The sequence below is a fragment of the Pseudoalteromonas sp. ABV4_021 genome, from assembly GCF_056159365.1.
Genome location: NZ_JBSWVB010000001.1, coordinates 2,852,264 through 2,909,934, shown reverse-complemented (window position 1 = coordinate 2,909,934; position 57,671 = coordinate 2,852,264). Strand labels below are relative to the sequence as shown.

55 protein-coding genes and 1 riboswitch (2 of these 56 running past the window's edge) are annotated in these 57,671 nt (G+C 41.3%); of the genes, 34 read left to right on the top strand and 21 right to left on the bottom strand.

Features of this window, described 5'->3' with window-relative positions:
* The 6 genes in view from tatC to ubiE are tightly spaced (at most 37 nt apart) and all read right to left on the bottom strand, a layout consistent with a single transcriptional unit that may run on beyond the window.
* Positions 1-365 carry the start of a twin-arginine translocase subunit TatC gene (gene tatC, locus ACXAFE_RS13470; RefSeq protein WP_475153411.1) on the bottom strand. The gene continues 394 nt to the left of window position 1, outside the view, so only the first 365 of its 759 coding nucleotides appear in the window; the start codon lies at positions 363-365; its stop codon lies beyond the left edge, outside the window.
* On the bottom strand, positions 346-687 hold the full coding sequence (gene tatB / locus ACXAFE_RS13465) for a Sec-independent protein translocase protein TatB (protein WP_100914345.1): 342 nt from the start codon (positions 685-687) through the stop codon (positions 346-348). Before tatB ends, tatC begins: the two co-directional genes overlap by 20 nt.
* A 3-nt stretch (positions 688-690) precedes the next feature.
* On the bottom strand, positions 691-915 hold the full coding sequence (gene tatA / locus ACXAFE_RS13460) for a Sec-independent protein translocase subunit TatA (protein ID WP_010561481.1): 225 nt from the start codon (positions 913-915) through the stop codon (positions 691-693).
* A 37-nt stretch (positions 916-952) separates the two neighbouring features.
* On the bottom strand, positions 953-2,563 hold the full coding sequence (ubiB, locus tag ACXAFE_RS13455) for a ubiquinone biosynthesis regulatory protein kinase UbiB (protein WP_475153406.1): 1,611 nt from the start codon (positions 2,561-2,563) through the stop codon (positions 953-955).
* Positions 2,564-2,574: 11 nt separating this feature from the next.
* Positions 2,575-3,180, bottom strand: a complete 606-nt coding sequence (locus ACXAFE_RS13450) for a ubiquinone biosynthesis accessory factor UbiJ (protein WP_475153404.1) — start codon at positions 3,178-3,180, stop codon at positions 2,575-2,577.
* A gap of 4 nt (positions 3,181-3,184) precedes the next feature.
* Entirely contained in the window at positions 3,185-3,937 is a 753-nt protein-coding gene (gene ubiE, locus ACXAFE_RS13445; protein WP_100914342.1) for a bifunctional demethylmenaquinone methyltransferase/2-methoxy-6-polyprenyl-1,4-benzoquinol methylase UbiE, read from the bottom strand.
* Between the two features lie 247 nt (positions 3,938-4,184).
* Here ubiE and ACXAFE_RS13440 point away from each other — a divergent pair, with 247 nt between their 5' ends.
* On the top strand, positions 4,185-6,005 hold the full coding sequence (locus tag ACXAFE_RS13440) for an EAL domain-containing protein (protein WP_475153401.1): 1,821 nt from the start codon (positions 4,185-4,187) through the stop codon (positions 6,003-6,005).
* Positions 6,006-6,061: 56 nt separating this feature from the next.
* On the opposite strand, the gene ACXAFE_RS13435 is transcribed toward ACXAFE_RS13440, so the two are convergent.
* Entirely contained in the window at positions 6,062-7,072 is a 1,011-nt protein-coding gene (locus ACXAFE_RS13435) for a GGDEF domain-containing protein (protein WP_100914340.1), read from the bottom strand.
* A 371-nt stretch (positions 7,073-7,443) separates the two neighbouring features.
* On the opposite strand from ACXAFE_RS13435, the gene ACXAFE_RS13430 reads away from it, so the two are divergent.
* On the top strand, positions 7,444-9,234 hold the full coding sequence (locus tag ACXAFE_RS13430) for a DUF885 domain-containing protein (protein ID WP_475153398.1): 1,791 nt from the start codon (positions 7,444-7,446) through the stop codon (positions 9,232-9,234).
* A 96-nt stretch (positions 9,235-9,330) separates the two neighbouring features.
* A riboswitch (cyclic di-GMP riboswitch) is annotated at positions 9,331-9,415 on the bottom strand.
* A gap of 160 nt (positions 9,416-9,575) precedes the next feature.
* The gene (locus tag ACXAFE_RS13425; RefSeq protein ID WP_105173150.1) at positions 9,576-10,637 is read left to right on the top strand and encodes a potassium channel family protein; all 1,062 of its coding nucleotides are present in this window, start codon (positions 9,576-9,578) and stop codon (positions 10,635-10,637) included.
* 45 nt (positions 10,638-10,682) lie between these two features.
* Here ACXAFE_RS13425 and ACXAFE_RS13420 read toward each other — a convergent pair whose 3' ends face one another.
* Together ACXAFE_RS13420 and ACXAFE_RS13415 are read right to left on the bottom strand one after the other, a co-directional pair.
* A complete protein-coding gene (locus ACXAFE_RS13420; RefSeq protein WP_010561489.1) occupies positions 10,683-10,931 on the bottom strand; it encodes a hypothetical protein in 249 nt (82 codons plus the stop codon).
* A gap of 197 nt (positions 10,932-11,128) precedes the next feature.
* A complete protein-coding gene (locus ACXAFE_RS13415; protein ID WP_475153394.1) occupies positions 11,129-11,596 on the bottom strand; it encodes an EVE domain-containing protein in 468 nt (155 codons plus the stop codon).
* Between the two features lie 74 nt (positions 11,597-11,670).
* On the opposite strand from ACXAFE_RS13415, the gene tesB reads away from it, so the two are divergent.
* Positions 11,671-12,531: an acyl-CoA thioesterase II gene (gene tesB / locus ACXAFE_RS13410; RefSeq protein WP_475153391.1), complete on the top strand. Its 861-nt coding sequence runs from the start codon at positions 11,671-11,673 to the stop codon at positions 12,529-12,531.
* 40 nt (positions 12,532-12,571) lie between these two features.
* Here the strand turns inward: tesB and plsB are convergent, their stop codons facing one another.
* Positions 12,572-14,983, bottom strand: a complete 2,412-nt coding sequence (plsB, locus tag ACXAFE_RS13405) for a glycerol-3-phosphate 1-O-acyltransferase PlsB (protein WP_475153390.1) — start codon at positions 14,981-14,983, stop codon at positions 12,572-12,574.
* Between the two features lie 228 nt (positions 14,984-15,211).
* Here plsB and lexA point away from each other — a divergent pair, with 228 nt between their 5' ends.
* From lexA to ACXAFE_RS13380, 5 genes are all read left to right on the top strand, one after another.
* The gene (lexA, locus tag ACXAFE_RS13400) at positions 15,212-15,829 is read left to right on the top strand and encodes a transcriptional repressor LexA (protein WP_475153389.1); all 618 of its coding nucleotides are present in this window, start codon (positions 15,212-15,214) and stop codon (positions 15,827-15,829) included.
* 338 nt (positions 15,830-16,167) lie between these two features.
* Positions 16,168-17,298: a cytochrome c oxidase subunit II gene (gene coxB, locus ACXAFE_RS13395; protein WP_475153388.1), complete on the top strand. Its 1,131-nt coding sequence runs from the start codon at positions 16,168-16,170 to the stop codon at positions 17,296-17,298.
* Positions 17,298-18,872, top strand: a complete 1,575-nt coding sequence (gene ctaD / locus ACXAFE_RS13390; RefSeq protein WP_475153387.1) for a cytochrome c oxidase subunit I — start codon at positions 17,298-17,300, stop codon at positions 18,870-18,872. Before coxB ends, ctaD begins: the two co-directional genes overlap by 1 nt.
* Complete coding sequence (locus ACXAFE_RS13385; protein WP_010561496.1) at positions 18,872-19,447, top strand: cytochrome c oxidase assembly protein; 576 nt, start codon at positions 18,872-18,874, stop codon at positions 19,445-19,447. The genes ctaD and ACXAFE_RS13385 overlap by 1 nt, the downstream gene beginning before the upstream one ends.
* A complete protein-coding gene (locus tag ACXAFE_RS13380) occupies positions 19,431-20,309 on the top strand; it encodes a cytochrome c oxidase subunit 3 (protein ID WP_475153386.1) in 879 nt (292 codons plus the stop codon). The genes ACXAFE_RS13385 and ACXAFE_RS13380 overlap by 17 nt, the downstream gene beginning before the upstream one ends.
* Positions 20,310-20,322: 13 nt before the next feature.
* On the opposite strand, the gene ACXAFE_RS13375 is transcribed toward ACXAFE_RS13380, so the two are convergent.
* Complete coding sequence (locus ACXAFE_RS13375) at positions 20,323-20,541, bottom strand: DUF2909 domain-containing protein (protein WP_237129523.1); 219 nt, start codon at positions 20,539-20,541, stop codon at positions 20,323-20,325.
* A gap of 20 nt (positions 20,542-20,561) precedes the next feature.
* Here ACXAFE_RS13375 and ACXAFE_RS13370 point away from each other — a divergent pair, with 20 nt between their 5' ends.
* The 13 genes from ACXAFE_RS13370 (at position 20,562) to ACXAFE_RS13310 (ending at position 33,024) form a co-directional block, all read left to right on the top strand.
* On the top strand, positions 20,562-21,281 hold the full coding sequence (locus tag ACXAFE_RS13370) for an SURF1 family protein (protein WP_475153385.1): 720 nt from the start codon (positions 20,562-20,564) through the stop codon (positions 21,279-21,281).
* Complete coding sequence (locus ACXAFE_RS13365) at positions 21,274-21,798, top strand: hypothetical protein (RefSeq protein ID WP_475153384.1); 525 nt, start codon at positions 21,274-21,276, stop codon at positions 21,796-21,798. The genes ACXAFE_RS13370 and ACXAFE_RS13365 overlap by 8 nt, the downstream gene beginning before the upstream one ends.
* Before the next feature lie 9 nt (positions 21,799-21,807).
* A complete protein-coding gene (locus tag ACXAFE_RS13360) occupies positions 21,808-22,800 on the top strand; it encodes a COX15/CtaA family protein (protein WP_475153383.1) in 993 nt (330 codons plus the stop codon).
* Between the two features lie 10 nt (positions 22,801-22,810).
* The gene (gene cyoE / locus ACXAFE_RS13355; RefSeq protein ID WP_475153382.1) at positions 22,811-23,707 is read left to right on the top strand and encodes a heme o synthase; all 897 of its coding nucleotides are present in this window, start codon (positions 22,811-22,813) and stop codon (positions 23,705-23,707) included.
* A complete protein-coding gene (locus ACXAFE_RS13350; RefSeq protein ID WP_475153381.1) occupies positions 23,708-24,325 on the top strand; it encodes an SCO family protein in 618 nt (205 codons plus the stop codon).
* Between the two features lie 113 nt (positions 24,326-24,438).
* Positions 24,439-24,708 (top strand): STAS domain-containing protein, encoded by a 270-nt coding sequence (locus ACXAFE_RS13345; protein ID WP_010561504.1) that lies wholly within the window; start codon positions 24,439-24,441, stop codon positions 24,706-24,708.
* 12 nt (positions 24,709-24,720) lie between these two features.
* Positions 24,721-25,083, top strand: coding sequence for a response regulator (locus tag ACXAFE_RS13340; protein WP_010561505.1), 363 nt, complete (start codon positions 24,721-24,723; stop codon positions 25,081-25,083).
* 13 nt (positions 25,084-25,096) lie between these two features.
* A complete protein-coding gene (locus tag ACXAFE_RS13335) occupies positions 25,097-27,193 on the top strand; it encodes a chemotaxis protein CheA (RefSeq protein WP_475153380.1) in 2,097 nt (698 codons plus the stop codon).
* On the top strand, positions 27,193-27,693 hold the full coding sequence (locus tag ACXAFE_RS13330) for a chemotaxis protein CheW (RefSeq protein WP_054978221.1): 501 nt from the start codon (positions 27,193-27,195) through the stop codon (positions 27,691-27,693). The genes ACXAFE_RS13335 and ACXAFE_RS13330 overlap by 1 nt, the downstream gene beginning before the upstream one ends.
* Positions 27,694-27,783: 90 nt before the next feature.
* Positions 27,784-30,510 carry a methyl-accepting chemotaxis protein gene (locus ACXAFE_RS13325; protein WP_475153379.1) on the top strand — a complete coding sequence of 909 codons (2,727 nt, stop codon included), beginning with the start codon at positions 27,784-27,786 and terminating at the stop codon, positions 30,508-30,510.
* A 53-nt stretch (positions 30,511-30,563) separates the two neighbouring features.
* Positions 30,564-31,382 (top strand): CheR family methyltransferase, encoded by an 819-nt coding sequence (locus ACXAFE_RS13320; protein ID WP_475153378.1) that lies wholly within the window; start codon positions 30,564-30,566, stop codon positions 31,380-31,382.
* On the top strand, positions 31,379-31,987 hold the full coding sequence (gene cheD / locus ACXAFE_RS13315; RefSeq protein WP_010561510.1) for a chemoreceptor glutamine deamidase CheD: 609 nt from the start codon (positions 31,379-31,381) through the stop codon (positions 31,985-31,987). The genes ACXAFE_RS13320 and cheD overlap by 4 nt, the downstream gene beginning before the upstream one ends.
* 8 nt (positions 31,988-31,995) lie before the next feature.
* Positions 31,996-33,024, top strand: a complete 1,029-nt coding sequence (locus tag ACXAFE_RS13310; protein WP_475153377.1) for a protein-glutamate methylesterase/protein-glutamine glutaminase — start codon at positions 31,996-31,998, stop codon at positions 33,022-33,024.
* A gap of 5 nt (positions 33,025-33,029) precedes the next feature.
* Here the strand turns inward: ACXAFE_RS13310 and ACXAFE_RS13305 are convergent, their stop codons facing one another.
* Positions 33,030-34,055 (bottom strand): polysaccharide deacetylase family protein, encoded by a 1,026-nt coding sequence (locus ACXAFE_RS13305; RefSeq protein ID WP_475153376.1) that lies wholly within the window; start codon positions 34,053-34,055, stop codon positions 33,030-33,032.
* Between ACXAFE_RS13305 and ACXAFE_RS13300 the strand changes: the two genes are divergently transcribed.
* Positions 34,032-35,366 carry an MATE family efflux transporter gene (locus ACXAFE_RS13300; RefSeq protein WP_475153375.1) on the top strand — a complete coding sequence of 445 codons (1,335 nt, stop codon included), beginning with the start codon at positions 34,032-34,034 and terminating at the stop codon, positions 35,364-35,366. The two genes, ACXAFE_RS13305 and ACXAFE_RS13300, sit on opposite strands and share 24 nt — an antisense overlap.
* Here ACXAFE_RS13300 and ACXAFE_RS13295 read toward each other — a convergent pair.
* Complete coding sequence (locus ACXAFE_RS13295) at positions 35,320-35,592, bottom strand: hypothetical protein (RefSeq protein WP_100914567.1); 273 nt, start codon at positions 35,590-35,592, stop codon at positions 35,320-35,322. The genes ACXAFE_RS13300 and ACXAFE_RS13295 overlap by 47 nt on opposite strands.
* Positions 35,585-36,160: a Fe-S biogenesis protein NfuA gene (nfuA, locus tag ACXAFE_RS13290; protein ID WP_010561515.1), complete on the bottom strand. Its 576-nt coding sequence runs from the start codon at positions 36,158-36,160 to the stop codon at positions 35,585-35,587. The genes ACXAFE_RS13295 and nfuA overlap by 8 nt, the downstream gene beginning before the upstream one ends.
* 209 nt (positions 36,161-36,369) lie before the next feature.
* Here nfuA and ACXAFE_RS13285 point away from each other — a divergent pair, with 209 nt between their 5' ends.
* Complete coding sequence (locus ACXAFE_RS13285) at positions 36,370-38,925, top strand: M14 metallopeptidase family protein (protein ID WP_475153374.1); 2,556 nt, start codon at positions 36,370-36,372, stop codon at positions 38,923-38,925.
* 66 nt (positions 38,926-38,991) lie between these two features.
* On the opposite strand, the gene ACXAFE_RS13280 is transcribed toward ACXAFE_RS13285, so the two are convergent.
* A complete protein-coding gene (locus ACXAFE_RS13280) occupies positions 38,992-39,684 on the bottom strand; it encodes a ComF family protein (protein WP_475153373.1) in 693 nt (230 codons plus the stop codon).
* Between the two features lie 61 nt (positions 39,685-39,745).
* Between ACXAFE_RS13280 and bioH the strand changes: the two genes are divergently transcribed.
* The 3 genes from bioH (at position 39,746) to ACXAFE_RS13265 (ending at position 41,726) form a co-directional block, all read left to right on the top strand.
* Positions 39,746-40,486: a pimeloyl-ACP methyl ester esterase BioH gene (bioH, locus tag ACXAFE_RS13275; RefSeq protein ID WP_475153372.1), complete on the top strand. Its 741-nt coding sequence runs from the start codon at positions 39,746-39,748 to the stop codon at positions 40,484-40,486.
* 102 nt (positions 40,487-40,588) lie between these two features.
* Complete coding sequence (locus ACXAFE_RS13270) at positions 40,589-40,879, top strand: flagellar basal body rod C-terminal domain-containing protein (RefSeq protein ID WP_010561519.1); 291 nt, start codon at positions 40,589-40,591, stop codon at positions 40,877-40,879.
* A gap of 13 nt (positions 40,880-40,892) precedes the next feature.
* Positions 40,893-41,726, top strand: coding sequence for a putative metalloprotease CJM1_0395 family protein (locus tag ACXAFE_RS13265; RefSeq protein ID WP_475153371.1), 834 nt, complete (start codon positions 40,893-40,895; stop codon positions 41,724-41,726).
* Positions 41,727-41,944: 218 nt separating this feature from the next.
* Here ACXAFE_RS13265 and ACXAFE_RS13260 read toward each other — a convergent pair whose 3' ends face one another.
* Positions 41,945-44,242, bottom strand: coding sequence for a Tex family protein (locus tag ACXAFE_RS13260; RefSeq protein WP_475153370.1), 2,298 nt, complete (start codon positions 44,240-44,242; stop codon positions 41,945-41,947).
* 156 nt (positions 44,243-44,398) lie between these two features.
* On the opposite strand from ACXAFE_RS13260, the gene greB reads away from it, so the two are divergent.
* The 3 genes from greB (at position 44,399) to envZ (ending at position 47,056) form a co-directional block, all read left to right on the top strand.
* Positions 44,399-44,905: a transcription elongation factor GreB gene (gene greB, locus ACXAFE_RS13255; protein ID WP_138629576.1), complete on the top strand. Its 507-nt coding sequence runs from the start codon at positions 44,399-44,401 to the stop codon at positions 44,903-44,905.
* 104 nt (positions 44,906-45,009) lie between these two features.
* Complete coding sequence (gene ompR, locus ACXAFE_RS13250) at positions 45,010-45,729, top strand: osmolarity response regulator transcription factor OmpR (RefSeq protein WP_010561523.1); 720 nt, start codon at positions 45,010-45,012, stop codon at positions 45,727-45,729.
* Positions 45,730-45,748: 19 nt separating this feature from the next.
* Complete coding sequence (gene envZ / locus ACXAFE_RS13245) at positions 45,749-47,056, top strand: two-component system sensor histidine kinase EnvZ (RefSeq protein WP_010561524.1); 1,308 nt, start codon at positions 45,749-45,751, stop codon at positions 47,054-47,056.
* 20 nt (positions 47,057-47,076) lie between these two features.
* On the opposite strand, the gene ACXAFE_RS13240 is transcribed toward envZ, so the two are convergent.
* Entirely contained in the window at positions 47,077-47,772 is a 696-nt protein-coding gene (locus tag ACXAFE_RS13240; protein WP_475153369.1) for a 2OG-Fe(II) oxygenase, read from the bottom strand.
* Positions 47,773-47,848: 76 nt separating this feature from the next.
* Here ACXAFE_RS13240 and ACXAFE_RS13235 point away from each other — a divergent pair, with 76 nt between their 5' ends.
* On the top strand, positions 47,849-48,238 hold the full coding sequence (locus tag ACXAFE_RS13235) for an acyl-CoA thioesterase (RefSeq protein WP_237129542.1): 390 nt from the start codon (positions 47,849-47,851) through the stop codon (positions 48,236-48,238).
* 1 nt (position 48,239) lies between these two features.
* Here ACXAFE_RS13235 and ACXAFE_RS13230 read toward each other — a convergent pair whose 3' ends face one another.
* Together ACXAFE_RS13230 and uvrA are read right to left on the bottom strand one after the other, a co-directional pair.
* Positions 48,240-49,166 carry a hypothetical protein gene (locus ACXAFE_RS13230; RefSeq protein WP_475153368.1) on the bottom strand — a complete coding sequence of 309 codons (927 nt, stop codon included), beginning with the start codon at positions 49,164-49,166 and terminating at the stop codon, positions 48,240-48,242.
* Positions 49,167-49,194: 28 nt separating this feature from the next.
* Positions 49,195-52,014 carry an excinuclease ABC subunit UvrA gene (gene uvrA, locus ACXAFE_RS13225; protein ID WP_475153367.1) on the bottom strand — a complete coding sequence of 940 codons (2,820 nt, stop codon included), beginning with the start codon at positions 52,012-52,014 and terminating at the stop codon, positions 49,195-49,197.
* Between the two features lie 330 nt (positions 52,015-52,344).
* Here uvrA and ACXAFE_RS13220 point away from each other — a divergent pair, with 330 nt between their 5' ends.
* Together ACXAFE_RS13220 and ssb are read left to right on the top strand one after the other, a co-directional pair.
* On the top strand, positions 52,345-53,733 hold the full coding sequence (locus ACXAFE_RS13220) for an MFS transporter (RefSeq protein ID WP_475153363.1): 1,389 nt from the start codon (positions 52,345-52,347) through the stop codon (positions 53,731-53,733).
* Positions 53,734-53,749: 16 nt separating this feature from the next.
* Positions 53,750-54,424, top strand: coding sequence for a single-stranded DNA-binding protein (gene ssb / locus ACXAFE_RS13215; RefSeq protein WP_100914306.1), 675 nt, complete (start codon positions 53,750-53,752; stop codon positions 54,422-54,424).
* A 53-nt stretch (positions 54,425-54,477) separates the two neighbouring features.
* Here ssb and ACXAFE_RS13210 read toward each other — a convergent pair whose 3' ends face one another.
* Entirely contained in the window at positions 54,478-54,822 is a 345-nt protein-coding gene (locus tag ACXAFE_RS13210) for a HopJ type III effector protein (RefSeq protein WP_475153360.1), read from the bottom strand.
* Positions 54,823-54,964: 142 nt separating this feature from the next.
* Between ACXAFE_RS13210 and ACXAFE_RS13205 the strand changes: the two genes are divergently transcribed.
* The gene (locus ACXAFE_RS13205) at positions 54,965-55,453 is read left to right on the top strand and encodes a DUF4442 domain-containing protein (protein WP_475153358.1); all 489 of its coding nucleotides are present in this window, start codon (positions 54,965-54,967) and stop codon (positions 55,451-55,453) included.
* On the opposite strand, the gene ACXAFE_RS13200 is transcribed toward ACXAFE_RS13205, so the two are convergent.
* Positions 55,450-57,671, bottom strand: the 3' portion of a protein-coding gene (locus tag ACXAFE_RS13200; RefSeq protein ID WP_475153356.1) for a putative bifunctional diguanylate cyclase/phosphodiesterase. The gene runs 1 nt beyond the window's last position; 2,222 of the gene's 2,223 nt are visible here — the last part of the coding sequence; its start codon straddles the right edge of the window (only 2 of its three bases are visible, at positions 57,670-57,671); its stop codon occupies positions 55,450-55,452. The two genes, ACXAFE_RS13205 and ACXAFE_RS13200, sit on opposite strands and share 4 nt — an antisense overlap.

The following is a 57,671-nucleotide window of genomic DNA, read 5'->3' as shown; positions in this document are numbered from 1 at the left end:
AAAATTACTGAGGCTGCCAGAATTGGAATTAGCGCGCGCTTTTCATTTTGATACAAGCCGGGCGCAATAAACCCCCAAATTTGATGCAAAATAAACGGGAAGGCTAAAAACAACGCAGCGAACAATGTGAGTTTGAATGGCGCAAAAAACGGCGCCGTAACATCGGTTGCGATCATGCTCGCATTTTCGGGTAAGTGCGAAATAAGCGGTGTTGCAACGAATTCGTAAATATCATTAGCAAAATAAACCAATGCTAAAAATATTAACAAAATGGATGCGAGTGCTCGCATTAGTCGGTTGCGTAATTCTACTAGGTGACTAATAAAGGTTGGCGCTGGTTCAACGTTACTTTGGTTGTTGGTCATTATTGCTGTTCTGCGCTTGCTCTGTATTTTGTTCGGTATTTTTGTAACTGTGAGTTACCGATTGCGCCGCTTCTGAAAGTTCAGTAACCGAGCGTTTTAGCTCTGGCGACAAGTTATCCATACCTTGTTGTTCTGCTTTCTTTAAGTTTTGGTGCAATTCATGAACGCGCAGTTCTTCATTAATTTCAGCCTGTACATTTGTTGCCATTTGTTTGACCGTTTTTATCCAGCGCGCAACTGAGCGTACCGCAGTAGGTAAGCGTTCAGGGCCAAGTACAATTAGGCCTACAACTAAAACAACAAATAGCTCCCAAAAGCCCATTATTTAAACCTTATCGTGCTTTTTTTCGCTGTCGGTAACTTTATCGCTTTCGCTTTTGTTTTGAATTGCGTCAGATTGTTTGTCTTCATCTGAAACTGCTTTTTTAAACCCTTTAACAGCGCCACCTAAATCACTACCAATACCGCGCAGTTTTTTAGTACCAAACAGTAATACGATAATTGCCAAGATAATAAGTAGCTGCCAAATGCTAATACCACCAATACCCATAATATGTTCTCCAAATCAGTAGATGGTTAAATTATACCTAATGATTGCTTGAATGTCGCAAAGCTCGCCAAGCGCTCACTGTTGCAGCCGTAAACAGTGCAGCAGCAGGAATAATGAAATTAGTAACAAAAAATACTGTGCCAGTTAATGTGAATGTCATGGCAAATATTGCCCAGACTATAGCACGATTAGATTGTTGTATTGTGACGTTTGCACTCGAATTAGTGTGTTGTTTAAGTGCTTTGTAGAGTAAATCTGGCATTTCAGGCAGTTTTTCACCCCAAAATGGCAGATTTTCTTTAATTTGTGATAATACCGCTTTCGGGCCAATTTGCTGTTTTACCCATTCCTCTAAGAATGGTTTAGCGGTTTTCCAAAGATCGAGTTGCGGATAAAGCTGACGGCCCAGCCCTTCAATATAAAGTAAGGTTTTTTGCAGTAACACAAGCTGTGGCTGCACTTCCATATTAAAGCGTCTGGCGGTATTAAACAGGTTTACCAACACTTGGCCAAATGATATTTCGGCTAGTGGTTTTTGGAATATAGGTTCGCAAACTGTGCGAATTGCAAACTCAAACTCTTCAACATTTGTATCGGCCGGCACCCAGCCTGAATCAACATGGAGCTCTGCAACTTTGCGATAGTCGCGGTTAAAGAATGCAATAAAGTTTTCCGCTAGATAGCGTTTATCTTCTTTATTGAGCGTACCGACGATACCGCAGTCTATACCAATATACATTGGGTTTTCAGGGTGCTCTCGCGATACAAAAATATTACCAGGGTGCATATCAGCATGGAAAAAGCTGTCGCGGAATACTTGGGTAAAGAAGACTTCAACACCGCGTTCGGCAAGTAGCTGTAAATTAGTGTTTTGTGCTTCTAGCGCTTCAAGATCTGATACTGGAATGCCATAAATGCGTTCCATAACAAGCACGTTTTTGCGGCTTAAGTCGCTATAAACGTACGGAATATAAAGACTATCTGAATCTTCAAAATTACGTTTAAGCTGAATCGCATTAGCCCCTTCACGCTGTAAGTCGAGTTCATCTAGCAGGGTTTTGCGATACTCGTTAATGACTTCCACAGGGCGTAATCGTTTGCCATCAGGCATAAATTGACTGACTAGTTTGGCCAGTTGCGCCATTAGCTTGAGATCAGAGTATATTGCGTCTTCAATGTCAGGGCGAATAACTTTAATCACAACTTCGTGTAGCTCACCTGCGTGTTTTAGCTGCGCAGTATGAACTTGTGCAATAGATGCTGACGCCAGCGGTGTTTGTTCAAATTGTTCGAATAGTTGATGAATATTATCGAGTTCTAGTGCTTGTTCAATTAACTGTTGCGCTTTGTTGCCGTCGAATGGTGCGACATTATCTTGTAATAAACTAAGCTCTTTCGCGATATCAGGTGGTAACAGATCACGGCGAGTTGATAGCATTTGGCCAAATTTAACCCATACAGGCCCCAATGACTCAAGGGCTAAACGCAAACGCTGACCGACACTTTTATCTTTGTGTTTATTGCCAAGCCAAAAAAAACAACTGCGCGCGAGTTTGCCATACCAAGGAAACAGGTGTGCCGGAATTAGTTCATCTAAACCATAATTAAGAAAGGTTTTAATAATTTTATAAGCACGTGAAAAATGCACTAATTAAGCCCTTAAATTGCGTTACAAAGCTTATCTACACGCTGTTCTAGTTGCGCTAAGCTTTGCTGTAATGAGCGACACTGTTGTTTAAATAACTGCGCTTCCAATGGGTGAATAGACACTTTTAATTCGTCTTGCAGTAAGCTGGTAAACGTTGCCTGTGATACCGTGCTTTGCTTTTTTGCGTTACTAACCGCGTGTTTAATGCTATTAACTAGCGTGTATGCTGGGCCATCACCTAAATACGATGACAAATTATCAGCCCAGTCGATGTTCAGTGCGTTAAATGCCTTGCTATATTGTTGGGCTAGGTTTAAATCACCTTCAAGGTCTAGTCTACCGCTGCGAATTAGTTGGGTTACTTTTTCTGGCTGTTTGAGTTCAAGCAAGGTGCTTAAATCTGCGCGAATGAGGCAGTCGCTTTGGCTATCGCCTTTTGGTAAAACATGAAAGCGTTGACCATCAAACAACAGCGTAATAAATAACGAAATATCGATAACGTCAATGGTAAGCTGTTTACGCGTTGCTGCATGTAACTCAGAGACAAACTGCCCATCAAGCTTGGTTAGTTGATTAAGCAGTTGCTCTATTGCGGCAGAAATTAGGCTCGACACCATAAGCTTAGAATTTAAACCCTTTATGAAGTGCCACAATGCCACCGGTTAGGTTTTCGTAGCTAGTCATTTCAAAACCCACATCTTCCATCATTTGCTTAAGCGTTTCTTGATCTGGATGCATGCGAATCGACTCAGCTAAATAGCGATATGATTCAGCATCGTTCGCAACTAACTTGCCCATATTCGGTAACAAGTTAAATGAGTAGAAATCGTAGGCTTTACTCAGTGGTTCGTGAATTGGCTTTGAAAACTCTAATACAAGCAAACGACCACCTGGCTTTAATACACGCTGCATTGACGCTAGAGCTTTGCTTTTATCGGTTACGTTGCGAAGGCCAAAGGCAATTGTAATAAGGTCAAAGGTGTTATCTGGAAATGGTAACGCTTCGGCGTTCATTTGCACGTATTCAATGTTGCCTACTTTACCTAGGTTACGTAGTTTTTCGCGACCGACTTTAAGCATTGAATCGTTAATATCGCCTAATACTACTTGCCCTTCAGGGCCTACGATATCGCTAAAACGTGCCGTTAAATCACCTGTGCCACCGGCTAAGTCAAGAATTGTTTGGCCAGCGCGGGCGCCCGAGCAAGCAATTGTGTGGCGTTTCCATAAACGGTGAATACCAAACGACATTAAATCGTTCATTACATCATATTTAGCTGCAACAGAATGGAATACATCGGCGACTAGGCCTTGTTTTTCTTCTCGTGCAACAGATTTGTAACCAAAGTCAGTTTGCTCGTCGTGTGGCTTCATTTTCAATCCTATGATTATTAACGCCCCTAGTTTACTCGAATGGAATAAGAAATGACAATCATCAGCGTGCCTTAGCGCTTAAATTGGGCACTTTTATTGATCTCACACTAAACTGGAATTATGGAATAAAAATTAGTCAAAACATTCGATGACCCTGAAAACCTATTTTAATGTGATTGTTGCTTTCATTATGGTCTCACTTTTTATTGTGATAACCAGTTTTACCGTGAGCAATAGCAAAGCATTTATGAAACATCAGCTCGCGGAACAAACTGAATTGTTGGGGTTAACATTGGTGCAAAGTATTTCGCAGTCTGTAAATGCTAATCACCAGTTATTGACGGAGCAGGTTTCGCATTTTAGTCGCTTACATCAATATGCTTATATTAGAGTGCAGCATCTTGATAGAACTTTAATTGAAAAGCGTGCTACACAGCCCTCGGCTATGCCGAAGTGGCTTGCGAATTACCTGTCTGTTTCTAGTCCACTATTTCAACAAAGTTTCGCACTTGCAGAGCAAGAATACATGGTGCAATTGCAGCTACAAGCGTCGCCCGCGAATAACTATATCTATGGCTCATTTAGAGATGTGTGTGCGGTATTTGCTTTTTTTATCTGTTTTGCTTGGTTTATTTTACACATTGCAATTCGCGCGCTAAAAGCCCCGATCGATGCTTTGCATCAACACACCAATAAACTTGCAAATAAAGAGTTTACCGAGGCACCTGAGATACAAAGTGTGTCTGAAATGAATGCGTTAATGTCGAGCCATAATCGCATGACAAATCAAGTGAAAGAGTTGGTGAACGAGCTAACTCGGCGCTTGGAACATGCTAAAAACGCGTTATACAGAGATGAACTTACGCAACTTGGTAATCGCCGTTTGTTTTGCGCGCAATTTGATCAATTGCTAAGTGATGAGAAAAACCAAAGCGGAGCACTAATATTAGTGCGCTTAAGTGAGTGGGAAACGGTTCGTCGTAAAGAGGGATTTTCGGTAGCGCGGTCCTTTTTAGAAGATGTGATATACACCTTGCAAACACACTCAAAGCAAGGTGTTAATGCACGAATTTTTCGCTTAAACGACAATGAATTTGCGTGTGTTTTACAGCATGTTACGCGAGATGAGCTAGTTAAAGTTTTGAGTGATATGGCGTCGCACTTGGCGCGTTTGCAAGGGCAATACCAGCAAAAGAAAGAAGTATTAGTAGGCGCTGTGTTATGGCAAAGCGGTGAAGCAATGTCGGAGGTTATGAAAGCGGCAGATGAAGCCGTGTTAATCGCCGCGAAAGAACGCAGAAAATATCATCTATATGAACCGTCTCAACATATTAAAAAAGTATCAGATATGCTGGCGACACGTGAGCGTGTTTTAATGGCGATTAGTGAATCAACACTGGGCTTATCGCAGCATAGCGTAATGATGTCAGATCAAGTTAGTTTAATGTTCTCAGAAGTGCTCACGAAAATCACCTACCAAGACGAAGTGATCCCTACTTTATTACTGCAATCAAAAGCCGAGCAATTTTCAGCAAGTGGCGAACTCGATAAGCGTATTTTTAATTTGATTAGAAGCTGGTATGTAAAAGGACAATTGGATTTGCCAGTGAGTATTAATGTATCGGTTCACAGCGTATTAGACGATACCTTTTACGCGTGGTTAGCTGAGCAGGCACATCAATTCTCTGATTTGTTTACCTCAATAATTTGGGAGTTTGATGAGCAAATGCTGTCGCAAAGCCAGTTTGCACCGCAGGTTATTTCTAAGTTACATAAATTGGGTTCTAAAGTAGCGATTGACCACTTTGGTACCGGAGACAATACATTACTCGCATTGCGGAAGTGGCCGGTTGATATTGTTAAGCTCGATGGTAGCTTTATTCGTGAGTTAGAACAAAAACAAGATTCTTGGTACTTTCTTGAGAATATTATTAAATTGGCGCACAGTTTGGGTGTTGTTGTGGTATGCGAGCAGCTTGAATCTGAAGAACAGGTCAAATGGGCGCAGCAGTTAGGTAGCGATGGCTTTCAGGGCTTTAAGCTCGCACTACCTCACGCGATTGGGTAACAATTGCATTAAATTTTACGCCGATTTTAGGTCAAATAGCTTTGTAGCGATAAAACCTAATGAGTATTATAAAATACGTTATTTTTACCTTGAAGTTTGGCTCTTGCGACAGAGTGTCTGGCGCTTGCAGTTAACTGCTTAAGATCTTGCTCTTTTTCTTTCATCTCGCTAATACCTAACGAAACGGTTAATGTTGGTAAGCGCTTACCACTGCGAGAGCTTATAAATTTTAGCTTTTCTACACCAGAACGCATGCGTTCAGCAATTTCTTTTGCTGTTTGTACGCTAACGTCAGGCAGTAAAATCATAAATTCTTTGCCTTTAGTACGCACGGGCAGACCACTGTCTTGCACGTATGAACGAATTTTTTTGGCGACTTTACCAATTACAACATCACCAACTGCTTGACCATACTTCTCATTAAAATCATTAAAGTCATCAATATCAATGGCTATAGCACACAGGGATTTACCTTGTTCTACCCAAACCGCAGCTTTGTCCACCATGTAGGTTTCTTTATATAGGCCGGTTAGTGGATCAACATGGCGATGCTTTTCAATTTGTTGCAGTTGCTGCTGGCAATTTTTAAGCTCTTGTCTAGCTTGTAGTAATGATTCATGCACGTGTTGTTGCGAGCCTTTTAGCTCATAGCTCGCATCAATTAAGTCAGCAATAAGCTGTTTTGCTTCACTGATATCTGCATCGTCAATGGCAACTAAACTGCTATCTAATGTGGCGATATACTTGTTTACGCTATCACTACTTTGGTCAACTGAATTATCCATAATGTCAATTGTTTCTGACACACCTTTAACAAGTTGCTTCTGGCTTGAATCGTGTTCAGATAAATAGCGGCTAAATAGGTTTTCTAGGATGTAACTATCCAATTTTTCGTCGGCAGCAAGCAGTGCTTCAATTTCTTCGCACAGCGCATCATGAGATTTTGAGATATAGCTATAGATCGTATGATAATTGATCGGAATTGGTGGTAAGTTATACCTTTCTAAAAACCAGCAAACCTCCGTCATTTTTTGCTGTGCCTGTGCCATGGAATCATGGTACTTCATAAAATCCCAACCTCAGTGGTTAATTACTGCTTAAATATTCACCCTAAATTACTAGCAACCTTCATCCCTTGAAGTCCAAAGTAATTAGAAAACAATTTTTATCTTTTGGGAATAGGAAAAGTCTATTAATTATTAAAAAAAATCGCTTTTATTTAGCTTAAATTTAACCGGTGGCACGATGTGATTTCAGTGAGATATATAAAAGGTGTGTGATTACTGTATTTACTATGTTGATTTTATTGGATTTAAGTGTTTTTGAGTTAAGTGATTTATGATTTTTTGCAATTATTTACTTACTTGGTCGCAAATTGGTTGAGATTAAAAATTGAATTTGCGTATGCTGGGTCAATTTTCTATTTTGGTTATTGTTTATGAAACCGTTCAATTTATCCCTAATTGCGTTGACATTATCTAGTACTTTATTGGTAGGCTGCCAATCTACTCAAGATATCATTGCGCCTAGTTCAACGAGCGTGCAAGCGCAGAGCGTGAATGTGTTTGAAAGTGTCGCGAATGACATTGTGGCGTATCGTAAAAGTGTTGATCCGTATCAGCAAAAAGAAGGTGTTAACGGTTACTTTTTACCAAATTTATCACCTGAGTTTCTAGCTAATAATCACGCCAAGAATGTTGCGTTTTTAGCGCGATTAAACGCCGTTGATGTGAACGCGTTGGATGAGCAAAACCGAATTAACCACGCGATTATTGTTTCTCAAGTACAAAATACGATAGATGAGTATGACTTTAATGCACACTATATGCCGTTAACCTCTGAGTTTGGTTTTCACTCTGCATTGTCATTTATGGTCTCGCGCAGCAGCTTTAAAACCGTTGAAGATTATCAGCTTTATTTAAAACGCCTTGCAGATGTACCGCGTTATTTTGAGCAGAATATAGCGTGGATGAAAAGGGGGATTGCGATAGGGCTCACTCAGCCAAAACCAGTGCTGTTAGGTTATGAGGACTCAATTAATGCATTTATTGTAAAAAGCCCAGAACAGTCGGAGTTCTATAAGCCATTTAAAAACAAGCCAGAGCACATTTCTGACGATGATTTTGCAAAATTTAAAACGCAAGCGCAATCGATTATAAGCAACAGCGTGATTCCATCGTACCAAAGTTATTTATCTTTCTTTGAAACCGAATATGCGCCGAATGCACGTGCCGAAATTGGTATTTCAACCACGCCAAATGGCAGTGAGTTTTATCAAAATCGTGTTAAGCATTACACCACAACTGATATGACTGCGGAGCAGGTACACCAGCTTGGTTTAGCGGAGGTGAAGCGGATTCGAGAAGAAATGCAGCAAGTAATTGCTAAAACTGGCTTTACCGGCAGTTTTGCTGAGTTTGTACAATTTTTACGAACTGACCCGCAGTTTTACGCTAAGTCGGCTGAGCAACTATTAAAAGAAGCTTCGTTTATAGCGAAAAAAGCAGATGCGCAGTTACCTAAGTTTTTTAAACTGCTACCACGCACACCTTATGGCGTCGCACCAGTGCCAGACTCAATCGCGCCTAAATATACAACAGGTCGTTATGTCGGAGCGAACAAAGACACTGCGCCAGGATATTATTGGGTAAATACATATGGATTAGATAAGCGTCCGCTTTATGTGTTAGAAGCATTAACATTGCACGAAGCTGTGCCGGGGCATCATTTACAAATCTCGCTCAATAAAGAACTAGAAAATGTGCCGGGTTATCGCCGCAGTCACTATATTTCAGCATTTGGCGAGGGCTGGGGCTTATACTCTGAATACCTCGGCAAAGAAATGGGTTTTTACCAAGATGCCTACAGTGATTTTGGCCGTTTAACTTATGAAATGTGGCGTGCGGCACGTTTAGTTGTCGACACAGGTATGCATATGTTTGGTTGGAGCCGTGAGCGCGCAATGACCTTTATGCAAGATAACTCTGCGCTTTCGCTGCACAATATTAAAACTGAAACAGATCGTTATATTTCGTGGCCTGGACAAGCGTTATCATACAAAATTGGTGAGTTAACCATTAAGCGCTTACGTAAAAAGACAGAGCAAGCGTTAGGAGCTGAGTTTGATATTAGAGAGTTCCACTTTCAAATTTTGAAAAATGGTTCACTTCCTCTGAATTTACTCGAAGAACAGATTGACGCATACATCGAAACGGCGAAAAAAGCGTAAGGGTGCATTGCTAAAATAAAGGCTGCTCCAAAGTCCCATGATTCTTATATTCGTGAGATGGTTTCGAAGCAGCCTACATAGCCCCCGACCTGTTATCGTGGCAGCTTCGCAATCATAGGAATGCTCCCTTAGACCGATAGCTTTGCGTCATCAGCTTTCGCTGAGTTTGCCTTTGTCGAACTTAACAGTTCAAATTAAGTCTAGAACGGGTTTCATTATTTTGCCTATCAATTTGCTGTTTTTTTACTGCAATCTAAACTGAGATATTTTCACGTACTGCTTGCTCCACTTATTAGATGGCGCTACAGTGCGTATCATTAGTAAAATAAACAATAGTTATCATGAACTTAGTTATAAAGAAAATTCTAGTAGCTATTCGACGCCATATTCACTACGTAAGTTGGACGTCGGTTGTTTCTCTGCTGGCAGCACATATGCTCTTAACTTGGGTGTGTTTATTTGCAGCGAAAGAAACAGAGTTATTAGGGATAAATCAATTTATTTATTACTACATAGTGACCACTTCGACGGTTGGGTATGGCGATTTAAGTCCCAGCTCCGATTGGGGAAAACTATTTGTAGCCTTGGTGCAAATTCCTATTGGATTAGCACTATTTGGTGTGGTGTTAGGTAAAGTTGGACAAAGTATTACGGGGTTAATCAAGGCATCTATGACGGGCGATAAAGATTATTCAGGACAAAGCGAACATATTCTAATTTTTGGTTATCATCCTTCGCGCACACGTAAGATGATTAATTATATTTTGGCTGATAACAAGCGCCTGGAGCGACGAATTTTATTGGCCGTTGACGAGCAGATGACGCATCCGTTTTCAGATAACCCACACGTGGATTTTGTTCGCCTTTCAAGTTTCACTGATGTTGATGAACTTAAGCGTGTGGCAATTGATGGTGCTGATAAAGTCATCGTTGATGGCAACGATGATGATCATACGTTTACTACAGCGCTGAAAATCAGTCGCTTAGTGCATTCATCTTGTCATATCAGCGCGTACTTTCTTGATGAAAGTAAAAGTGAGATGTTACGAGAACACTGTAAAAACGTGGAATCTACGAGCTCGAAGTCGGTAGAAATTTTGGTTCGCTCGATGCAAGATCCAGGTTCAAGTCGTATTCAAGAAGAGCTGCTTTCAACGTTACATGGTGATACTCAGTTTAGTTTGGAAGTCGGTGATATTAAGCAAAATGTTAAATTTGAAGTGTTATTTTTCCACTTTAAAAAGCAGTTTGATGCGACCATTTTAGGTGTAGCGCATAACCGTATCGGTGAGGGGTTAGACTTGAATCCGCCACTAGAAATGGAAATAAAACAGGGCGACATTTTGCATTATATGTCTGTTGAGCGAGTGCTCAGTGACGAAGTCGATTGGCAATCGATGTAATAGTGCATTAAACAATGAATAAAAAGGCAACCTAGGTTGCCTTTTTTAGCGAATGCGAAAATGTGGCTCCATATCGACCTCACCAAGATAGTCGATTGTTGCATAGCTAGTATCACATCTTGCGAATGCTAGGTAGTTTTCTTCTAGTTTTCGCGCAAAAGCAAGTTGATAACCATAGCGATTTAATTTATTTAATTCGACTTTTTGGGCAAAACTTAAGTTGCTCCAAAAGGCATTTAAATCACCTTCTCCTTGCCTTCTTTCCGCTGTAGGCTTATTTGTTAAAGCAGACATAATCTTTCGCAATTAAAAATTAGACAACTTATACTAAACTATTAAAAAGAATACTGTCTAGTCCGATCTGCTTACTTGGTATACTTGTAAATCGTGGTGCAATTTCATGATTGCAACATCGAGCAACATGCCGAACGTCACTCCTCTGGTAATCAATTCACTCTTTAAATAAACTCTTTGGCTGCTCGTTTACGTGGCTATTTAAGTGAATTGCTAGTGTAATTATCGAGTATATATTGCCACTCAGATTCTCTCACTGGTTGAATTGATAGTCGGCTGCCCTTTTGCACTAAATGCATGTCAGCCAATTGTTGATCGGCTTTAAGTTTGGTGAGTGGAATAATACGTAACTTTTCAACGAACTCTAATGTAACACTTATCCATCTTGGGTTATCGGGTGTTGCTTTAGCGTCAAAGTACTTTGATTGCGCATCGAATTGAGAAGGATCGGCAAAGGCTGTTTTAATTACCTTAGCAATGCCAACAATGCCGGGTTGTTTACAGCTAGAGTGATAGATAAATACGAGATCGCCTAGCGCCACTTGGTCGCGCAGAAAGTTACGGGCTTGATAGTTGCGAATACCATCCCAAATTTCGTCATTTTTTGCTTTTAAATCGTCGATAGAAAATTCGTTTGGCTCTGTTTTAAATAACCAATAATGCATTACCTATTCTCGCTAATGTTAAAGTGACAGGTGTTTGCTATTATAGCGATACTAGGAAATTACGAAATAGTGTTATGAGTCAGGTACTAAACGATCTTTTAGCATTGCTGAAGTTAGAAAAAATAGAACAGGGGCTGTATCGTGGCCCTAGCCAAGATCTTGGTTTTAAAGCTGTTTTTGGCGGTCAAGTTATGGGGCAAGCGCTATCTGCTGCAAAAGAAACCGTTGCAGAAGATAGACAGGTGCACTCGCTGCACTCATACTTTTTAAGACCTGGCGATGTTGATCACCCGATTGTTTATGATGTAGAGAACATTCGCGATGGCCGCAGTTTTAGCACCCGTAGAGTTAAAGCGATTCAATTTGGTAAGCCGATATTTTATATGACTGCTTCTTTTCAAGTGGATGAAAAGGGGGTGACTCACCAAGCGGCGATGCCTAACGTACCAGGACCTGAAAAGCTGCCATCCTCATTGGATGTTTATCGCGAACACAAAGAACTTATCCCAGAAAAAATTCGCAATAAAATTATTTGTGACAAGCCAATTGAAATGCGACCGGTTAATTTTCAAAATCCGTTTAAGCCAGAAGTAACCCTTGCTGAGCGTTATGTATGGTTTAAAGCTAATGGTGATATGCCAAATGACCCGCGAGTACATAAATATTTGCTGGCATACGCTTCTGATTTTGAATTTTTACCTACAGCGTTACAACCGCATGGTTTGTCATTTTTACAGCCGGATATGCAAGTAGCCACCATTGACCATGCTATGTACTTTCATCGCCCATTCCGTTTAGATGAATGGATTTTATATGCAGTAGATAGCCCTTCTGCCAGTGGTGGTAGAGGGTTGGTGCGAGGGCAGTTCTTTAATCAACAAGGTGAGTTAATTGCCTCGACGATTCAAGAAGGTGTGATTAGAAAATATGGATAAAAAAGGCGGTGTGTACCGCCTTTTTTTGTTGCTGTGACGGCTAGTCTTCGAGTGCACTGGCAATACTTGGGTTTAGTTGTTTTAGAATGATTTGACTCAACTGCTTCGTTGTCTCATTGCCTGTGATGCGCCCTTGCTCGCAATCATCAATCATGTGGTTTTGCTTAAGCGTGCTAATAAAGCCAGACAATACTTTTTTATCGAAGAATTCTGGTGTATCGATACCAAATAGCTGTGCAAGCTGTTGTGCAAAGTCTTGGCTTTGCGTTTCAAGCTGGTCGCGCGAAACGCTGTCACTTGCCAGAATTAATTTAATTACGCTGGCATAGCGAATTAATGTGCACTGGATAAAGCGTGCTAACAAGTTAAGCTGAGCTAGAGATTTGCTGCTAGGATTAACTGAAATCGCATCGTTTTCAACGGTTAATAACCCAATACCGCTCAAGGCTTCAAGTGAGTCATTTAGATATGTTTCGCAATACGGTTGCATAAACCACTCCTGTTTAAAGAGCGGATATAACGCGTTAACTTGCTTGATTAGCTGGTCGCGAGAAATGTGTTTTTGGCTAATTAAGATTGAGCTAATTAGACTTGGTACTGCGAATAAATGCAGTACGTTATTACGGTAATAGTTCAATAATACTTTTTGTGTGTCTTGAATACGGATTACTTCAACTCGCCCTTGCGTAATCACTTCAAACTTATCTAACGTGAGTGCGTGTTCAAGCAGCTCTTCAGCACTTTTGTTTGGCATACTGACATCTTTGCTGTAAGGCGCTAATTCGAGCAATCTCAGGTAGTTTGTCATACAAGCTATGAGCTCGTGACGCGTCATCGCTTGTTTTTCGGTGTTTAACAAAATAGATGAGATTAAAGTAACGGCATTGATCGCAGCCGCATTATTGATGTTGACCATCACTGAATCAGCAAGTTTGCCAACCATTGGCGTTAGCCAATTAGGCTTTTCATCTGCAGCAATGCTGTCGCGCCAATTTGACTGGTGCTGGGTAAGATACTGGTTAATGTTGATTGGCTCGCCAAAATTTACATTACCTTTGCCGTAATTCTTGAGCTTACGTAGAGTTTTGAAGACACCCAGTACTGACTCATTTTTCTTCTTTTGCCCAGCAAGTTCACCAAGGTAGGTGTTAACTTCCATTACATGCTCGTAACCAATATATACAGGCACGATTGAAATTGGACGATCAATACCGCGCAAAATTGATTGTAATGTCATCGCTAACATACCGGTTTTAGGTGGAAGTAAACGGCCAGTTCGGCTGCGGCCACCTTCGGTATAAAACTTAACAGCGTAGCCTTTTATAAATAACTGGCTTAAGTATTCACGGAACACTGCGGAATAAAGCTTGTTGCCTTTGAATGAACGGCGTAAGAAAAAGGCGCCACAGCGTCTAAATATTGGGCCTGCAGGCCAAAAACTTAAGTTTATACCTGCTGCAATATGTGGTGGCACATAACCTTGATGATAAATAACATAGGTGAGTAATAAGTAATCCATATGGCTGCGATGGCAAGGCATATAGATAATTTCGTGGCCTTTATCTGTCAGCTCTTGAATTCGTTCAGGGTTATTTACTTCAATACCGTTGTATAGCTTGGTCCACAGCCAAGTAAGAATGCGCTCAGAAACACCGATCATTGATTCGTTATAGTTGGCAGCAATTTCATCAACTAGTTTTATGGCATTTTGTCGCGCTTCTACAATTGAGATGTTTTTACTTTTTGCTTCACCTTCAATCGCAGCTTTGACAGTGCTTGATGCTAAAAGACCTTGATACAACTGGTCGCGAGATGGCAGTTTAGGGCCAAGCGCAGCAAGTTTCTGACGTTTAAAGTGAACACGGGCAACACGAATGAGTTTATGTGGTAAATCATCACTTTGTTGCTTACTAGTAAGCTGCGATAGTTCTAATGGACGACTAAAACGAATTAAGTTGTCGCGGCCAGATAGTAATACGACAAATACCTTACGCAACCAGCTTGGTGTAAGAGAACTGGATAAAATAGTGCCAAGGCCTGGCTTTTCTTTGCCTGGATTGCGTCCCCATAAAATGGTGACCGGAATAACTTGTAAATCGGTAACGTCAGATTGCTTTAATGCTGCAAATATTTCTTCGCTGATTTCGAGCGCTGGACTGTCTTTTTTGGCTTTACCAAACAGTGGCGAGCGGTGGTGAATTGGAATGTATCTTGGAACTTGTTTATCACCAATTTGCTGAGTGACCTGAGGGTCAGGTAAGCCGAGCTTTTTACAGGTGCTGCGCAACGCGGCTAAATCAGAAAAAGAATTTAATAATGTGATGTAAACGGTCGGCTTGTTTTTATCTATTGCTAGGTTGTCTAAAGGGTGTTCAGGTACAATTTTCGAACGCACTAAAAGCTTGTTCATACCGTTTGCAAACCACTGAATCATAGAGCCAACCAACTTCATAACACCAACCTAAAAACAAAAGGGGCGCTAGCATACCAGTTAACTCTAAAAGATTAAATAACTGGTCGTGCCAGAGGAAAAATAAAGCAATTTACTGCGATGATTTTTGATTTGCAGCAATTATCGTCTGTAACTAAGCATAGTGCTAATTATCAAATAATTAAAAGTTGCGAAATAAGAATAACTGTATATACTCACAGTTATCTGTACTGTATGGAAAACCAGTGAATGAGACCATTAACAAAACGTCAGGCACAAATCTTAGAACTTGTTAAAGTATTTATTAAAGATACTGGCATGCCGCCAACGCGCGCAGAAATCGCATCGACACTCGGTTTTAAAAGTGCAAACGCTGCAGAAGAGCATTTAAAAGCATTAGCCAAAAAAGGCGTAATTGAAATGGTGCCCGGCGCTAGCCGCGGTATTCGTTTAGTGGAAGAAGATGAACCAGAGCAATTAGGTTTACCGTTAATTGGTCAAGTCGCCGCAGGTTCACCTATTTTGGCTAATGAGCACATTGAAAGCCATTATCAAGTTGATCCTAACCTATTTAACCCATGTGCAGATTTCCTACTGCGTGTACGTGGTGAGAGTATGAAGGATATCGGCATTATGGATGGAGACTTGCTAGCTGTTCATCGCACGCCAGTGGCTAATAATGGGCAAGTGGTTGTAGCCCGTGTTGATGAAGATGTAACGGTAAAGCGTTTTGAAAAAGCAGGCAAACAAGTACTGTTACATGCAGAAAATGATGAATTTGACACAATTAAAGTCGATTTAGAGCATGGCCATTTTAATATCGAAGGCCTTGCGGTTGGTGTTATTAGAAATGCCGACTGGATGTAATACACTTTTGTTGACCTTGGCTAGTGAGTAACCTTACTAGCCTCAACCTGCTTTTAAACACCCTATTTCTTACTATAGCCCCTTCTATTTTTACATCTTCAAAAATCGCTAACTTATAGATTTATAAAAAATTTATCTTAAATTTGACTTGCGTAAAATTTAATCGTTTACTAGACCTTAGTAGTAACCTTGTTTTCTTTTTAAGCAAAGTGCGGCTTTTAGAAAACAAATATAATAAAGAAAATGGAGTGATGCTGTAGTGCGTCGTGCGATTTAATCGCTAAAACTTTCACTGACCATTTCCTAACAACATAATAATAATTAGCTAAGGAGCGAGCATGAGGCTAGTGAAGCTATCCTTATGGTTACTATTGAGCTTTCCTTTTTTAGCAGTTGGGACGAGTCAATATAACTTACCTGTTGGGGTGACAGACATCAGCCGTGATGTCTACGAGCTCCATATGACAATTTTCTATATCTGTTGCGTTATTGGATTAGTGGTATTTGCCATTATGTTTTGGGCAATAATCCATCACCGCAAATCAAAAGGAGCAGTGCCTGCTCAATTTCATGAAAGTACCAAAATTGAAATACTCTGGACAGCAATTCCATTTGTAATTTTGATTGGTATGGCAGTGCCTGCAACCAAAACCTTGATTGCCATGGAAGACACCACTAAAGCTGACCTAACGATTAAAGTTACAGGGTCACAATGGAAGTGGCATTATGAATATCTTGACCACGATGTGTCGTTTTATTCTGTTCTTTCGACTCCACGTGAACAAATCACCAACCAAGATCAAAAAACAGAAACCTACCTGTTAGATGTTGATAAACCGCTTATTATTCCAAAAGGAAAAAAAGTACGCTTTTTAATGACTTCGGACGACGTAATTCACTCTTGGTGGGTACCTGAATTCGCGGTTAAAAAAGATGCTAACCCAGGCTTTATCAACGAAGCGTGGACTAAAGTCAATGAGGCCGGTATTTATCGCGGTCAATGTGCGGAGTTATGCGGAAAAGACCATGGCTTTATGCCTGTGGTTGTTGAAGTTAAAGAGCCTGCTGAATTTGAACAGTGGTTGGCAAATGCGCAGCTTGAAAAAGCGCAAGCAGCGGCCGCAGAAAAAGCATCACTTGATCTTACATTATCTCAAGATGAGCTAATGACGCTAGGAGAACAAGTGTATATGGCTAATTGTGCTGCGTGTCACCAACCTACAGGAATGGGATTGCCAGGTGTGTTCCCAGCGCTAAAAGATAGCCCAATAGCACTTGGCGATGTTAAAGCTCATATCGATATTGTGGTTCATGGCAAGCCAGCAACAGCAATGCAAGGCTATAGCAAAATGTTGTCACTAAAAGAGTTAGCGGCAGTAGTGACCTATGAGCGAAATGCTTGGGGTAATAACACTGGCGATTCAGTGCAACCAAGTGATATTCAAGAATCTGTGGGAGAAGCACAATAATGACAACACTAGCTGAATCTCATCACCACCATCATACGCCAACAGGACTAAAACGTTGGCTATTTACCACTAACCATAAAGATATCGGTACGCTTTATCTGTTATTCGCCCTGTTAATGTTTTTAACGGGTGGCGCAATGGCACTGGTTATTCGTGCCGAATTATTTCAACCAGGCTTACAATTTGTAGAGCCACACTTTTTTAACCAAATGACTACAGTTCATGGCCTCATTATGGTTTTCGGTGCAGTTATGCCTGCGTTTACTGGCTTGGCAAACTGGATGATCCCTATGATGATTGGCGCGCCAGATATGGCACTACCGCGCATGAATAACTGGAGTTTTTGGATTCTACCATTTGCATTTTTCATTCTGCTTATGTCGTTATTTATGGAAGGCGGCGGCCCAGCTTTTGGTTGGACGTTCTATGCGCCACTATCAACCACATATAGCAATGATAATACGGCACTATTCGTCTTCGCTGTGCATATCATGGGCATTAGCTCAATTATGGGAGCAATCAATGTAATTGTAACCATAGTGAATATGCGCGCACCGGGCATGACGTATATGAAATTACCGCTGTTTGTATGGACGTGGTTAATTACTGCATTTTTATTAATTGCGGTGATGCCGGTACTTGCTGGTGCAGTGACTATGGTGCTAACTGATAAGTACTTTGGCACAGATTTCTTTAACGCGGCTGGCGGTGGCGACCCAGTAATGTTCCAGCATATTTTCTGGTTCTTCGGACATCCTGAAGTTTACATCATGATTTTACCGGCGTTTGGTGTTATCTCGACGATTATTCCAGCGTTTTCACGCAAGAAACTGTTTGGTTATGCCTCAATGGTTTATGCCACGGCATCAATCGCGTTTTTGTCGTTTATTGTATGGGCGCACCATATGTTTACTACTGGCATGCCATTGGCGGGTGAGTTGTTCTTTATGTATAGCACCATGCTGATATCTGTGCCTACGGGGGTTAAAGTTTTCAACTGGGTAGCGACAATGTGGCGTGGCTCGATTAGCTTTGAAGTACCGATGCTGTTTTCCATTGCCTTTATCGTGTTATTCACCTTAGGTGGTTTCTCTGGATTGATGCTAGCAATAACACCGGTCGACTTTCAGTATCACGATACTTACTTTGTGGTTGCTCATTTCCACTATGTGTTAGTAACGGGGGCTGTATTCTCGATAATGGCAGGGGCTTATTATTGGTTACCAAAGTGGACAGGCAACATGTATCACATTGGTCTTGCTAAAACCCATTTTTGGTTATCGCTAATTAGCGTAAACATTTTGTTCTTCCCAATGCACTTTGTGGGCTTAGCAGGTATGCCGAGGCGTATTCCTGACTATGCACTGCAGTTTGCTGATTTTAATGCATTGATCAGTATTGGTGGCTTTGCCTTTGGTTTATCTCAATTACTTTTTGTTGCCGTTGTTTATAAGTGTGCAAAGGGTGGCGAAAAAGTACCTGCCAAAGTGTGGGATGGAGCTGAAGGGTTGGAGTGGGAAGTTGCATCGCCTGCACCTTATCATACGTTCTCTGAGCCGCCGGAAGTGAAGTAATGAATAACGTTAAGCTACTCAAAAAGCTAATCTTAACCAGTTTATTAATGTTTGCGTTTGCCTTTGCGCTGGTGCCACTTTATGACGTTTTCTGTGATATCACAGGATTGAATGGAAAGCCTAATATGGAGCAGGCACAAGTGAGTGCGCAAAGTGATGAATCGCGCAGTGTACGCGTTACATTTATCACACATGCACAAGCTGGAGCGCCGTTTAAAGTAAAAGCTAAACGCTACAGTGTTGACGTTAGCCCGGGTGAAATGGAACGCATAGAGTTTATTGCGCAAAACCTTTCGAGTAGCAACAAGATAATGCAAGCCGTACCGTCAGTAGCACCAGGTCGGGCGGCTAAATATTTACATAAAGTGTCTTGCTTTTGTTTTAATCAACAGCCGCTGACAAGTAAAGGCTCAGCGGATTTACCATTGCTCTTTTACCTCGACGAAACCTTGCCAAATGATATTCATGAAGTGACCTTGTCGTACACCATTTACGATATTACAGCAGATGTTGAAGGTAAAGTTGCAAGCAATAGCAAGCGCGATGGAGAGTTAGTCAATGAAAACTCAATATGAAAAATATTATGTACCTGAGCAAAGCCAATGGCCGATTGTGGGTGCTGTTGCTCTGTTCTTAATTGCCATTGGAGCTGGCTTAGCGGTAATGCAAACTGCTAAGCAGCAAGGTGGTTTTGGTTTTCACATTTTAATATTAGGCATCGCGGTTTTACTGTATATGCTGTTTGGTTGGTTTAAAAATGTGGTTGATGAGTCTCAAGGTGGGCTTTATTCATCGCAAATGGACCGCTCGTTTAAACAGGGTATGGCGTGGTTTATTTTCTCTGAAGTGATGTTTTTTATGGCATTTTTTGGAGCGCTATTTTATGCCCGTACATTTGCTGTACCGTGGCTCGGTGGTGATAGCAATAACGCGATGACAAACGAAGTGCTCTGGCCTTCATTTGAAGCTGTGTGGCCTCTAGTCAGTACGCCAGGTGGTACAGAAACACAAGTAATGGGTTGGCAAGGTTTACCACTTATCAACACGATTATTCTTTTAACCTCATCGGTGACTTTGCATTTTGCACACACCGCAATTGAGCATGGAAAACGCACGCAGTTAAAGGCAATGCTTGGCTTTACTATTGGTTTAGGGGCGATATTTTTAGTGCTACAAGGAGAGGAGTACGTTCATGCATATCAAGATCTAGGTTTAACACTGGACTCAGGTATATATGGCAACACGTTCTTTTTGCTAACTGGCTTTCATGGCATGCATGTCACGTTAGGCACGCTCATTTTACTTGTCGTATTTATACGAATTTTAAAAGGGCACTTTAGTGAAGAAAAGCACTTTGCTTTCCAAGCTGCAGCTTGGTATTGGCATTTTGTTGATGTTGTATGGTTGTGTTTGTTTGTCTTTGTTTACGTACTTTAAAGGTCAATAACCACTAACTAACAGTATAAGGATTGCTGTTTGGTGTGATGATGCCAAACAGCATTGCCAGCAAAATAATCATCAGAACAATTGCAGAAAATAACACTCGGCGCCCTAAGTAATGGGACATAGAGTTTGCAGCAGCGTCGCTTTTAAGCATACAAAACAGTGCTTTAAACAAACTAAAAACGATGTAAAACAATAAGAATACGATAATTAATTTTATCAACATAGGTTTAGGGAGTTTGCTATATGCGGTTAATCCAGAATAGTGCAAAAAGCATCACTCTGCTAGTGTGTACAACAACTGTCGCATTAATATGCGCGAGTTTAGCTGTGTGGCAGTATCAAAGATCACAGCAAAAAATAACGATTATTAAAAAACTAGATCAGCTCAGCCAGCAAGGGGTTATTCCTTGGTATCAGCTCGCTAGTTTACCAAGCGATTGGCTTGCAACGGGGCTCAAAGTATCACTATCAGGCGAAGTCTCTTCACAGTTTTGGTGGCTTGATAATCAAGTGGTTAATGGCCGTTTTGGTTACGACTTGATTGCTGCCGTGAAACCAAAAAATTCTTCACGCTGGTGGCTGGTTAATCTTGGCTGGTTTGCGGGTTCGTTCAATCGAGAGCAATTACCAGAAGTAAGCTTGCCGCAGCAACTAACACTCACCGCATTATTAAAGGTTGGTAACTTTACCAGCTTTAACTTGGTATCAAATGATCTTGAATTACGCCAAGGACAACGGTTGCAATACATTACGCCAGAGTTTGCAGCAAGTGCGCTCCAGCAGCCATTCGCGCCATATATTCTTTACGCACAGCCGGACAGTGCGCTGGGCGAATTTCATTACCAAGTTATTAATATGTCGCCAGATAAACACAAAGCGTATGCCTTGCAGTGGATTTTACTCGCTCTCGCAGCGATTGTGATTGGTGTGGCTATGTATCGAAAAGGAAGTACACATGAATAAGACTCTTGGACTTTTTATTATTTGTTTTTTAGCGCCAGCGTTAACTGCTTTTTTGGCGTTAAAGTTTGATTGGCTTGAACCCGCACAAACTAATTTTGGGCACTTCGTTGAAAATGAACAAAAAATTGAAAAGTGGCCGGCGGAATCTCAACTTAAATGGTCGCTCGTTACTTTATCTGAAGAGGTTTGTGCGCAACATTGTGAAACTCGAAAGCAGCTAATTAAAAATGTGTTTGATGTGCTTGGTAAACATAATTTATATGTGGGGGCATTTTCCCTTTCGAGCAGCCAGCAGGCATTGCAGCTGACTAATTTAACTGCACATGAAAATGTTGTTACACAATTAGAAAATCAAACTCTTGCTATTGAATCAGATGCAATTTATTTAGTCGATCATCACGGTTTAATAGTGCTTGAGTATCCCGTTAATTATCAGCTGCAGTCAGACAATAATATGAAACGCGGGCTTATTAAAGACCTTAAAAAACTGCTCAATTATAGCCGCAGCAGAGCATAGGAGGCGCGAATGAATCAATATCATAAAATTGTACTGTTTGGCTGTGTTTTTGCATTTGTTGTGGTGGGATTGGGCGCGTATACACGACTTAGCGACTCGGGCTTAGGTTGCCCCGATTGGCCTGGGTGTTATGGTTTTTTAACTGTGCCAAATGAAGTGCATGAGCTAGAAAAAGTCGAAACACATTTTCCAACACATGAAGTCGATCAAGGAAAAGCGTGGAAAGAAATGATCCATCGCTATTTTGCCGGCACGCTGGGCATCATTATTTTGCTTATTGCGATAATGGCATTTAAACAACGGCAACATCGATTAGCGCCAGTGAAGCTACCGTTATTAATTCTGGGGCTAGTTGTATTTCAAGCTGCGTTAGGCATGTTAACAGTCACTATGAACTTGCAGCCGCTCATCGTGATGGGGCATTTACTCGGTGGTTTTACGATTATGAGCCTGTTGTTCTTGCTCTATATCAGGCTTACCACGGAGCGCATCCCTGGTGGAGATTCAGGCGCCAAACCTCATTATGGCTTGGCAATAATCGCTTTGAGCTTTGTTATTTCGCAGATTGCATTAGGTGGATGGTTAGCGGCAAATTACGCGGCGTCACATTGTGCAGATTTCCCTTTGTGCGGAGCCAATACATTTGAGCGTTTTTCATTTACGAGTATTTTCCAATTACCGAATGATCACGCCAGTTATGAGTTTGGGGTGTTGTCGGCAGAAGCGCGTATGTCGATTCATTTTCTCCATCGCATTTGGGCTATGGTTACTACGTTTGTGGTGCTTTGGGCTGGTTTTAAAATTCTAAAAGACTGTTATTCAACAATAATAAAACGAGCTGTTTACCATATTTGGGTGGTGTTGTTTTGTCAGATTGCGCTGGGAGTTAGCTTAATTTTGATGCATATCCCGCTCAATATTGCGCTTATTCATAATATGACAGCATTATTGCTACTTTTAAGTTGCGTTCGGCTTGCATATCTCATTAAAAGCAAGTGCTAGGGAGTAAACTATGACCAGTTATGTTTTACAATTTCAGCGCTCACTAAGCGCTAAAGTTCATGAATACTTAGTGCTTTGTAAACACAAAGTTGTGATGTTGCTAGCGCTTACCGCTGTGGTTGGACAAGGTTTGGCACCCCACGTTGGGCGAAGCTTGCTAGAGCAGATGTTAACCATAGTAGGTATCGCATTATTAGCCAGTAGTGCTGCGGTGATTAACCATATTGTTGATAGCGATATAGATAAAAAAATGAAGCGCACCGACTCGCGCCCAGTCGCAACAGGTAGTGTGACAAATCGTCAGGCGTTTGCCTTTTCAATGATGCTGTTGGTTATTGGGTTTTGCATGTTGGTTGCTTACGCGAATTGGTTGACCGCTTGGCTTACCTTAGTTGCTTTAGTCGGTTATGCGTTTATTTATACGCTGGTATTAAAAAGACGCACGCCACAAAATATTGTGATCGGTGGTTTTGCTGGCGCGATGCCGCCGTTGCTGGGGTGGGTGTCTGAAACTGGCGCAATGTCTGCAGAGCCATGGTTATTAGTGATGATAATTTTCACTTGGACACCACCGCACTTTTGGGCGTTAGCCATTGATCGTAAAAAAGATTATGAAAACGCAAAAGTCCCCATGTTGCCAGTAACGCATGGTATTGAGTTCACCAAAACAATGGTGTTGTTATATAGCGTTTTATTGACATTGGTTTGTGTTTTACCGTTTTTAATTGGTATGTCAGGAAACTTTTATTTAGCGGTAAGTGTGTTACTCAATGGCGTGTTTATGTACCGTGCTTGGGAGTTAAAATTTGCTGCCAAAGAAAAGTCTGCGATAAAGCTATTTATCTATTCCATTTGGCAACTTATGATACTATTTATCGCACTATTTATTGATAAGTGGTTGATTTAAATGAGCCAGTTTAAGCTATTAATTGTTACATCTTTAATCTTTATGGTTTTGGGTTGCGGCCCAAAATCACCTCCGCAAACAAGCGCATTACTCTATCAAGAGGCTAAGATTGTTAAGCCATTTGTGTTGCAAGACCAAAATGGACAACAGGTTACTAATCAAAACTTAAAGGGCAACTGGACGCTATTATTTTTAGGTTATACAAGTTGCCCAGATATTTGCCCAATGACGTTGGCAAAATTAACTCAGATAACAAAAGAGTTATCGCCTAACTTTGCCATAAATGTATGGTTTGTATCGGTTGATCCTAAGCGTGATAACGCGGAAAAACGCAAGCTGTACATTGAATACTTTAACCCCGATTTTACTGCTGTTTCAGCAGAGCATAAGCATTTATTTCCATTTGTTCGAAACCTAGGTTTAGTGTACGCCATTCATGATGATGGTGAGTCGGAAAATTACACAGTTGACCACAGTGCATCCGTCACGCTAGTCGACCCAAATGGCGCGGTTAGAGCCATTTTTAAACCTGAATTTGCCAAAGGAAAAGTACCGTTAATTAATCAAAGTGAAATGACACAAGATCTGACCTCAATTATTGGGTACTACAGCAATTAGTATCGATTTATGATCTGCTAACGCATTAATTAGCTTTAATTAAATCGATATTATTTTGGCAAATTTTCATTCTGGGTCTACGCTTAATTTTAAGCGAACAAGGAAAGAAAATTATGTATCAGTTACCTGCTGAGCTTGTCATAAACTCAGTCTCTGAGCTTAAAGAATCTCTTTTAGATTTATTATCGAAACAATCGAGCATTGATCTGGATATTTCCTCGGTTACTCGTGCTGATACCGCTTCAATTCAATTACTCTGTTCGTTGCAAAAAAATCTAGCGGAAACTCAGCATCAAATTACGTGGCATGGCAAAAGTGATGCGTTATTTGCTGCAGCAAAAACATTGGGAGTGCAAGACTTTCTTGCCTTATCAGAACAATAATTTGGGGTCTGTATGAAAAAGATTTTGGCGGTTGATGATTCTGCATCAATGAGACAAATGGTTGGTTTTACGCTTAAAAAAGCCGGTTTCGATGTAACAGAAGCGAAAGACGGAAGCGAAGCGTTAGAAATCGCTAAAGGTAACAGCTTTGATGCGGTTATTTCCGATGTGAATATGCCGATTATGGACGGCATTACACTTATTCGAGAATTAAGAGCGCTACCTGCCTACAAGTTTACGCCTATGCTAATGCTTACTACCGAATCGGGACTGGATAAAAAAACCGAAGGTAAAGCCGCTGGCGCCACTGGATGGATCGTAAAACCATTTAATCCAGATCAGTTATTAGCAGTTATTAAGAAAGTCATCCGATAAATCAGGAGGCGGCATGAGCATAGACTTAAGCCAATTCTTTGAGGTTTTCTTTGAAGAGAGCCTTGAAGGTTTGGATGTCATGGAATCGGAGTTACTCAACCTCACACCTGGTGATGTAGATAACGAGACGATTAATACTATTTTCCGTGCCGCGCATTCTATTAAAGGCGGAAGTGGAACCTTTGGCTTCACACATGTTTCCGACTTTACTCATGTTTTAGAAACGTTATTAGACCAAATCCGCGAAGGCAGCCGAGAGTTAACCGCTGAACATGTGAATCTGCTTTTGCAGTCGGTTGATTGTTTGCGCGAGATGTTAGGTGATTTACAAAATAATCAAGAGACTGACTTAACTACTGCAACCCAGTTGAAAGAAAAGTTTGAGGCAATTTTAGCGGGTGAATCACAACCAGTTAGTACACCTGCAGCTACACAAAGTAGCCCCGATAGTCCACCTGCAGAACACGGTGCACTTGACACCTACGAAGTGATTTTTAAGCCGCAACATCATTTATTTAAAACGGGTAATGAGCCCATTTATTTGATTGAAGAGTTGGCAGAACTAGGTCAGCTCGACGTATCTGTGAATTTAGATGACGTACCAGATATTCACAACCTTGCGGCTGACGAATGTTTTTTAAATTGGTGCTTTTATCTTGAAACCGATAAAGGCGAAGAGGCGATAAAAGAAGTATTTGAGTGGGTTGAGGATGATGCCGAAATCACTATCACCTTGTGTGGCGGATTGTTTGGTGACGACCCCGTTGAATCTGAACCAGAAGGTGTTCGTGAGCAAGCTACTGAAGAGAAACCAACGCCAACAGCTGAAAATAAAAGTGACAAACCGGCGCCAGCAGCAAAAGCTGCTGCGAAAAGTGGTTCCACCGAAAGTACGTCAATTCGAGTCAGCATTGATAAAGTAGACTCACTAATTAACATGGTTGGCGAGCTGGTAATAACTCAAGCAATGCTTACACAGCTTGGTGAAGGAGAAATTACTGAAAACAAATTAATGGCCTTGCAAGAAGGGCTTGCTCAACTTGCTCATAACACACGTGATTTACAAGAAAGTGTGATGCGAATTCGCATGCTGCCAATCAGTTTTGTATTTAGTCGCTTTCCGCGTTTAGTGCGAGATACATCGCAAAAGCTAGGAAAAGAAGTCGAACTAAAACTCCTTGGTGAGCAAACTGAGCTTGATAAAACAGTAATGGAAAAAATCTCAGATCCTATGGTTCACTTGGTGCGAAATTCACTGGATCATGGTTTAGAAACGCCAGAGCAGCGGGAAGAGGCGGGTAAACCAAGAGTTGGTACCGTAACACTTAATGCATTTCATCAAGGCGGTAACATAGTTATAGAAATTATGGACGATGGTGCTGGCTTAAATACACAAAAAATCAAACAAAAAGCGATTCAAAACGGCCTAATTAGCGATTCAGACGACTTATCGGATGATGAAATTAATGAGCTAATTTTTATGCCCGGTTTTTCAACTGCAGATGAAGTGAGTGACATCTCCGGTCGTGGCGTGGGTATGGACGTAGTAAGACGCAATATCCAATCGCTGAATGGCTCAATTGAGGTTACTTCAGAACAAGGTATTGGTTCAACCTTTACGATTCGCCTGCCGCTTACTTTAGCTATTTTAGATGGTCAGTTAGTGACCGTGGCACAGCATACTTACATCATACCGCTTATTTCTATTGTGGAATCATTACAAATTGATTTGAAAATGGTGAATTGCGTGGGCGGCGGTTTAAACGTTTTACGCTTACGCGATGAATACATTCCTATTTTACGATTACATAAAATTTTTAATCACAGTGGCGCAATTGAAGATCTCGATAAAGGTCTGCTGGTTATTGTTGAAAGTGACAATCAAAAAGTCGGGTTATTAGTTGACGACTTACTGGCACAGCAACAAGTCGTCATTAAAAGCCTGGAAGCTAATTATCAGAAAGTAGAAGGGGTTTCTGGCGCGACGATTTTAGGTGATGGAAGAGTATCGCTAATTATTGATATTACGGGGCTAATCAAATTAGCGGGCCTGAAAAAAGCAGGTACTTCTGAGCTTGCAATTGAGCCGATAGAAAGTGAGGAAGCTTGATGGAAGCGATAGCAAATGATCTTCTCGAGTCGAGCGAAGAGAATCAAGAAGAGAATATCTGCCAGTTTCTGACTTTTATGATGGCAGATGAAGAATATGGTGTCGATATTCTCGCAGTGCAAGAGATACGTGGTTGGGAAGAAATAACTCAAATCCCCAATTCGCCAAGTTATGTCAAAGGTGCCATTAATCTGCGCGGCACAATAGTACCGATTATTGATTTACGGGCGCGATTTGGCTTGCCGCAGGTGCCGTATAGTTCAGTCACAGTTGTAATCGTGGTCAAAGTTGATCTGGAAAGTGGCGATAAAATTATGGGGCTAGTTGTTGATGCAGTATCAGATGTTTATAGCATTTCAGAGTCTGATGCGCGCGATGTGCCTGATGTAACTAATACAGAAAATACCGAGTTTGTTCATGGTCTGGTCAATGTCGGTGAAAAAATGGTTGTGTTGTTAGATTTAAAACGGGTGTTGAATCTTTCCAAAGAGCCGGACTAATAAAAACAATAGCTCATCAACAGGTGAGTGCTAAGCGAGTGTAAAAGCCGATGATGAAATGCAATCAAATAAAAAAGGGTGGAGATTGATATGTGGTGGTCTAGCAAAACACCAGACGCAGCATCTGGGAAATCTGAGAGTGATTTAATTTTAGCAGCCTTAAGTCGATCTCAAGCTGTGATTGAGTTTAATCCTGATGGTACTGTAATTACGGCTAACACCAACTTTTTAAATGCGTTGGGATATCGCTTAGAGCAAATTCAAGGACAGCATCATCGCATGTTTGTATCCCCTGCACACGCCAATAATGCTGAGTATAGCCAGTTTTGGGCTCGACTATCGCGTGGCGAGTTTATCTCAGGCGAATTTAATCGCATTAACGCCGAAGGCAAAGAAATTTGGATTCAAGCGTCATATAACCCTATTGTCAATGAGCATGGTGTTGTGACTAAGGTTGTAAAATACGCAACGGATATCACAGAACGTAAACTGGCTGCTGCGGATTCAGAAGGGCAGCTAGAAGCAATTCGTAAATCGCAAGCCGTAATAGAGTTTAATCTCGATGGCACAATCATTACTGCAAACGATAATTTTTGTAGTGTTATGGGTTATCGATTAGACGAGATTGTTGGCAAACATCATAGTTTGTTTACCGAGCCAGAATACGCTTCGAGTCAAGACTATAAAGATTTTTGGCAAAAATTGAATCGCGGTGAGTTTTGCGCCGGAGACTACAAACGAATTGGTAACGGCGGAAAAAATGTATGGATTAGGGCGTCTTATAATCCGATTTTTGATCCGAACGGTAAGCCCGTTAAAGTTGTGAAATATGCGAGTGACATCACTGAGCAAAAAGAAGTCGAATTTGAAGCGCGTTTGGCCGCCAACCGTGCAAATGCACTTAAAGTGTGTCAAGCAAATGTAATGATTGCAGACAATGACTTAAAGATAGTTTTCATTAACGATGAAAATTTAAAAATGCTAAAAAGTCGCGAAGCATCAATTCGCAAAGTGCTACCAAACTTTGATGCCAATAACTTAATTGGGCAGTGTGTTGATGTTTTCCACAAAGACCCAAGTCATCAACAAAAAATGCTAGCTGCGCTTAAAGATGTGTATCGCACCAGAATCACGGTTGCTGAATTAACCTTTTCGCTTATTGCTACACCTTGGCTGAATACCGAAGGTGAACGCATTGGTACCATTGTCGAGTGGCAAGATTTGACCGATGAATTGGCAGCGCAAAGAAAAGCAGAGGCAATTGCCGCTGAAAATTCACGAGTTCGCCAAGCACTAGATACGGTTAATACCAACACAATGATTGCTAATGCGAGCAATGAAATTGTGTATATGAATAGTGCTGTGTTAAATATGATGCGCAATGCCGAATCTGATATTAAGCGCGATTTACCTAACTTTAATGCGTCGTCATTAATGGGTTCAAATATGGATGTATTCCATAAAAACCCGGCGCATCAGCAACAAATGATAGAGCGATTGACATCAACGTATAGCACTGAAATTTTGGTAGGCGGCCGTACGTTTGCGCTTACTGCGAATCCTATCTTCTCCGATAATCAAGAGCGTTTGGGTACGGTTGTAGAGTGGCTAGATAGAACTGCTGAGGTGGCAATTGAGAAAGAAATTGACGAGCTTGTAACCGCGGCATCGCAAGGTGAACTAGATACACGTATAGACCAATCTGGTAAACAAGGTTTCTTCTTAAATCTTGCGCAAGGACTTAATAGATTAGTTGAAATATCCGATGAGGTAATCACTGAAGCAGCAGAAATGCTTGATGGCATGGCGCATGGTGACTTAACCAAGCGTATTCAGAGCGATTACTTAGGCTCATTTGATAAGTTAAAACGCGATGCAAACACTACGGCAGAAAAGCTAACCGAAGTGATAGAAAAAGTTAGCGTGTCTTCTAATCTTGTTGCCAGTGGCGCGGAAGAAATTTCGCAGGGTAATACTGATTTAAGTCAGCGCACCGAAGAGCAAGCGTCGTCATTAGAAGAAACGGCTTCAAGCATGGAAGAGATGACCAGCACAGTTCGCCAGAATGCCGATAATGCAAAAGTTGCGAATGAACTTGCCAACGACACCCAAGTGAAGGCTAAACAAGGCGGTGAAGTGGTTGAGCGTGCGGTAGAAAGCATGGCCGAAATCAATCAAGCCAGCAAGAAAATTGCAGACATCATAGGTGTTATTGACGAGATTGCATTCCAAACTAATTTACTTGCACTGAATGCTGCAGTAGAAGCTGCAAGAGCAGGTGAGCAAGGGCGAGGCTTTGCAGTTGTGGCTGGTGAAGTGCGAAATTTAGCACAACGTTCAGCCGCAGCAGCTAAAGAAATAAAAGAGCTAATTCGAGACAGTGTGAGCAAAGTTGAAGACGGAACGCTACTGGTGAATGAATCAGGTAGTACGCTGCAAGAGATAGTTGCCTCAGTACAACGAGTAACAGAAATGATTGCTGATATAACGGTAGCATCTGAAGAGCAAAGCTCGGGTATTGAGCAGGTTAATAAAGCCATTACGCAAATGGATGAAATGACTCAGCAAAATGCCGCGCTTGTAGAGCAAGCCTCTGCAGCGAGTGAATCCATGGCTGAACAAGCAAATGGCATGCGTCAGTTATTAAGTTTCTTTAATACTAGCGGCAATCATAGTATTGAGTCTCCGATGATTACACCGCGACCCGCTGCAAAAAGCGCCCCAAAAGTTGCTTCGCGTAATGAGCGTTTGCAAATAACCTCGGCTCCATCGGGCGATGATTTCGCCGATAGCAGCGAAGAGTGGGAAGAGTTTTAACAGTTCGTTAAAGCTAGGCCGAGGTTTCTGCTTAGCTTACTCTAGGAGTCATTGTGGCGAAGGAATTTCTGCTAACAGATCAAGAGTTTGAATTGATCGCAAAAATGGTTTACGAAGCCTGTGGTATTGTGCTTGGTAGCCATAAACGTGAAATGGTTTATTCTCGTTTGGCGCGCCGTATTCGTGCATTAAATTTGGCAAGTTTTGCACAGTATATTACTTACCTTGATCAGCATAAACGTGACGAGTTCAGTCATTTTATTAATGCAATCACCACCAATTTAACGTCATTTTTTCGTGAACCGTATCATTTCGATTTTTTGCGTGAAACGCTTATTGCTCAAATTCTTGAACGTAATAAAAGCTCAAGGCGAGTAAGAATATGGTCTGCGGGCTGCTCGACAGGTGAAGAGCCTTATACGATAGCGATGACTTTGGCTGATAAGTTTCCGTCTAATTGGGATGTAAAGATATTAGCAACGGACTTAGATTCAAATGTACTGGCGAAAGCAAGCGCAGGTGAATACGCAGAAAACTCAATTACAGGCTTAGATAACGACCTAAAAAAACGCTTTTTTCTGCGCAATAAGCAAAGTGGTCTGTTTAAAGTAAGGCCTGAATTGAGAGACAAGATTTACTTTAAGCGACTTAACTTATTACAAGAGTGGCCTATGAAAGGTGAATTTGACGTGATCTTTTGTCGTAATGTTGTGATCTACTTTGATCAGCCAACAAAAGAACTGTTATTTCAACGCTATGCTGCTCAGCTATGTTCACAAGGTCATTTATTTTTAGGCCATTCAGAAAGTATGAATAAGACACAAACGGAATTTGTAGCGCTTGGTAAAACCATGTACAGGAAGGCACTTTGAACGAGAATTTTAAGCAGTGCCTAAATGGCTTTGAAAACATAAAACGTTATTGGGATAGGGGCCGTGACGCCGTTGTCGCGAAAATTTTACCCGGTGAAGTGTATGTTACTAAACAAAATGAGTTAATTTCTACGGTGCTGGGCTCGTGTATATCAGCATGTGTTTATGACTACAAAATGGGTATAGGTGGCATGAACCACTTTATGCTTCCAGCAAATAATAATGCGAGCATTGATAGTTTAAGCTGTCGCTATGGTAACTGGGCGATGGAGTTTTTGATTAATGAAATTATTAAAAACGGTGGCAATCGCGATAACTTTAAAATTAAAATTTTTGGTGGTGGTAAGATAATTCGCGGAATGGGCGACATTGGCGAAGGTAATATTATATTTGTGTCGCAATTTTTAAAAAATGAAGGACTGCAAGTTGAGTCCCATGATGTTGGTGGGCCTTGGCCGCGAAAGGTGCTGTTTAATCCCACTACAGGCAAAGCACACGTAAAAAAACTTCGAAGTATGCATAATGATACAATTCAACAACGTGAATTTAAATATCTTCACGAAATTGAAGAGCAAGATACGCATACTGATATCGAGCTATTTTAGGAATTAAGATGATCAGGGTTTTAGTAGTTGATGACTCGCCATTGATTCGAGCGGTACTGACAGAGGTCTTACAGCAAGCACAGGATATTGAAGTAATTGGTACGGCAAATGATCCGTATCAAGCAAGGGATTTAATTAAAAAACTTAATCCAGATGTGCTAACGCTCGATGTAGAAATGCCAAAAATGGACGGCGTGAGTTTTTTAAAAAACTTGATGCGACTAAGGCCAATGCCAGTTGTGATGATTTCGACCTTAACTCAGCAAGGCGCACCGATTACGCTTGAATGCTTAGAGTTAGGAGCCGTTGATTTTGTTGCTAAACCAACACAACAAGTTGGCGACAAACTGCATGGTTACGCGCAAACCTTACACGAAAAAATAAGAGCGGCAGCAAAAGCTCGTGTACGAGCGATAAAACCCGTAACTACCCCTGTGGCGAGTGTGGCTACGGGCACGTTTGATAATACTAAGCTGGTGGCAATTGGTGCATCAACTGGTGGCACTGAGGCAATTAAAGAAGTGTTAACATGCTTGCCTGACAATTTCCCACCGATTGTTATTACTCAGCATATTCCACCTGTTTTTTCAGCCTCGTTTGCAGAGCGTATGGATCGTTCAGTAGCGTTAACAGTTAAAGAGGCGGAGGATGATGAGGAAATTAAGCCTAATCATGTTTATATTGCACCTGGCGATTACCACCTAGCAGTGGTTAGCAAAGGTACGAAACTGATGTGTAAAGTAGTTCAGTCTGCGCCTGTTAATCGTCATCGCCCAGCTGTCGATGTATTGTTTAAATCAATTGCTAAATTAAATTTGGGTAAAAAAGTGTGCGCGTCATTACTTACTGGCATGGGGGCTGATGGTGCCGCTGGTTTGTTAAAGCTAAAAGAGTGTGATGCGTATACTTTGGCACAAGATGAGGCGTCGAGCGTGGTTTGGGGTATGCCACGCGCCGCAGTCGAGTTGGACGCAGCGCAAAAAATTCTTAGTTTAGATTCGGTTGCAAATGAAATTGCAAATTGGGCAAAAAAATAATTCTGCTATTTAGTTATCACGAAAGGGTGAGATAACCAGTAAAATCGGCCCGCTTTAGATTTACTTGGCGCAGTACAATTGTAACGCGAGCGTCCTTTGTTTAGCTCACCTTCACTTTGCACAGTCACGTCATTTTCACTTTGCCAAGTAATTTTGGCTGTGTTGCCACTGATAAAACAATTGAATTGCGAGTTGTTAAAATCTTTCTCGGTAAAGGTTAACCTGAGTAGTGGTGTCGTGTTGGTTGTAACCGACTGTGCTTGTAGGTTAAATGAAAACGGTAGACTCGCGATTTTTGTTTTTAATGTTTCTAAATTGGCATAAATCCCTGATGCCGGAAAGCGTGGCACGCGCGTTAAGTCGGTACTTAACCCAACAGCGCCTGAATGCTGACCAATACCAACATAGCCTAACTCTTTTACTAACGTTTGTAATTCACGATTAAATTCACCATAGGGATATGCGACATACTTAAAGTTGTGGCCAATCTCCTGCTTAATACGTTGTTCAGAATGCGTGATATCGTTGCGTATTCTCTCTCGCCATTGCGTTAGTGACTCGTTATTTTCGCGAATATGCAAGTAATCGTGCTTTGCGCTGTGGTTTGCAATATATGCACCTTCTTTTGTCAGTGCTTTTAGCTGCGGCCACGTCATCACATAGCTTTTACCTTCGTCTATCAGTTGCGGGTTTACAAAAATGGTATAGGGATAGTTAAAGCGCTTTAAAATGGGGGCTGCTTGCGTGAAGTTATTAATAAATCCATCGTCAAATGTGAGTGCAACTGTTTTGTCAGGTATACTCTTTTGCTCTTTAACTGCTTCAATAATGTGCTGAAGTGGAACAACACTATAATTATTATCTTTTAAATAACTTAAGTGGGCGCTGAATTCATTTTCAGATAGGCTTGTCACACGTGGTAAAGTTTCTGATACATGGTGATATTGTAAAATCACAGCGGCATTAGCAAACGTAAAATAACAGATTAACCATAATCCAATAAATAAATGAAAAACTTTTTTACTCGTCATAAATCGTTCCATGTTGGGCTGCTAGTACTCGCTTGGCCGATGATTGTATCAAACATTAGTGTACCACTTCTCGGTTTGGTAGATACAGGTGTAATCGGCCACCTCAGTGACGCTAGCTTTTTAGCCGGCGTGGCACTTGGCAGCATGGTAATCAATTTACTTTTCTGGCTCGCAGGTTTTTTACGTATGAGCACAACCGGCTTGGTTGCACAGGCTTATGGTAAAGACAGTAAAAATGGTTTGCTGCAAGAGCTAAAACGCGCAGCACTGTTTGCGTTCGCTGTTGCGCTATTGTTACTAGCAATAAGCCCTGTGATCAGCCATTTTATGGGGCTGTTTTTATCGGGAAGTGATGCCGCGATAAAGCACGCACAAACGTATTTTAATATTCGTATTTTTAGCGCGCCTGCCGCATTAATCAATATGGTGTTATTGGCGTGGATGTTAGGCACGCAATACAGTAAAGGTACGTTAATGATCGTGTTGGTGACCAATGTCGCCAATATTGTGCTCGATATTGTATTTGTAGTGGGTTTTAACTGGCAGGTTGAAGGCGCTGCACTTGCTTCGGTATTCGCCGATTACATTGGTTTATTTGCCGCTTTATTGTTACTTAAAGTGCGTTTTGCTAAACATGGATTATCGTTCTCCGCACTTTTGAAAACTTCACTCGACGGCCTAACTAGTGCGCTTAAGTTAAATCGAGATATCTTTATTCGTTCACTGTTTTTGCAGCTTTGCTTTGCCTTTATGACTTACTATGGCGGTTTTTTAGGGGATGCAACGCTTGCTGCAAATGCCGTATTACTTAATTTTTTATTATTAGTAAGCTTCGCCTTAGATGGTATTGCCTATGCCGTAGAGGCTAAAGTGGGTCAAGCGAAAGGACGAAAAAAGGCGCAAGCGATTCATCTTTGGGTTGTTATCGGTCGCTTTTGGGCTTTTATGTTTGCTTGTTTATACAGTGTAATGTTTTTGCTGCTAGGTAGCTGGATTATCAGTATGTTAACCGATCTGCCTAATGTGTTGGCGACCGCCGAGAAGTTTTTAATTTGGTCTATTATTTTGCCGCCAATTGCTAGTTTTTGCTTTTTGTACGATGGCGTGTTCGTAGGTTTAACCCGCGCAAAAGAAATGCGTAATACCATGATTTTTTCAGCACTTGTTGGCTTTGCGGGAGTATTTGCCGTTAGCTACCCTTTGGGTAATCACGGGTTATGGCTGGCAATGACGTGTTTTATGGCGTTAAGAGGATTAACGCTGGCTAAAAAATATCACGATTTTTGGCGCTCTCGTCAGCTTTTGCAATAACTTGTGAAAAGCGATTAGCAAAAATACCTAGATAACCATAAATGGCAAAATACAGCGCGATAGGTAGTAGAACAAGCCCTGCTATTTGAAAATAATGACTGTTAAAGTAGCCATAAACAATTAAGCTAGCAGCAATAACAAACAAGCCTAAACCGCTGAAAAAGCGTTTTAGGCTTGTTTTAGGTTCTTGACCTAGTCGGTAGACTAGATGTTTGAATTTAGTAATATGAATGCTCGCCAGACTGGTGTTCAGTAATATCACGTACACCGGTGATTTCATCAAACTTAGCAACCATTTGCGTTTCAATGCCATCTTTAAGTGTTACATCGATCATTGAACAGCCATTACAACCACCACCAAACTGGACTACGGCAATACCGTCTTTGGTGATTTCAACTAAGTTAACCTGACCACCGTGATTCGCTAGTTGTGGATTAATTTCTGTTTCAATCATATGTTGCACGCGCTCTTGCAGTGACGCGTCATCACTTAGCTTTTTCGCTTTTGCGTTTGGTGCCTTAAGCGTTAGTTGTGAGCCCATTTTGTCAGTAACAAAATCAATATCGGCTTCTTCTAAAAACGGTGCGCTTTCTTCGTCAACAACGGCATCGAATCCATTAAATGGTAACTTAATGTCCGTTTCTTCAACGGCATCTGCCGGACAATATGACACGCCACACTCGGCTTGTGTTGTACCTGGATTAACCACAAAAACGCGAATGTTAGTGCCTTCAGCTTGATCTGCTAGCAGTTTGGCAAAGTGGCTTTGTGCTGCCTCAGAAATGGTAATCATAATTCGACCTATACCTGACTAATTTACTCGGTTTTTAGTATATCACTTTTTTGCTTTGCTAAAATAGTAGGGCAAGTTGAAAAGGTTTTAACTTATCTTATTTTTTTGCTGCTTCAACTTAAAGCTGTAGGTTTGCGTAGTAAACATTGTTACTGTGAATATGCATAAAAATGCAATAAATATAACTAACCTATCATTATGGCATCACTATGAAAAAGCTGTCCTTTTTTTTAATAACAGCCTGTTTGGCACTGTTTAGCTGTATCAGTTCAGCAAAGAACTTGAACTTTTATTTTGACGATAATATTCGTTTCGATCCTTCTATTCCTACGCCAGAGTCTGTTCTCGGTTATCAGGTAGGCGATTGGCATGTTCGCCATGATCAGCTTGTTAGCTATATGAAATTGCTCGCTGAAAAAAGTGATCGCATCAACATTGAGGTGATTGGTTACAGCCATGAACAACGTCCGTTATTATTATTAACGATCGCTAACCCAGCACGCTTAAATAACATTGAAACTGTGCGTAAACAGCACTTAGCGCAATCAATCGAAGGTACAACAATCAATGCTGATGCACCTGTAATCACGTGGATGGGCTATAGTGTGCATGGTAACGAAGCAAGTGGCAGTAATGCTGCGTTATTAGTTGCCTATTACCTTGCTGCAGCGCAAGGTGAAAAAATTGATCGCTTATTAGACGAAACAGTTATTTTGTTAGATCCTGCATTAAACCCAGATGGTTTAGCGCGATTTGCACAATGGGTGAATAGTCACAAAGGCAAAAACTTAGTCGCAGATGAAAACCACAGAGAGCATAATGAAGCTTGGCCAAGCGGTAGAACAAATCATTATTTTACTGACTTAAACCGAGATTGGTTGTTGCTTCAACACCCAGAGTCGCAGGCGCGTATTGCTAAGTATCATCAATGGATGCCCCATGTATTAACTGACTTTCATGAAATGGGTCCACACAGCACTTATTTTTTCCAACCGGGTATTCCATCGCGTAAGTTTCCACTTACTCCTGAGCAAAATGTAGAACTAACAAAAGAAATAGCGACCTTTCACGCAGCCGCATTAGATCAACAAGGTGAGCTGTACTTTACTGAAGAAAGCTTTGATGACTTTTATATTGGTAAGGGTTCTACTTATCCTGATATTCACGGCACCATTGGTATTTTGTTTGAGCAAGGCAGTGCACGAGGCCACAAGCATGAAACTATCAATGGTGTACGCGAGTTTTATGATGCTGTTAAAAACCAATTAACAACCTCTTTATCTACTTTCGATGCGGTTGTATCGGGCAAGCAAGGTTTGCTGTCTTACCAGCAGAAGTTTTATCAAGATACCGCAAAGCTTGCGAAAAAAGATAAAGTAAAAGGCTATGTAGTTGCAGCTGGTAACGACAAGTCACGTTATGAGTTATTTTTGTCGCTATTGCAGCAGCATGAGATTAAGGCATATCCGCTTAGTAAAGACGTTAGCGTTAACAAGCAAGATTTTTCTGCTAATAGCAGCGTTTATATTCCGCTAAATCAGCCTCAATACCGCTTAATTAAAGGCGCATTTTTAGAACAAACAAGCTTTAACGATAATACCTTTTATGATGTTTCAGGTTGGAACTTAGCGCATTCATTTAACCTTGAATTTTCTGCTGTAACCTCAACCCGCGGTATTAAATACCAAGACTCATGGCAGCCAGTTAATCAAACTGAAAACCAGAACCTAGCTTCAAGCTATGCATTTGCATTTGAATGGAACGATTACCTAGCACCTAAGCTGCTATCACAGTTACAGCAAAATGGTGTTATTGCTCGAGCGGCAATGAAACCATTTACCGCATCAACTGCAAATGGTGAACAACGGTTTGCTGCTGGTGCAATTATTATTGCTAAAGGTCTGCAACAAGATGCTGATTGGTTTAACAAAGTTCAGCAATTAGCTAGCAATTCACCGGTAAAAGTACACCAAATTACATCGGGATTAACAGCGCAAGGTGTTGATATTGGTTCGCGCAATATCGTGCCGTTAAAAACACCAAAAGTATTACTATTAGGTGGTAAAGGTACAAGTCAATATGAAGTGGGTGAAGTTTGGTATTACCTTGACCGTTACTTAGATATTGCCGCTACGTTGGTTGATTTAGACCGTTTAGAACGCATTGATTTATCATCATATACGCATGTTATTTTGACCAATGGCAGTTTTTCGACTGTAAATGCAAAAATGGTTGAAAAGCTAAAATACTGGGTGCAACACGGTGGTGTAATTTGGGGTCATAAATCGGGTGCTAAATTCTTAGCGGACAAAGGTATTTTGAAAGCGGAGTATCTTTCAACTAGTGAAATGGCAAAAGCTTTTCCAACCGATAATTTGAGTTACGCTGATAAAGATAGTTACCATGGTGATAAACGAATCGCAGGCGCTATTTTTAATGCGAATATCGATTTAAGCCACCCTCTAAGCTTCTCATTTGAGCGTGAAACTCTGCCGGTGTTTAAAAACAGCACCTTTGTTTTAAAGCCAAGTGAAAAGCCGTTTGTAAATGTTGCAACCTATACTAAAACACCGCTACTAGCGGGCTTTAGTCATGAGCTTAACAATCAGCAAATCGCCGGTGCAGGCGTTTTAATGGCACACAATTATGGTAAGGGCAAAGTGATTGCAATGTCAGATAACCCAGTGTTTCGTAGTTATTGGTATGGCACAAGCCGTTTATTAAGTAATGCTATTTTCTTTGGTCATGCGATTGATGCTAAATAGCCTAAGTTACTAAAAGTTTATTATTTAAAAGGCGTCTTGGACGCCTTTTTTATTAACAGGATTAACTTAACTCGATTTCGTTGGATCACTAATCGCAAACACCCACACTGAAACCTGTTTCACCCCAGCGCTTTTTAATAACCTTGCAATTTCATTAACCGTGTATCCCGTAGTTATGATGTCATCAACAATTGCAACATGTTGGTATTGGTGTTTGAGCTCACAGCTAAACGCACCTTTAATATTGGTTTTTCGAGCGCGTTTATTTAGTTCGCTCTGCGGCTTAGTGCGTTTGGTGCGGATAATGGATTTGGTATCAACTGCAATACCGGTGCGTTGCCAAATTTCCTCACTTTGATTGAAACCACGAACAATGCGCCGCTGCCAATGCAATGGTACTGGCATTAACACATCGGGCATTTGCCAATTATGTTCTGCTTGCGCGTCTCTCATTTGCGCTTTAATTAACTGATGTAATGCCGCTTTGTATGTCAGTTGTTTATTAAATTTAATGCCTTTTAGCCAAGTTGAAGCCGGATGTTGATACCAACAAGCTGCAAAGAGTGAGTCAAATGTAGGGTTGGGTATTAGTTTGTTGATATCTGGGCGGTGAAGTAGGTTTGCTGAGCTTTTAAAACTTAACCGCTCAATATCAGACAAACATACGCGGCAAATTTTTGCCGGAGCACGAATAGGTTGACGGCAGCACACGCATAGATTCGGCAATGCCCAATTGAAAAGTCGGGAGCAGTAATTCATATAGGATTTCCATATCGCTAACTGTTAGTATAGCGGCAAAAATTTAAAGTGAGGGCAAAGTATGGCTGATGTAGTTCTACTGCATGGTTGGGGCATGAATAAAGGTATTTGGCAGTTACAAAAAGATGCACTTGAGGCGCAAAGTGACCATACGATACATACTTTGAATTTACCTGGTTTTGGCGGTAATCAATTTAGCGATGCTGTATATAATTTAGATTGTGTTGCAAGGCAACTAGCAAAAGATATTGCAGACCAGTCTGTGTTAGTTGCTTGGTCTTTATCAGGTCTTGTTGCGCTAAAAATTGCCGTGCTCTTTCCTGATAAAGTAAAGAAGATTGTGCTGGTTGCTTCAACCCCATTTTTTGCAAGCAGTGAACAGTGGCGTGGTATTGACGACAAGGTGTTAGATACCTTTATGGCGCAATTGAGCACAAATCACCAAAAAACTGTAGAGCGGTTTTTGGCAATTCAGGCAATGGGAAGTGAGCATGCAAAGCAAGACATTAAGCAAATAAAAGCCTTGCTTGCTGAATACCCAGCGGCGCAAGAGATCGCGTTATCAGGAGGTTTGGCTATTTTAAAAAATGAAGATTTAAGAGATCTTTTTGCACAACTTTCTTTGCCTATCTCAGGTATTTTTGGTCGTCTTGATTCTCTTGTGCCAGTTAAAGCTGTCGCGAAAATGCAGCAACTTAACCCTCAGTTTAATGCTGATATTTTAGTAAAAGCATCTCATGCACCTTTTATTTCTCACCCGCAAGAATTTACTAACTTATTGTTATCTCATATAGAAAGCTAAAACATTTCTAGGGCGGCAATTTATTGCCGCTTTAACTTTATTTTGATGGAATTTTGAGCGATAATAAAGTTATCACTATTCTTTATGAATAAAGGAGTGTTTATGGACGTTTCAAACAACTTGGGGTCTGCATTTAATGCTGGCTTACAAGGGCTACAAAGTGCTTCTGATGGTATTACTGAGTCTTCAGCAAATATTGCACGCGCTCAAACGGAACGAGAAGTTGAACGCGCCGAACCAGCACCAGAAACGCGCGAAGCGCAAAGCCCGCCAGTTAATGTAACTAACGAGCTAGTTAACCTTAGAGTTGAACAATTTAATGCGCAGGCAAATACCCGTTCAATTCAAACGGCTGACGAGGTGTTGGGCACGTTAATTGATGTAAGAGTTTAGCTCAGCAAAATAAATGAACATCGTAACTACTTATCCAAACATTAGCTTAAACACGGCTAATGTACATACTGAAACAGCGCGACGTGATAATCAGTTGCGCGAATTAGTTACGCCTGTAAAGCAAGCAGAAGCTGCCGCTGCAAATTCTCGTCTCGCAGCTGATCAAGATAAAACACGTCAACCTGGCAGCAGCCAAATTGAAAACCAAGACGCGCTCGAAAATAAATCCGAAGACATCACTAAAGTAAGTGAAAAAAAGCAAGATCAGGATCAGCAAGAGCAGCAAAGTAAGCAACAAGAGCAAGAGAAGCAAAAACAGCTTGAACAAGTAGAGGCACAAGCACTTTCTCAGCTTAAGCAAAGAGATCGCGAAGTTAAAGCACACGAGCAAGCACATGCGGCAGTGGGTGGTCAGTATGCTGGTAGCCCAAGTTACGAATATGAGCGTGGTAGCGATGGCAACAATTATGCAGTTGCGGGTGAAGTGCCGATTGATGTAAGCGAAGTACCTAACGACCCGCAGGCAACCATAGACAAAATGCAGCAAGTACGCGCTGCAGCATTAGCCCCACAAGAACCGTCAGGAGCGGATCGCTCGATTGCTGCTGAAGCAAATCAGAAAATGAGCGAAGCGCGAGCTGATCTGAATGCTGAGCTGAGTACGTTTTTTGATAAAAACGAAGAAAGCTCAGATACAGAGGCTGATGATGGCGAGGCTAAGCAAATTAACTACGATTTTAGTGAGCGTCGTGATTCTGAAGTTAATCAACGAGCAGAGCGCATCGCTAAATTCTATCAGGCTGCAACGTCGCCGTTTGAACGGCCTAACTTAGCAAGCTATGCATAAATAAAAAAACCGCACACTGTGCGGTTTTTTTGTGATTGTGTTTATAACAATTCGGCAGCGCTTGATTGGGTTTTCTACTGTGTTATCGGCTGACTCACATAGAATAACTATGCTACGCAGCCTCTGCCTTGTATAAACCCAATCAAACTAGTGGGCACAGTATCGCTAACCGTTCTCAAATGTACTTGAAAGCTCAACAGCCCGTAGTTTAAATCACGTTATTTCTTTAGCTTTGCGAATGCTTCAGCAAATGCGTTACCCATAGCAGCATTATTATTTTGCTTAGGCTTTGCTTTTTTTGCTGTAGCTTGCGCTGGTTTATTCGCTTTTGGTTTAGCAGCTGGTGCTTTCTCACGCACTTCTTCGTCTAGGCGCATCGTAAAGCTGATACGTTTGCGTTCGACATCTACTTCAAGCACTTTTACTTTTACAATATCGCCTGCTTTTACCACTTCACGTGGGTCTGAAACAAACTTGTTTGTTAATGATGAAATATGCACTAAGCCGTCTTGGTGTACACCCACATCTACGAAGGCGCCAAAGTTTGCAACGTTTGATACAACACCTTCTAAAACCATACCTGGCTTGAGATCTGCGATTGTTTCAACACCTTCTTTAAAGCTTGCTGTTTTGAATTCAGGACGAGGATCGCGACCCGGTTTATCAAGCTCAGCTAAAATATCGCTGATGGTTGGTAGGCCAAACTTATCCGTAACAAAGTCTTGTGGTGAAAGTGATTTTAGTAAACCTGAATTACCAATGAGTTCTGCCACTGAAACGTCCGCCTTTGCAGCGATGCTCTTAACAATCTCATACGCTTCAGGGTGAACAGCAGAGCTATCTAATGGATCTTTGCCTTGGTTAATGCGTAAGAAACCGGCTGATTGCTCAAATGCCTTAGGACCAAGGCGTTCAACTTTCTTAAGCTCTTTACGTGAATTAAACGTACCGTTTTGGTCGCGGTAGGTAACAATATTTTGCGCAAGGGTTTTGTTTAAGCCTGCAACACGTGTCAATAGTTGTGCAGACGCCATATTTACATCTACACCAACTGCGTTTACACAGTCCTCAACAACAGCTGTTAGGCTTTGCCCTAATTGGCTTTGTGATACATCGTGCTGGTACTGACCAACACCAATTGCTTTCGGCTCAATTTTCACAAGCTCAGCAAGAGGGTCTTGTAAACGACGCGCAATAGAAACCGCACCACGAATAGATACATCTAGATTTGGAAACTCTTCTGCTGCGACTTCAGATGCTGAGTAAACCGATGCGCCAGCTTCGCTGACCATAACTTTGCTCATTCTTAGGTCGGCTTCTTGTTTTAACAGTTCGGAAATTAACTTGTCACTTTCACGTGATGCAGTACCGTTACCAATAGCAATAAGCTCAACTTTATGTTGGCGGCACAATTGGCTTAGTGTACGCAGCGACTTATCCCAATGATTTTGTGGTGCATGTGGGTAGATCGTTACGTTATCGAGCAGCTTGCCGGTTTTATCTACCACCGCAACTTTACAACCTGTACGTAAACCAGGATCAAGACCTAACGTGGTTTTTGCACCTGCTGGCGCAGCCATTAATAAATCATTTAGGTTCTTAGCAAAGACATCAATTGCACCTTGCTCCGCAACTTCCCTAATTTTACCTAAAAACTCGTTTTCTAAGTGAAGTGCTAATTTAATTTTCCAGGTCCATTGCGCCACTTGCTTAAGCCATGGGCTCGCTAGTACGTCTAACTTATAATGATCGGCGATAATACGAACGCACTCAGCGTTGCCATCTTCTAAGCTTGGATCAGGATTAATTGTTAGGCTGATAATGCCTTCATTACGCGCACGCAGCATTGCTAATGCTCGGTGTGACGGTACGCGGCTTAAGGCTTCACTGTGTTCAAAGTAATCTTGATATTTGGCGCCGTCTTTTTCTTTGCCAGCAATCACTTTGCTTTCAATAAACGCATGTTTTTGTAGCATGCTTCTTAACTTAGCAAGCAATTTTGCATCTTCCGCAAAACGCTCCATTAAGATAAATTTAGCACCATCAAGAGCGGCTTTACTGTCTTCAATGCCTTTTTCAGGGTTAATAAAGTCAGTTGCTGTTACTTCTGGATCAAGCACTGGGTTATCTAATAATTGATTTGCTAGCGGCTCAAGCCCTGCCTCAATGGCTATTTGCCCTTTAGTACGGCGTTTTGGTTTATAAGGTAAGTAAAGATCTTCCAGCTCGGTTTTACTGGTTGCCTTATCGATGTCGGCCTTTAACTCCGCACTTAGCTTATCTTGTCCTTCAATGGTCTTAAGAATAAATGAGCGACGTTCTTCTAACTCACGAAGATAACCAAGACGCTGCTCAAGTAAACGCAGTTGGCCATCATCCAAACCACCGGTAATTTCCTTTCTATATCGAGCAATAAATGGAACGGTCGCTCCATCGTCTAATAATTGTGTTGCAGCAGTCACTTGCTGTACAGAGGCGTTTAGCTCGTGAGCTAATTGATTAGCAATAGCGTTCATTAAAAACCTTTAAATCGGTAAAAAGTGGGTGGTTTGTAATTTTGAGAGACCACACCAGAAAATTTGTTTTATATATATTGCCTATAGATCTTGTATCTAAACTTAAATTTTTCAATCATAAGCAATAAATAAATTACCACACCTAGTTATTTAACTATGAGAAAACCACCTAAGCAGGTATTTCCTAAGCGTTCCAATTATATTACACGTAGCGGCTATGATGAACTAGAAAGGGAATTACGTTACTTGTGGAAAGAAGAACGTCCAAGAGTAACACAAGCGGTATCGGAAGCAGCAGCATTAGGAGACCGTTCGGAAAACGCTGAATACATTTATGGTAAAAAGCGATTGCGTGAAATTGATCGCCGCGTACGCTTTTTAACTAAACGTCTAGAGCAAGTGAATATTGTTTACCCTAAGCCGGAACAAGCAGGAAAAGTGTTTTTTGGTGCCCGTGTTGAAGTGGAAGATGAAGAAGGTAATACCTTTAACTATCAGGTCGTTGGGCCAGATGAGTTTGATGTGAAAAATGGTAAAATTAGCATCGACTCACCCTTTGCTCGTGCTATGTTAGGTAAACAAGTTGATGATGAGTTTGAATTTAAAAATGCTGAGGGTGTAGCATTATTTTTTATTAATGCCATTACTTATGATGCATCATAGTAAGAGTTTGTAATACCTAGTAACACTCTTCCTTTACCTAATTGTCAAAAAAGTATTTATAGTAGGCTATATTGCCAAAGAAAAAATAACAGAAGAATGAAATCATGGGACAAGAAACAACAAAAATACTAGTAGTCGATGATGACATGCGTTTACGCAGCTTACTTGAGCGCTATTTAGTAGAGCAGGGCTTTATTGTGCGCTCTGCGGCAAACTCGGAGCAAATGGACCGCTTAATTGAACGAGAAAACTTTCATTTAATGGTATTGGACCTGATGTTACCGGGCGAAGATGGTTTATCGATTTGCCGTCGTTTACGCCAAAAAGAAAATGACATCCCAATTGTTATGCTTACGGCCAAAGGCGATGAAGTTGATCGTATTATTGGTTTAGAGCTTGGCGCTGATGACTATATCCCTAAGCCGTTTAACCCGCGTGAACTACTTGCACGTATTAAAGCTATTTTACGTCGTCGTGCCAGTGATGTACCAGGCGCGCCTTCGGCTGAAGAAAACGAAATACGCTTTGGCCAGTTTTCATTAAACTTAGCAACACGCGAAATGAGCAAAGGCGATGAAACAGTATCACTTACTAGTGGTGAATTTGCAGTATTGAAAGCCTTAGTGTCACACCCTCGCGAACCGCTAAGCCGCGATAAATTAATGAACTTAGCACGTGGTCGTGATTACAGTGCATTAGAGCGTAGTATCGATGTGCAAGTATCTCGATTACGCCGCATGATTGAAGAAGACGCTGCTAATCCGCGTTACATTCAAACCGTATGGGGCTTAGGCTACGTATTTGTGCCAGATGGCAAAGAATAACCACAGCTAAGCTAACATTATGCGTATTTTTCCGCGCAGTGCATTTGGTCAAACCGTTTTTTTGGTTGGTGCACTGCTGCTTATCAATCAAATCGTATCTTATATTTCGGTTACGCTTTACGTTGTAAAACCTTCTATCGAGCAAGTTAACTTAATGCTGGCGAAACAAGTTCGCACGGTATTTATTGGTCATCAAGATGGTGTGGAAATGTCGGATGAAGTTGCGGAGCAATTTTATTTGGCTACTGGCGTTGAGATGATGAGCGAACGTGAAGCGATGCGACACGGCTTAGAACAAGCCAGCGAATATCCTTATTTGTCTCGGGTGATGTCTGAATATTTGCAGGGTGAGGCGCGTGTACGCATTAGTCAGACCGATATCCTTGTGTATTGGGTTGAGCCACCACAAGCGCCAGGCTACTGGGTTAAAATTCCGTTAGTCGGTTTTCAAGAGGCGAATGTAAAAGTACTGACTTTCTACCTTGCCTTTATCGGTGTGTTAAGCGTGTTAGGCGGTTGGTTATTTGCAAGTCACTTAAACCGCCCTCTAAAAGCAATGCAAAAAGCAGCTAACAAGGTAGAAGTGGGCGATTATTCGAGCCAACTTCCCGAGCTAGGTTCAATTGAAATGATTGAAGTAACGCGTGCTTTTAACCAAATGTCACGTGGCCTTGCTGCGGTAGAAGAAGATCGAAGACTGTTAATGGCTGGTGTTTCCCATGATTTACGCACGCCATTAACACGTATTCGTCTTGCAACAGAAATGATGTCGGAACATGAAGATTACTTACGAGAAGGCATCATTACCGATATCGAAGATATGAATGCGATTATTGATCAGTTTATTGAGTATCTACGCAATCATAAGCTAAGTGATTTAGCGCCAGACGATATAAATGCACTTGTTTCGGAAGTGGTTGCATCGGAACAAAAGCAAGGCCGAGAAATTAGTTTTAGCGCTAACGAAGCATTGCCTAATATTCCAATCAGCCATGTTGCCATGAAGCGCGTAATTACCAATATGATTGAAAACGCACTGCGCTATAGCGAAGAGGATGTCACCGTTGTGACTCAGTACTCTGCTAATAAAGAGTATGTTGAGATCCTTGTACAAGACAAAGGCCCTGGTATTCCTGAACACGAGTTAGAGCGAGTGTTTCAGCCGTTTACTCAAGGCGATCAGGCGCGCGGTAGTGAGGGCAGTGGCTTAGGGCTTGCAATTATTAAGCGTATTGTCGATATGCATCAAGGAAAAGTAACACTGCGCAATCGTGCTGAAGGCGGTTTAGAAGCAAAGGTTAGCTTGCGAGTTCATTTAACAAACTAACCTTATGGTGCCTAGCTTATTTAGGCACCATAAATTTGTTCTGCTGTATTAAACAGCACCCAAGATGTGACAATGTATTTATCATTGGAAACTGGAATACACCCTCTGTGGGTGTGAGTGAAATACGCCGGTGCAATTACCATAGAGCCTTGCTTTGGTTTAATCTTTTTATTTTGATAATAGAATTCAGTTTCACCACCTTCTTCCACATCATTTAAATAAAACATAAACAGTAAAATACGGTGCAAGCTATCGTTATGGCCTTTTTGCGGATAAACCTCACTGTGCCAGTAGGGGTAACCACCTTGGCCTGCAGTGTATTTTTGCGCTTGAATTTGACCTAAGCGAAAAATTTGCTGCACTAAAATGGGTAACTGAGGGCGACCCACTTCATCGAAATTTTCTACCGTTAAGTCAACCGGCTGTTTGGTTTTTGGGTGATAAACTTTTAAACCAAATGCGCCAATAAGTGCAAAGAAGTGTTCTTCAAAATACTCAAATACTTTTTCGGTGGTGTTTTGCAGAATATGCTGTAGCTCAGTTTGATATTCGATGTGTTGGTTCAAATATAAGTCTTGGCTGTTCTTTTTACTAAGGTCAACGCCGCCACTGGTTTTGCCTTGTGTTAAAAACGGGCTGTTATCAAACTTAGTGAGGAAGTTGTCACAAAACTCCTTACTAAGTACATTGTCGTATACTCGAATAAAATCCTGCATTCTTGACCTTATTATTTTAATTATTAATAAACATAACTATAGTGAGCACATATTTAGTTTATAAAGCTCATTTACTATGTTTAGTGAAACACTTATGCCGCGTTTTAGCGAAACAGATGCGTTAGGACATATCAATAATACAGCGCTACCGGTTTGGTTTGAAGCGGCGCGTACCCCTTTTTTTCGTTTCTTTACACCAGACTTAGATTGCAATAATTGGAAGCTTATTGTTGCCAAAATTGAAGTGGAATTTAAAGGTGAGCTATTTTATGGTCAGGAAATTACCATAAACTCCAGCATTAGCCGTATTGGTAATGCATCGTTTGTAATTTGCCAAGAAGTGTATCAGCACAATGAACTTTGTGCAGTAGGTCACGCCACAATGGTGCGCTATGACTTCGATAAAAAACAATCAGTGCCACTTTGCGACCAAGAGCGACACGATTTAACGCAACACTTAAAATAAATCAATTTGTTTCCATTGGAAATGCGGGGGAAACACATTGTTTAACCGTAAACTGGTAGCCGTAAAGTGTATCGTCAGCTTTGTTGATATGTAAGACCTCATAGTCGTTTAACTCAATGCTACGTGTTCCCTCCGGATGCCCACAGCGAGAATAAATATCAGCTTCAAACTTGTATGCGAATTGTGCAATTAAGCTTTTAACAATACTGCTGTGCCCGGTGAAGTTAATATTAACCACCTTAGAGGCGTCATCTTTGGCATTGTCTTGTTGTTGCTCGATAGGTTTTTCTTGTTCAGTTGGTAATAGAGCCGGTTGTTCCGAGTCTACAGCCGCGAGCGCTTTATTTAATTGCTGTTCGCCATCTAATAAAGCCATTAGTTGAAAGATAACGGCGAAACTTGCGACAAAACGGATGCTATTAGTGAATAAAGGGTGTTCGCTTTTTGAAAATAGACGCACTAATTTAATGCCAAAAGGCTTTAAAACAAGCAACAAGAACAAGTAAAAAGGCATCACTATTTGAAATAACAAAAGTGCAGCCAAACTAATACCAATTACCCAAACAGGTAAAATTAATAGCAGGGCAAAATTGTGTGTATAGTTGAAATAGTTTGCTGAAACACCGGTTACTTCATTAACGACAGCTGCACTTAAAGCTAGCGCAAAATTAGTGATTGCAGCATAAAACAGAAATATAAAGGCTTTGCCCGCTAAACTGTCCCATGCTCTTGCAAAACGAGGCCAAAACTCTAAGGTTAAGCCTATTAATGTGAAAAACGCTGCAACTTGCAGACCGCCAAACGGTAATGCAAGAAGCAAAAGCGCGCCACTATAAAGTTTTTCTGCAGTAGCTAAAGATTGCCATAAGTTGGCGATCTTTAACTGTATTTGTTTAAGCTTTGGCAGGTTTTGACCAATCAGTTCCATTGTGTTGTCACGAATGCTTTTTAGCTATTTATAACATTCCTTTAAGGTAACGACCAGTATGAGATACTGGATGTTGTGCAACTTCTTCAGGCGTGCCTGAAACTAAAATCTCACCACCGCCAGAACCACCTTCAGGGCCTAAATCAACAATCCAGTCGGCAGTTTTAATCACATCGAGATTGTGCTCGATAACCACAATGGTATTGCCGTGATCTCGTAAGCGATGCAATACGACAAGTAATTGTTGAATATCAGCAAAGTGTAAACCTGTCGTCGGTTCATCCAGAATGTATAACGTTTTACCGGTATCGCGTTTAGATAGTTCACGGGCCAATTTAACACGTTGCGCCTCACCGCCAGAAAGCGTTGTTGCTGCTTGGCCTAGACGGATATAACTTAAGCCAACATCCATTAAGGTTTGTAATTTGCGTGCAATAGCTGGAATTTTGTCAAAAAATTCGTGCGCATCTTCCACAGTCATATCAAGCACTTGATGAATATTTTTGCCTTTGTATAGTACTTCTAAGGTTTCACGGTTGTAACGTTTGCCGTGGCACACATCACAAGGTACATACACATCAGGTAAAAAGTGCATTTCTACTTTAATTACACCATCACCTTGACACGCCTCACAGCGCCCGCCTTTTACGTTAAAGCTAAAACGTCCAGGCTTGTAACCACGTGAACGGGCTTCTTGCGTGCCTGAAAATAACTCTCGAATAGCGGTGAAAATACCCGTGTAGGTAGCAGGGTTTGAACGTGGAGTACGTCCGATAGGGCTTTGGTCAATATCGATGACTTTGTCGAATAAATCCATACCGGTAATGGATTTATAGGGTGCAGCTTCGGCAGTTGTTGCACCATTGAGTTCAGTATGAGCCACTTTAAATAAGGTGTCGTTGATTAAGGTCGATTTACCAGAGCCAGAAACGCCCGTAATACAGGTCATTAAACCAAATGGAATTGAGAGGTCGACACTTTTTAAGTTATTACCTGTTGCGCCTTTTAACTCCAGCCATTTATCTTGTGGTTGGTGGCGAGTCGCAGGTATTTCAATTGCTTTAGTGCCCGCTAAATACTGTCCAGTAATTGAGTCCTTACAGTTTACAATGTCGTCACGGGTACCTTCGGCAATAACTTGTCCACCGTGCACCCCAGCGCCTGGGCCAATATCAATAATATGATCCGCAGCACGTATTGCATCTTCATCGTGCTCAACCACAATTACTGTGTTACCTAAATCACGTAAGTGCGTTAATGTGGCGAGTAATCTGTCATTATCTCTTTGGTGCAAACCAATTGAGGGTTCATCTAAAACGTACATAACACCAACAAGGCCAGCACCAATTTGACTGGCAAGGCGAATACGCTGTGCTTCACCACCCGATAACGTATCGGCGCTGCGCTCAAGTGATAAGTAATTAAGCCCAACATTTACTAAAAACGATAAGCGATCACTAATCTCTTTTAAGATTTTCTCGGCGATTTTTGCTTTTTGTCCGCTAAAGCTTAATTCACTGAAAAAATGCTGTGCTTCACCGATACTCATGCGTGTTACGTGAGGTAAATTAGTAGTGCCAATAAACACGTTACGTGCTTCTTCTCGTAAACGTGAACCATGACAGCTAGGGCAGTCTTGATTCGTTTGGTATTTGGCCAGCTCTTCACGCACTGAATTAGATTCTGTTTCTTTGTAGCGGCGTGCCATATTATTTAGCACGCCTTCGAATACGTGATTCCTTACAACAACGTCGCCGCGGTCGTTACGATATTGAAATTCAATTTTAGTACGCCCCGAACCATTTAGTACCACTTTTTGCGCATCGGCTGGTAGTTGTTCAAACGGTGTTTCAACATCAAAGTCGTAGTGATTTGCAACGGCTTGCAGCATTTGGAAATAGTAAAAGCTACGCTTATCCCAACCGCGAATAGCACCGCCAGCAAGGCTAAGCTCTGGGTTTTGTACCACACGGCTTGGATCAAAATACTGGCGTACACCTAAACCATCACAGCTTTGACAGGCACCCGCAGGGTTATTAAATGAGAATAAACGCGGTTCAAGTTCGGTCATGGCATAACCACAACTCGGACAAGCAAAATTCGCCGAGAAAACAATTTCGTCTTTTTCTGGCTCATCCATGTAGGCGATTTGTGCCACGCCATTTGAAAGCTCTAATGCTTGTTCGAATGATTCCGCTAAACGAAGTTGTAGGCCATCTTTAACCTTGATACGGTCGACAACTACTTCAATTGTATGTTTTTTATGGAGTTCTAGCGTTGGCGGATCTGAGAGATCGCATACTTCGCCATCAATTCGCGCGCGAATAAAACCTTGTGCTGCTAAGTTCTCAAGTAACTTGATATGTTCACCCTTACGCTCTTTCACGACGGGGGCAAGCAACATTACTTTTGTGCCTTCTGGTAGATCAAGTACCTGATCGACCATTTGACTAATGGTTTGTGCGGTAAGTGGTAAATCATGACTTGGGCAGCGAGGTTCACCAACACGGGCGAAAAGCAGCCTTAAGTAATCATAAATTTCGGTGATAGTGCCTACGGTAGAGCGTGGGTTATGAGATGTTGATTTCTGTTCTATCGAAATAGCAGGCGATAAACCTTCAATATGGTCTACATCTGGTTTTTCCATTAAGGATAAAAATTGACGCGCATACGCAGAAAGTGACTCAACATAACGGCGCTGACCTTCGGCATATAACGTATCAAATGCAAGCGATGATTTTCCTGAGCCAGATAAACCTGTGATAACAATCAGTTTATCGCGTGGAATAGTTAAGTTGATATTTTTTAAGTTGTGCGTGCGGGCGCCGCGAACCTCGATATGTTCCATTGTTATCCTATAGCATTAGCGAACAGCAATATTGCGCCTAGTATTGCATTATATTGTATAAGTATACAGCCCTAAGTTATACCGATGCCCCAAATGGTTCATCATGTTATAAGGCTAAATTACGTATTTAATAGAGCTTGGTAGGCGCAAATTTTAATGGGTAATAGTTTATTTAAGCAGAAATTACCTGCTTGGATCACCTTAAGTCGCGGAATTAGTTGAGTAGGTGTAGCGATAAACACTTTTAACCAAATACGGGTTAGAATAACCAATAAGGTTTATGGTAAACTTGCCGCCTTAATTTTCTAATCATTATTTGCTAATTCGTTAATGTCAGCTTCTTCATTAAACGCTCTTGAAAAACGCACAGCGGTGTCGCTTGCATGCGTATTTGCATTTCGCATGCTCGGCTTATTTATGCTTATGCCTGTGCTTGCAATCTACGGTACTGAATTAGAAGGGTTTTCGCCTTTATGGATTGGTATTGCGATAGGCGCATATGGCTTAACACAAGCGCTTTTACAAATTCCTATGGGCTGGTTATCAGATAAATTTGGTCGTAAACGGGTGATTGTAGCGGGCTTAATTATGTTTGCTATTGGCTCGGTGATAGCGGCCATGGCTGAATCAATTTACACCGTAACCCTCGGTCGCGCATTACAGGGAATGGGCGCAATTGCCGCCGCTGTATTGGCGCTAGCGGCTGATTTAAGCCGTGATGAGCAACGTCCTAAAGTAATGGCTGTTATTGGTATGTGTATTGGCCTTAGCTTTGCTGCTGCCATGTTGCTAGGTCCAATGATTGCTGCGTCATTTGGTGTGAGTGGTATATTTTGGCTGACGGCATGTTTGGCTGTGTTGGGGATTTTTATTGTGTTAACTGTGGTGCCAACCGCGGTAAACCGTGCACCCAAAGGCGATACATCCGCCTCTTTGAACGATATTAAAAACCTAGTGAAACATCCGCAATTAGTGCGTTTAAACTTAGGTGTGATGTTACTCCACTTAACTTTAACAGCGGTGTTTGTTGCGCTGCCGGCTGAACTTATTAAAGATGGGTTAGCCGCAGAAATGCATTGGAAGCTTTATATTCCGGTTTTATTATTGGCGTTTGTATTTATGGTGCCAATGATGATTATTGCGATTAAAAAACAAAAAGAAAAAATGGCCTTTTTAGTGTCAATAGCACTGATTGTTGCAAGTTTAATGAGCTTAAGTTTGTTTGGTTCAAGCGCACTTATTATTGGCGTGTGCATGCTTATTTATTTTATAGCGTTTAACTTTTTAGAAGCCACAATGCCGGCATTGGTTGCGCGCATTTCTCCTGCAGGCCAAAAGGGATCAGCAATGGGTGCTTTTAGTTCTACCCAGTTTTTAGGCGCCTTTTTAGGCGGTATTATTGGTGGGTATTTCGCGCAAGTAAGCGATGCTCAGACAGTATTTGCCGCAGCAACCTTGGTTGGGGTAATATGGTTTGCTATAGCGTGGGGAATGGAAGTACCACCAAAAAGTAAGCTGATAAGCTTACTCACTGAATTACAAGGGGAGAAAGAAAGTTTTGACCCTGAAAAAGCAGCCGAAAAGTTAGCAAATGACCTTGCTGACTTACCGGGTGTATTAGAAACAACAGTAGTACTTGAAGAAAATCGTACATACTTAAAAGTAAAAGAATCAGAATTCGATTTGCAACAAGCGAAAGCGGTTGCAGGTATAGTTTAATTAAAGGAGACAGACCATGGCTCGTGGTATTAACAAAGTGATCCTAGTTGGTAATTTAGGCCAGGATCCAGAAGTGAGATATATGCCAAACGGTAACGCAGTTGCCAATATCACACTTGCAACGTCTGACAGTTATAAAGATAAAAACACGGGTCAGTTAGTCGATAAAACCGAATGGCACCGTGTGGTGTTTTTTGGCAAGTTAGCTGAAGTGGTTGGTGAATATTGTCGTAAAGGTTCGCAAATTTACGTTGAAGGTAAATTACAAACGCGTAAGTGGCAAGATCAGCAAGGCCAAGAAAAGTATACAACTGAAATTGTGGTTGATGGCTTTACCGGTCAAATGCAAATGCTAGGTGGCCGCGGTGATAACGCGGGTAGCAATTCTGGTGGTGGTTTCCAACAGCAGAATCAACAGCAATCAGGCTTTGCACCACAACAATCACAAGGTTTTAACCAAGGTGGTCAACAGCAACAAGGTGGCTTTAACCAGCAACCTGCGCAGCAGCAATCAGCGCCAGCACAACAGTCTGGCGGTTTTGCACCACAACAAGGTGGTCAGCAACAATCTGGTGGTTTTGCGCCACAGCAGCAATCAGGCGGCTTTGCACCTAAGCAAAATGCACCACAAGGCGGCGCATCAAACCCAATGGAACCACCAATTGATTTTGATGATGATATTCCGTTCTAATCAGTAAGATTAGTTAATAAAAAAGCCAGCATTTTGCTGGTTTTTTTATGCCGTTATTTTACTTCAAGCGCATTTTTAGCGAAGTTCACACCCGCCCAACCTGTTTTTATAAAGTTGCGAATATTTTGGTGATCGTCACCATTTGGGTGTTGTAACACATCAACTCGGTAGTAATCGCCAAAGCAGTTTAGCGTTTGCTCTTCATTTAAGTTGTTGAGCTTTGCAAAGCTGAAAATTTTGCAGCTACCCGCATTTTCACCAGCGTTATTTATTAGCTCGCCATTGGTAAAGTGCTGCGCTGTATAGTTGTACGTTTCCTCAATCACAGCCATTACCTGTTGAAAAGTAACACTTTCAGGGGAAGTCTTTAGTTGTTCAAGTAGCGTTTCTAGGGTCATAATACTTACGTCAAAAAGTTAAAAGCACACTATGCAACTTATTGGATTATCAGTGAAATAGTATTTAGCTATTTGATATTTTGCTGTTTGAGTTTGCTTGCGGTAATCTAGGTGGTCAAACCAGTTAAGTTGAAAAAATAGTATGGCAAATAAATTAAGCAAGCTTGTTAATAAAATCTATAAACTGCCAAAGTCGACCCATGAATTTTTACTGACTAAGTTATTTACCAGTCAGGTTAAATTTGCGGGCACTGCAAAACTACGGGTTTTATCAATTAGTAATGACAAAGTAGTGGTTAAACTTGCAAATAAAAAACGCGTGCAAAACCATATTGGTGGTATTCATGCGGTTGGTGCAGCATTAGCTGCTGAATCAGCGTCGGGCATAGTGTTTGGTATGAATGTGCCTGATAGTCACTTACCGCTACTGAAATCAATGACGCTAGAATACAATAAGCGCATGCAAGGTGATATCACGGCAACAGCGCAGCTATCATCTGAAGTGATCACAGCAATCAGCAGTGATGAAAAAGGGGACTTAATTGTGCCTGTAGTACTGTCTGATGAAAGTGGTGATAGCCCAATACATTGCGAAATGCGTTGGGCTTGGGTGCCGAAAAAGCGTCGTTAACAGCACGCCTTTTGGGTTAGTGTGTTAGCAGCTAAATACGCTTTTAGCGCATCGATTTCTAACGGTTTGGCATACAAATAGCCTTGTTCTATATCTATGCCTAGGGTGCGCACTATTTCATGTTGCGCCGTAACTTCAATGCCTTCTGCTACGGTGACAATATCGTGGCATTTGGCAATGGAAACAATCTGATGTAATAGTGCCGCATCTTGATCTTTTTCATGGATATGAGTGATAAAGCTGCGATCGATTTTTAACTCATGAATTGGGTAGTCTCGCATTTGAGAAAGTGATGAATAACCCGTACCAAAATCATCGAGTGAAATTAAAAAGCCATAACTCATTAGCTTTTCAAACAAGCCCTGCACCGCACCTTTATCTTCAATAAAAATAGATTCGGTTACTTCTAAAATCACGCGATTTGGTGAGATTTGGTAATGCTCGACATGATGCTTAAGAATATCAAATAGCGGTGTGTACATGAGCTGATACGCCGATACATTTATTGATAAACTGATTTCAGTGTATTTCAAATTCTGCGCATAATCGTAAAGCGCTTGTTGAATAACAAACTCTCCGATATTTGCAATTAACCCTGTTTCCTCGGCGATTGGAATAAATTTATCTGGTGCAATTAAGCCTAGCTTTCTATTGTGCCAGCGTAACAGTACTTCAACACCCTTAACTGAGCCGTGAGCAGAGCAAATTTGCGGTTGATAGGTTAAATAAAGCTCTTTATTTTCAATCGCATGCTTTAGTTCAGTTTCAATATCTACACGTTGATGTAATTGTTCCGCCAAGCCTGTATCAAAAAAACAGTAACGATTTTTTAGCTTCTTAGCTTCGAACATGGCTATTTCCGCATAAATTTCAGCAGCTTGTGGATCAATATGTTCATCAGCATGGTAAATGCCGATGCTTGCGGTTATTGAAAGCTGTAAATTATCGAGCATCATTGTTTGCTCAATCGCATTTAAAATATTGCGTGCTAACGAGCTACTTATATTGCGTTCAACTGTTTGTAAAATAACAAAAAACTCATCACCACCAGTGCGCACAGGCAAAGCGTTTGATGGGCAAGATTGCGATATGCGTTCGGCAATCAGTTGCAAGGTTTTGTCGCCAGTGTGGCGACCAAATCGATCATTAATATGTTTAAAGTTGTCTAGATCGATGCACAAAAGGGTGTAGCGACCTTGATTATGACTTTGTTCATTAACTAATGTGTTATCAAAGAAATAGCGGTTCGCCAGTTTGGTGAGTTTGTCGAAGTTGGCTTGTTGATACAGTTTGTTTTTGTAGCCAAGATCAAGTCGGTATAAGTGTCGTGTAACAAAAAAGGTGGCAACAATAGTAAGTAAACCAAATGCGCCAATCCAACTGGCAAAGTTACTTACTTCGTTGTAGATAGTTTTTAACGGCACTCTCACCGCAATAAAAGTATTAAAATGCGTATTGTAGGATATGCCAACTCTTACATTGGCAATACCTTGAGTGCGGTTGCTATAAATAGACACACCATCACTTTGTAAGTACTTATCGACTGTACGGCCAGTGGCTTTTTGAACGCTTTTATTTACGTAGGCAACAAATGCTGGCGGCATAGGCTGGCTGTAGGCATTACTAAGATCACCATGCAGTGACTTTGGTGCTGTGTGGTAAAGGCTCCAATACTGATCTTTAATGCGTGGTTTTTGCGTAACCAATATCTCCATGCCTTTATCTAAAATATTGTAACGCCACGGGTTATATTGTGAGTTTAAATTTATCTCAGCTACCATTAAAAGCGGAGGTTGAGCATTGCTTAACTGCGATAAATAGCTAATCGCCATGCGCAGTGAGCCATCGTTAGCTTCGTAATACGGAATACTAAACAGCAATTTATTACTTTGAATAACCTGCTTAATGCCAAGTTCAGATAAATTTGTTGCAGGTTTAGCAGAGGTTTTTCGGGTTGTATGTAGCGCCGTTAGCTGCTGATTATTGGTAAGTTTGAAGTAACTTACATTCAAATAGCGAGGAAAGTTAGCGAACGTTTCTCGGCTTATTTGTGCCAGCGCTTGCTGGCTGTAAGGTTGCTTTAGTTCCGATAGCAATCTTTCTGCCATAGTAAACACGACTAAATGCTGTTCTAGCTGAGTAACTGAAGAATCCATAATGAATTCTGAGTGTGCTTTTATTTTCTCATCGACTTTGGCCAAATGATTTTGATAATGCA

Excerpts from the sequence above, each read along its gene's own strand:
- tatB (WP_100914345.1), bottom strand. The coding sequence starts at position 687 with ATGGGCTTTTGGGAGCTATTTGTTGTTTTAGTTGTAGGCCTAATTGTA.
- tatA (WP_010561481.1), bottom strand. The coding sequence starts at position 915 with ATGGGTATTGGTGGTATTAGCATTTGGCAGCTACTTATTATCTTGGCA.
- ACXAFE_RS13450 (WP_475153404.1), bottom strand. The coding sequence starts at position 3,180 with ATGGTGTCGAGCCTAATTTCTGCCGCAATAGAGCAACTGCTTAATCAA.
- ubiE (WP_100914342.1), bottom strand. The coding sequence starts at position 3,937 with ATGAAGCCACACGACGAGCAAACTGACTTTGGTTACAAATCTGTTGCA.
- ACXAFE_RS13440 (WP_475153401.1), top strand. The coding sequence starts at position 4,185 with ATGAAACATCAGCTCGCGGAACAAACTGAATTGTTGGGGTTAACATTG.
- ACXAFE_RS13435 (WP_100914340.1), bottom strand. The coding sequence starts at position 7,072 with ATGAAGTACCATGATTCCATGGCACAGGCACAGCAAAAAATGACGGAG.
- ACXAFE_RS13430 (WP_475153398.1), top strand. The coding sequence starts at position 7,444 with ATGAAACCGTTCAATTTATCCCTAATTGCGTTGACATTATCTAGTACT.
- ACXAFE_RS13425 (WP_105173150.1), top strand. The coding sequence starts at position 9,576 with ATGAACTTAGTTATAAAGAAAATTCTAGTAGCTATTCGACGCCATATT.
- ACXAFE_RS13420 (WP_010561489.1), bottom strand. The coding sequence starts at position 10,931 with ATGTCTGCTTTAACAAATAAGCCTACAGCGGAAAGAAGGCAAGGAGAA.
- ACXAFE_RS13415 (WP_475153394.1), bottom strand. The coding sequence starts at position 11,596 with ATGCATTATTGGTTATTTAAAACAGAGCCAAACGAATTTTCTATCGAC.
- tesB (WP_475153391.1), top strand. The coding sequence starts at position 11,671 with ATGAGTCAGGTACTAAACGATCTTTTAGCATTGCTGAAGTTAGAAAAA.
- plsB (WP_475153390.1), bottom strand. The coding sequence starts at position 14,983 with ATGAAGTTGGTTGGCTCTATGATTCAGTGGTTTGCAAACGGTATGAAC.
- lexA (WP_475153389.1), top strand. The coding sequence starts at position 15,212 with ATGAGACCATTAACAAAACGTCAGGCACAAATCTTAGAACTTGTTAAA.
- coxB (WP_475153388.1), top strand. The coding sequence starts at position 16,168 with ATGAGGCTAGTGAAGCTATCCTTATGGTTACTATTGAGCTTTCCTTTT.
- ctaD (WP_475153387.1), top strand. The coding sequence starts at position 17,298 with ATGACAACACTAGCTGAATCTCATCACCACCATCATACGCCAACAGGA.
- ACXAFE_RS13385 (WP_010561496.1), top strand. The coding sequence starts at position 18,872 with ATGAATAACGTTAAGCTACTCAAAAAGCTAATCTTAACCAGTTTATTA.
- ACXAFE_RS13380 (WP_475153386.1), top strand. The coding sequence starts at position 19,431 with ATGAAAACTCAATATGAAAAATATTATGTACCTGAGCAAAGCCAATGG.
- ACXAFE_RS13375 (WP_237129523.1), bottom strand. The coding sequence starts at position 20,541 with ATGTTGATAAAATTAATTATCGTATTCTTATTGTTTTACATCGTTTTT.
- ACXAFE_RS13370 (WP_475153385.1), top strand. The coding sequence starts at position 20,562 with ATGCGGTTAATCCAGAATAGTGCAAAAAGCATCACTCTGCTAGTGTGT.
- ACXAFE_RS13365 (WP_475153384.1), top strand. The coding sequence starts at position 21,274 with ATGAATAAGACTCTTGGACTTTTTATTATTTGTTTTTTAGCGCCAGCG.
- ACXAFE_RS13360 (WP_475153383.1), top strand. The coding sequence starts at position 21,808 with ATGAATCAATATCATAAAATTGTACTGTTTGGCTGTGTTTTTGCATTT.
- cyoE (WP_475153382.1), top strand. The coding sequence starts at position 22,811 with ATGACCAGTTATGTTTTACAATTTCAGCGCTCACTAAGCGCTAAAGTT.
- ACXAFE_RS13350 (WP_475153381.1), top strand. The coding sequence starts at position 23,708 with ATGAGCCAGTTTAAGCTATTAATTGTTACATCTTTAATCTTTATGGTT.
- ACXAFE_RS13345 (WP_010561504.1), top strand. The coding sequence starts at position 24,439 with ATGTATCAGTTACCTGCTGAGCTTGTCATAAACTCAGTCTCTGAGCTT.
- ACXAFE_RS13340 (WP_010561505.1), top strand. The coding sequence starts at position 24,721 with ATGAAAAAGATTTTGGCGGTTGATGATTCTGCATCAATGAGACAAATG.
- ACXAFE_RS13335 (WP_475153380.1), top strand. The coding sequence starts at position 25,097 with ATGAGCATAGACTTAAGCCAATTCTTTGAGGTTTTCTTTGAAGAGAGC.
- ACXAFE_RS13330 (WP_054978221.1), top strand. The coding sequence starts at position 27,193 with ATGGAAGCGATAGCAAATGATCTTCTCGAGTCGAGCGAAGAGAATCAA.
- ACXAFE_RS13325 (WP_475153379.1), top strand. The coding sequence starts at position 27,784 with ATGTGGTGGTCTAGCAAAACACCAGACGCAGCATCTGGGAAATCTGAG.
- ACXAFE_RS13310 (WP_475153377.1), top strand. The coding sequence starts at position 31,996 with ATGATCAGGGTTTTAGTAGTTGATGACTCGCCATTGATTCGAGCGGTA.
- ACXAFE_RS13300 (WP_475153375.1), top strand. The coding sequence starts at position 34,032 with ATGAAAAACTTTTTTACTCGTCATAAATCGTTCCATGTTGGGCTGCTA.
- ACXAFE_RS13305 (WP_475153376.1), bottom strand. The coding sequence starts at position 34,055 with ATGACGAGTAAAAAAGTTTTTCATTTATTTATTGGATTATGGTTAATC.
- nfuA (WP_010561515.1), bottom strand. The coding sequence starts at position 36,160 with ATGATTACCATTTCTGAGGCAGCACAAAGCCACTTTGCCAAACTGCTA.
- ACXAFE_RS13285 (WP_475153374.1), top strand. The coding sequence starts at position 36,370 with ATGAAAAAGCTGTCCTTTTTTTTAATAACAGCCTGTTTGGCACTGTTT.
- ACXAFE_RS13280 (WP_475153373.1), bottom strand. The coding sequence starts at position 39,684 with ATGAATTACTGCTCCCGACTTTTCAATTGGGCATTGCCGAATCTATGC.
- bioH (WP_475153372.1), top strand. The coding sequence starts at position 39,746 with ATGGCTGATGTAGTTCTACTGCATGGTTGGGGCATGAATAAAGGTATT.
- ACXAFE_RS13270 (WP_010561519.1), top strand. The coding sequence starts at position 40,589 with ATGGACGTTTCAAACAACTTGGGGTCTGCATTTAATGCTGGCTTACAA.
- ACXAFE_RS13265 (WP_475153371.1), top strand. The coding sequence starts at position 40,893 with ATGAACATCGTAACTACTTATCCAAACATTAGCTTAAACACGGCTAAT.
- ACXAFE_RS13260 (WP_475153370.1), bottom strand. The coding sequence starts at position 44,242 with ATGAACGCTATTGCTAATCAATTAGCTCACGAGCTAAACGCCTCTGTA.
- greB (WP_138629576.1), top strand. The coding sequence starts at position 44,399 with ATGAGAAAACCACCTAAGCAGGTATTTCCTAAGCGTTCCAATTATATT.
- ompR (WP_010561523.1), top strand. The coding sequence starts at position 45,010 with ATGGGACAAGAAACAACAAAAATACTAGTAGTCGATGATGACATGCGT.
- envZ (WP_010561524.1), top strand. The coding sequence starts at position 45,749 with ATGCGTATTTTTCCGCGCAGTGCATTTGGTCAAACCGTTTTTTTGGTT.
- ACXAFE_RS13240 (WP_475153369.1), bottom strand. The coding sequence starts at position 47,772 with ATGCAGGATTTTATTCGAGTATACGACAATGTACTTAGTAAGGAGTTT.
- ACXAFE_RS13235 (WP_237129542.1), top strand. The coding sequence starts at position 47,849 with ATGTTTAGTGAAACACTTATGCCGCGTTTTAGCGAAACAGATGCGTTA.
- ACXAFE_RS13230 (WP_475153368.1), bottom strand. The coding sequence starts at position 49,166 with ATGGAACTGATTGGTCAAAACCTGCCAAAGCTTAAACAAATACAGTTA.
- uvrA (WP_475153367.1), bottom strand. The coding sequence starts at position 52,014 with ATGGAACATATCGAGGTTCGCGGCGCCCGCACGCACAACTTAAAAAAT.
- ACXAFE_RS13220 (WP_475153363.1), top strand. The coding sequence starts at position 52,345 with ATGTCAGCTTCTTCATTAAACGCTCTTGAAAAACGCACAGCGGTGTCG.
- ssb (WP_100914306.1), top strand. The coding sequence starts at position 53,750 with ATGGCTCGTGGTATTAACAAAGTGATCCTAGTTGGTAATTTAGGCCAG.
- ACXAFE_RS13210 (WP_475153360.1), bottom strand. The coding sequence starts at position 54,822 with ATGACCCTAGAAACGCTACTTGAACAACTAAAGACTTCCCCTGAAAGT.
- ACXAFE_RS13205 (WP_475153358.1), top strand. The coding sequence starts at position 54,965 with ATGGCAAATAAATTAAGCAAGCTTGTTAATAAAATCTATAAACTGCCA.